Source organism: Streptococcus suis, assembly GCF_002960625.1.
Lineage (GTDB): Bacteria > Bacillota > Bacilli > Lactobacillales > Streptococcaceae > Streptococcus > Streptococcus suis_T.
In genome coordinates this window covers 1-52,787 of record NZ_POJH01000023.1, presented here as the reverse complement: position 1 = coordinate 52,787, position 52,787 = coordinate 1, and the positions used below count along the sequence as shown (strand labels likewise).

Here is a 52,787-nt window from a genome sequence, read left to right as displayed (position 1 = left end):
TGTTTTTCATTATTAGTTACCAACTTGTCCCATAGTAAGTTCTAGCTTATTTTTTTGTCTCAGTCTAATTTCCAGTTTTGGCGTTAGACTAGAACTTACTTTGAGAATTTAGGGATAAAGAAAAAATTATAAAATAATCCTTTATTATCCCCAAATTCGAATAGAATATGGTATAATGAAAGATGACTAATTATACTATTTTTTAAAATGGAAGATGATTTGTTAAAGTGGAAGTAAGAGAGGACTGATAGAATGGCTAGAAACGGCTTTTTTACGGGATTAGATATTGGTACAAGCTCCGTTAAAGTCTTGGTTGCAGAATATAATGAAAATGAAATGAACGTAATTGGTGTCAGCAATGTGAAAAGTGCTGGTGTCAAGGATGGGATTATTGTCAATATTGAGGTTGCTGCTGGTGCGATAAAAAAGGCTATCGAGCAGGCGGAAGAAAAGTCAGGTTTGCGTATTGAGTCAATTAACGTTGGTTTGCCTGCAAATCTACTTCAAATCGAGCCGTCTCAAGGCATGATTCCAGTGACGACCGATTCACAAGAGATAACCGATGTGGACGTCGAGAATGTTGTGAAGTCAGCGTTGACAAAGAGCATGACTCCTGAACGCGAAGTGATTTCGTTTATCCCAGAAGAGTTCATAGTTGATGGTTTCCAAGGAATCAAGGACCCTCGTGGCATGATGGGTATTCGGTTGGAGATGCGTGGGATGCTCTATACTGGTCCACGTACCATCCTTCACAACCTTCGTAAAACGGTTGAACGTGCAGGTGTACAAGTTGAAAATGTTGTCATTGCTCCACTTGCATTGACACGGTCTGTATTGAATGAGGGAGAGCGTGAATTTGGTGCTACTGTGATTGATCTCGGTGGAGGTCAGACAACAGTTGCGGTGATGCGTGGTCAAGAATTGCATTACACCAATATCTACCAAGAGGGTGGCGATTATATTACCAATGACATTTCAAAAGTCTTGACAACATCAAAAAGTATTGCTGAGAACTTGAAATTCAATTACGGTATTGCCTACCCAGCAGAAGCGAGTGACAAGGAGAAATTTACAGTTGATGTTATTGGTGAAAATGCACCGGTTGAAGTTACAGAACGTTATCTCTCAGAGGTGATTGCAGCTCGACTTCGTCAGATTTTTGAGCGAGTGAAGCAGGACTTGGAAAGAACACGTGCTTTAGACTTACCAGGGGGTATTGTTCTTGTAGGTGGTGGCGCTATTTTGCCAGGGATCACTGACTTAGCACAAGAGGTTTTTGGGACACATACCAAGCTCTTTGTTCCAAATCAAATCGGAATTCGCAATCCGTCCTTTGCGAGCGTAATCAGTTTTGTTGAGTATGTAGGTGAACTTGAAGAAGTGGCAGATATCGCTCAACGTGCTGTAAATGGTGAGACCTTCTTAAGACACAAGCCTGTAGATATTCCGATGGCACGCCCACGCAATAATCAACCAATTCAGAAAGAGATTGTGAATGAATTGAATGTGGTAGAACCGGAAGAATCAACCATTCCCATTTATACTAGCGAAGTAGAAGATAGTCGTCCAGCAACCAAAGGAAATATAACAGAACGTATCCGTGGTATGTTTGGAAGTATGTTTGAGTAAGAGAATAGAAAAGGTGATATAAACTATGGCATTTTCATTTGAAGCAGCAGCAAGTCATGGTGCTGTCATTAAAGTAATCGGTGTCGGCGGTGGTGGTGGTAACGCCATCAACCGTATGATTGAAGAAGGTGTAGCAGGTGTTGAGTTTATCGCAGCCAACACAGATGTGCAAGCCTTGAGTAGTTCAAAAGCGGAAACGGTTATTCAGTTGGGTCCAAAATTAACCCGCGGTCTAGGTGCTGGAGGTCAGCCTGAAGTTGGTCGTAAGGCGGCTGAGGAAAGCGAAGAAGTGTTAACAAACGTTCTTTCAGGAGCTGACATGGTCTTCATCACTGCTGGTATGGGCGGTGGCTCAGGTACAGGTGCGGCACCAGTTATTGCACGTATTGCTAAAAATTTGGGTGCCTTGACTGTAGCCGTTGTAACGCGTCCATTTGGTTTTGAAGGTAACAAACGTGGTAACTTTGCTATCGAAGGTATCGAAGGTCTTCGCGAACAAGTAGATACACTTTTGATTATTTCAAACAACAACCTTCTTGAAATTGTTGATAAGAAAACTCCACTTTTGGAAGCTTTGAGTGAAGCTGATAATGTTCTTCGTCAGGGTGTCCAAGGGATTACAGACTTGATTACCAATCCTGGTTTGATTAACTTGGACTTTGCGGATGTGAAGACTGTTATGGAGAACAAGGGCAATGCTCTTATGGGTATTGGTATCGGAACTGGTGAAGATCGTGTCATTGAAGCGGCTCGTAAAGCAATTTACTCACCACTTCTTGAAACAACAATTGATGGTGCAGAAGATGTTATTGTCAACGTTACAGGTGGTTATGATATGACCTTGACGGAAGCTGAGGATGCCTCTGAGATTGTTCACCAAGCGGCTGGTCAAGGAGTAAATATCTGGTTGGGAACATCTATTGATGAAACCATGAAGGATGAAATCCGTGTAACCGTTGTTGCAACAGGTGTGCGTCAAGAGGCAGCTGAAAAAGCTACTCGCCACCGCACTGAAACGGTTGCGCCACGTCAAGCACAACGTTTTGATCATCCAGTAGCACCAGCTACGGCTCCTGTTCGTACGACTGTATCACATGTCGAAACACCGAAAGCTTCTGCCTTTGGTGAGTGGGACTTGCGTCGTGAAAATTTAATTCGTCCTACTGATACAGAGCCATCTTCTGCAGTAGCTGTTGAGAAGTTTTCAATGGAGCATGATGAAGATGAGTTGGATACGCCACCATTCTTCAGAAACCGTTAAGATGGATTTCCAAAAGAACAAGGATGATGTATTTTTAGCTGTGGCTCAAGCAGCTGAAAAGGCAGGGCGTCCAATTGAATCTGTAAATGTAATAGCTGTCACCAAGTATGTTGACAGCTCTATTGCTAATATGCTAGTAAAAACAGGGGTAAGACACATCGGTGAAAACAGAGTTGACCTGTTTTTAGATAAATACAAGGCCTTAGCAGACCAAAATCTCACTTGGCACTTGATTGGTACACTGCAAAGACGCAAGGTTAAAGATGTCATCAATTTTGTAGACTATTTCCATGCCTTAGATTCTGTCAAATTAGCTCAAGAGATCGATAAACGAGCTACCAGAAGAATTAAGTGCTTTTTGCAAGTCAACATATCTGGTGAGGAAAGTAAGCATGGATTTGCCTTGTCAGAGATTGATGATGTCTTATCTGAAATAGCTAACTATAAAAATATTGAGCTTGTTGGCTTGATGACAATGGCTCCTTTTGAAGCAGATGAAGTAGAGCTTGCTTCTATATTTTCTAAAATGAAGCAAGTACAAGAAGAGTTGGCAGGTCGGCAGTTACCAGGTATGCCCTTTACAGAATTAAGTATGGGCATGAGTGGTGATTTTGACATAGCTATTGAACATGGGGCAACCTATGTGAGAATAGGAACGGCATTTTTTGAGTCAGTGAAATAGGGAGAAAACCGTGGCACTAAAAGATACATTTAAAAATTTATTCAATTACTTTGAGGTTGACGATGTCAATGAGGCAACTGAGCAAGAAGAAGCTTACTCAATGCCAAATGAAAGACCTAAAATGCGTGTTGCAAATGCAACGCAGAGTGTTAATGAGCAACAGAATAAGCCTGAAACACGTAGGGAAACACGCTCAGACTACCAGGTGCAGCGACTTAGTGAGAAACGCCAAGAATTGAGGACAGCAAGTCCAAGCGAGATGTCAAAATCTACAATTGACATTAAGTTTCCAAAGCGGTATGAAGATGCTCCGGAAATGGTTAATCTACTCTTGGACAATGCTAGTATTTTGATTGATTTTCAGTATATGTCTGAGCAACAGGCAAGACGTTGTTTGGATTATCTAGATGGAGCACGTTCGGTTTTATCTGGTAATCTGAAGAAAGTGTCTAATACTATGTGGTTATTGACGCCTGTTAATGTTACTGTACATATTGAAGAATTGCGTAATGCCAATAATGGACAAGGGGCAGATACGACTTTCGATTTTGATATGAAGCGATAAACGTATGCAAATTCTGATTTTAATCCTATTAAAATTTGTAGAGATTTATTCCTATCTCTTATTTGCCTATGCTTTATTGAGCTGGTTCCCTGCTCTATTCACAAGTCCCCTTGGTCGTTTCTTAGAAAGTCTAGTTAGTCCGCTCTTGAAACCCTTTCGGCGCTTGAACTTACAATTTATGGGCTTAGATTTGACAGTCCTGGTGGCCATGCTAGTCTTGAATATGGGAACACGCCTATTGGTGCAACTCTTAGTTGGCCTGGTATAAACATGAAGAGTGAAAAGCATATTTTGGAACATTTTGCCCGAGAGGAGAGGGAATTTGTTGAGAAGGTGATGGATATGTGTCAGCAAGTTGAGGATACTTATTCCTACAGATTGACAAGTTTTTTAAATCCTAGGCAGGATGCTGTTGCTCAGATGATTGCCAATTATTACCACTTACAAGCGTTTTCGACAAGGGACTTTGTCCCAACAGAGTATTCTCGTGTCATTCTTGCTCCTAGCTACTATGTCTTGGACAAAAAAGATTTTGATGTGATGGCCCTAGAACTTGTCTACTCTAGAAAGTTTCACAGTTTATCACATTCACAGGTACTGGGAACTTTCTTGAATAAATTGGGTATTCGGAGAGAATACTTAGGTGATATTCTTATTAGAGAAGATGAGTTACTCATTTTTTTGGATAAGAAGTTTGGAGAACTGGCAATTCAGACCATTGCTAAAATTGCAAGGGTTCCTGTTAAGCTGATGGAACGAGATTGGCAGTCTACGCCAGTCCAAATGAATGAAGAACCTTTCTTTAAGGAAGTTTTGGTTTCCAGTATGCGATTGGACAAGTTAATTGCAGTAGCCTTCCATCTGTCACGAACCAAGGTAGATAAGTTGATTGCAGCTGGTCATGTAAAATTGGACTATGTTCAGGTAGAACAAGCAGGTAGGCAGGTTGAGTTAGGACAATTGATTAGTCTTAGAAAGTACGGAAGAATTCGAGTAAGCGAACTTTTAGGTTTTTCTAAGCAAGGTAAAGTAAAATTAAAGTTAGAAATGATTAAAACATAGGGGGAAAAATGGCACTTACAGCACTAGAATTAAAAGATAAAACTTTCGCAACCAAATTTAGAGGTTATGATGCGGACGAAGTGGATGACTTTTTAGATATTGTTACTCGTGATTATGAGGAATTGATACGTAAAAATCATGAGCAAGAAGCAGAATTAAAGACACTTCGTGAGCGCTTGACATATTTCGATGAAATGAAAGAATCCTTGAGTAAGTCAGTACTTTTAGCGCAAGATACAGCGGAAAAGGTAAAACATGCGGCTGAGGATCAGGCGACAAATATTATTAAGCAAGCCGATTACGATGCAGCTACCCTTTTGCATGAAGCTAAGGATAAGGCCAACGAAATCCTTCGCAATGCAACGGATAATGCTAAGAAAATTGTTATTGAAACTGAGGAATTGAAGAATAAAACTCGTATTTTCCATCAACGTTTGAAATCAACCATGGAAAGTCAACTATCACTGGTTAATTCGTCTGAATGGGAAGAGATTCTTCGTCCGACAGCGACCTATATTCAAACCAGTGACGAAGCCTTCCGTGAGGTGCTTCATAAGGCTTTGGATGAGGAAGTATCCATTGAAGAGGATAGCTTAGACTATACTCGTCAGTTGACCTCTGACGAAATTGCAGAATTAGCTCGTCAAGCAGAGGCTTTTGACAAAGGGGAAACAAACGAAGTTTCCATTGCAGAATAACTATCAGATACAAAGACAGTATTGCTAGAAATATGTTCAGCGAGCAGGTGATGGTGGAAGACCTGCAATCCCTTTCTAGTCAAGGATCCCTTTGTCTGATCTTTCCTGAACAGTTAAGTAGGGAAAGACGTCGGTTCACGTTACGAACATAGAGGGATGGGGGAAACCCTATCTAAACTAAGGTGGTACCACGAACTTTCGTCCTTATTGGCGGGAGTTTTTTTATATGTTATGATAGGATTAGAATTAGTAAATAAGGATAATTTTGAAGAAGTCTTGCAAGTGCAGGTCTTAGAAGAGGACCAGCGTCGAGTTGCAACGGTTGAATATTCTCTGGCTCAGGCTTGGCTCTATCGGGAGGAGGGACATCTGCTTCCTTATGCAGTCAAATCAGGGCAGAAAATCGTAGGTTTTGTATTGTTGTCTATACAAGAAGACAAGAGCTACTATGTGTGGCGTTTGTTAATAGACAGGCATTATCAAAATAGAGGCTATGGTAAGGAAGTCATCCGGCAAGTGATTGGTCTGGCTAAGGAAGATCCAAGTTGCCACACAATTACCATGAATTATGTAATCGGCAATCATAAAATGCGGTACATCTTAGAAAAATTTGGCTTCCAATCAGTTGGTATGATTGGACAAGAAATAAAAATGGAATTAACTTTTTAAAAAGGAGATAAAATGAAATTAAAAGAAACCCTTAACTTAGGTCAAACGGCCTTCCCAATGCGTGCAGGTTTGCCAACTCGTGAACCAGAATGGCAAAAGGCTTGGGATGAAGCAAACTTGTATGCTCGTCGTCAAGAACTCAACGCAGGCAAGCCAGCCTTCCACCTCCACGATGGCCCTCCATACGCAAACGGAAATATCCACGTTGGACATGCCCTGAACAAGATTTCGAAAGACATCATCGTTCGTTCTAAGTCCATGTCAGGCTTCCGTGCACCCTTTGTACCAGGTTGGGATACGCACGGTCTTCCTATTGAGCAGGTCTTGGCAAAACAAGGTGTCAAACGCAAGGAAATGGACTTGGTCGAATACCTTGAAATGTGCCGCGATTACGCTCTTAGCCAGGTTGACAAGCAACGTGATGATTTCAAACGCTTGGGTGTTTCTGCAGACTGGGAAAATCCATACATCACCTTGACAAAAGACTACGAAGCAGCTCAAATCCGTGTCTTCGGTGCTATGGCAGACAAGGGCTATATCTACCGTGGTGCCAAGCCTGTTTACTGGTCATGGTCATCTGAATCTGCCCTTGCAGAAGCTGAAATCGAATACCATGACATTGACTCAACATCTCTGTATTATGCCAACAAGGTCAAAGATGGCAAGGGACTTTTGGATACAGACAGCTACATCGTTGTCTGGACAACCACTCCATTTACAGTAACGGCTTCTCGTGGTTTGACCATGGGAGCAGACATTGACTATGTCTTGGTTCAACCTGCTGGCTCAGACCGTAAGTACATCTTGGCAGAAGCCTTGGTAGATAGCTTGGCAGCCAAATTCGGTTGGGAAACCTTTGAAGTGATTTCAAAACACAAGGGTGCTGAATTTGAATATATTGTGACAGAGCATCCATGGGATAGAGAAGTGGATGAATTGGTTATCTTGGGTGACCACGTCACAACGGACTCGGGTACTGGTATCGTCCATACGGCTCCAGGCTTTGGTGAGGATGACTACAATGTCGGTGTCAAATATGATTTGGAAGTTGCGGTAACTGTCAACGAACGTGGCTTGATGAATGAAGCTGCGGGTCCTGATTTTGAAGGTCAATTCTATGATAAGGTTGTGCCAACTGTTAAGGAAAAATTGGGTGACTTGCTCCTTGCTAGCGAAGTCATCAATCACTCCTACCCATTCGACTGGAGAACCAAGAAACCAATCATCTGGCGTGCAGTACCGCAATGGTTTGCCTCTGTTTCTAAATTCCGTCAGGAAATCTTGGACCAAATCGAAGCAACAACTTTCAATCCATCTTGGGGTAAAACGCGTCTTTACAACATGATCCGTGACCGTGGTGACTGGGTCATCTCTCGTCAACGTGCTTGGGGTGTGCCACTCCCTATCTTCTATGCAGAAGATGGTACAGCCATTATGACCAAGGAAGTGACAGACCATGTTGCTGTCCTTTTTGAAGAGCATGGTTCTATTATCTGGTGGAAATCAGAAGCAAAAGACCTCTTGCCAGCAGGCTTCACCCATCCAGGTTCACCAAATGGCGAATTTACCAAAGAAACAGACATCATGGACGTTTGGTTTGACTCAGGTTCCTCTTGGAATGGCGTCATGAATGCCCGTGAAAACCTTGCCTATCCAGCAGACCTCTACCTAGAAGGTTCTGACCAATACCGTGGTTGGTTTAACTCATCCTTGATCACCTCTGTAGCCGTAAATGGTCATGCCCCATACAAAGCTATCTTGTCACAGGGCTTTGTCCTTGATGGTAAAGGCATGAAGATGTCTAAATCTCTAGGGAATACCATCCTTCCAAGTGATGTTGAGAAACAGTTTGGTGCAGAAATCTTGCGTCTGTGGGTGACATCCGTTGATACTTCAAACGATGTGCGTGTGTCTATGGATATCCTTGGGCAGGTTTCTGAAACCTACCGTAAAATCCGTAATACCCTTCGCTTCTTGATTGCCAACACTTCTGATTTCAATCCTGCAAGCGATGCGGTAGCCTACGACGAACTTCGTTCTGTTGACCAGTATCTTTTGGTGAAATTTAACAAGTTGGTAGCTCAAATCCGTGAAGCCTACGACAATTATGATTTCATGGCTATCTACAAGTCTGTCGTAAACTTTGTGACTCTTGATTTGTCAGCTTTCTACCTCGATTTTGCCAAAGATGTCGTCTACATTGATGGTGCTAAATCACTTTCTCGTCGTCAGATGCAGACAGTATTCTATGACATCTTGGTGAAAATTACCAAGCTCTTGACTCCGATCTTGCCACACACGGCAGAAGAAATCTGGTCCTACTTGGAACATGAAGCAGAAGAATTTGTACAATTGGCGGAAATGCCAGAGGTGGAAACATTTGGCAATGAAGCGCAGCTTTTAGCTGATTGGGAAAGCTTTATGGTCTTCCGTACAAAAGCTCAAAAAGCCTTGGAAGAAGCACGTAACGCTAAAGTGATTGGTAAATCGCTAGAAGCACATCTGACTGCCTATGTGTCAGTTGAAACCAAGTCCTTCTTGGAGAGCTTGAATGCAGACCTGGCTCAGTTACTCATCGTTTCAAACTTGACAGTAACCACGGAAGCAGCTCCTGAAAGTGCACTTGTGGTGGATGAAGTTGCCTTTGCTGTAGAACGTGCAGCCGGTGAAGTGTGTGATCGTTGCCGCCGCATTGATACTAGCGTTGTTGAGCGTAGCTATGGAGCAACCATCTGTGACCACTGTGCTAGCGTAGTAGAAGAAAACTTTGCTGAAGCAGTAGCTCAAGGTTTTGAAGCATAAAACAGATATAAAGTCTATCTTTTGAGATAGGCTTTTTCTTTGTATGGTTATTTGAGTTGGCTAAGACACATCATCGCTTTCGGCTTGTCCTACTCTACAAAAGTATCTTGCTCTGCAAGTTATATGACCACTGGGCTGAAATCTTGATACCAACTCTGAGAAGCGTTACGGGACTTGAGCCCAGCTTCCAACCTAGACCTCAGTTCCTTGTCTGAAAGCTCTTCATTCGACTGTATATTGGACAAAAAAAGAAGCCCGTTGGCTTCTTAGATTTCAGTGATAATGGGAATAGACATTTCAATCAACCGTTCGGTATGGATGGTTTGAATAGCAGCCTTGTCAATTGTTCGTTCATCAATCTTGCGGTGAAGGAAGAAATCACGGATTTTTTCGATTTCGGATTGTTGCACAGCCCTGTATTTGTTGCTAATCAAGAGTTCATAGTGACGAGGGGCCTGGGTGAAAATAACATCTGTATTACCAGCAGAATAGGTTTCTACTAGAAAGGCATCGGTATTGGCCAACTGATTTTGGACCAGGTATGAATGACTATTTGTCGTATTTATGATTTTCATGTGGAACCTCCTACATCTCTTTAGTTCCATTATAGCACGCTAGGGGGTGTTTTGGCTAGTTATCAGACACATTTTCTTGCAATTTCCATTGTTCAATTCCCCACTTGTGACTGCCTCGTTTGAGTTTTTCGATGGCCTCATCGATTGGGAACCAGGCAATGTGGTTAAAATCCTCTAAAGGTAGGCCGACCTGGTGGTAGCTGGTCACTTGATAGATGTAAGCGGGGTTGTAGAAGTAGGTATCTCGATGGCTAGAGTAGAAATATTCGTCAGCCTGACCATAATAGTGACCAATTTCGGCTGTAAAACCAAGCTCTTCCATTAGTTCGCGTTCTAGGGCGATGAGATGATTTTCCCCTTTTTCGATTTCCCCACCTGGTAGGAACCAGGCACCATTTGGTGCTTGAACGAGGATGATATTTTCTTTATTTTCATCCGGGATAACAGCATAGACACCAAATCGATTTTGATAGTCTACGTCAGCCTTCTTTTCTCCAAAAACGGCAATATTCATAGTAAACTAAGTCCTTTTTTCAATTGAGATGACTATATTATACCATTTTTCTTACATTTTTCATCAGACTAGCCTTTTCTGGTCAAATTAGGTATTTTTTATATGTGAGGAAGGATTTTTGAAAAAATGGAACTGGTCAAGTTACCAGTCCCGCTTTTCCTACTTATTTTGTTTTTGTATGTGCCTTGATTTGAATGTTCCCCTTGCTGGTCATAACAGCGCGAAGGTCTTTTTCGCTTGGATTTTCCAAGTAGAAGTCTGTAATAGCATCTTCAATCTGATCCTGAATGGTTCTGCGTAGTGGCCGAGCCCCCATTTTTGGATCGTAACCTAGATCAACTAGCTTTTCTTTGACCTTATCTGTCACATGTAAGCTAATACCGTTATTAGACAAGCGTTTGTTGACATCATCAAGCATGAGGCTGACAATTTCGAGAAGGTTTTCCTTGCTGAGTGGTTGGAACTCGATGATTCCGTCAAAGCGGTTCATGAATTCTGGACTGAAGAAATTGCTGAGTTGGCCAAGAACCGACTGGGTGCGACCTTCCATGGCTGCTCCAAAGCCTACACTTGCTTCAACCTTACCAGTTCCAGCATTTGAAGTCATGATGATAATGGTGTCTTTGAAGCTGACCGTGCGTCCCTGTCCATCTGTCAGACGGCCGTCGTCTAGGACTTGGAGGAACATGTGCATGACATCAGGGTGGGCTTTTTCTACTTCATCCAAGAGGATGAGAGAGTAAGGATTGCGGCGGACTTTTTCAGTTAGCTGACCGGCTTCTTCATAGCCTACATAGCCTGGAGGGGCACCGACTAGCTTGGCAACGGCATGTTTCTCCATGTACTCAGACATATCGAAGCGAATCATACTATCGGCTGAACCGAAGAGTTCAATCGCTAGTTGCTTGGACAGCTCTGTTTTACCGACACCGGTTGGTCCGACAAAGAGGAAGGAGCCGATTGGGCGGTTTGGCGCTCCAAGACCAACACGGTTGCGGCGAATGGCCTTGGCAATCTTATCAACAGCTTCATCTTGACCGATAACATGTGCCTTGAGATCGCTAGCCAGGTTGATTAATTGAGATTGTTCTTTTTCTTTCAAATCGCCAACAGGTATGTTGGTTTTTTGTTCTACGATGGCTTCAATTTCCTTTTCAGTAATGAGGGGAATATCTTCCTCGCTGATGGTTGCTTTTTGCATTTCCTTATACTTGGCAATCTGGTCACGGAAATAGGCAGCCTTTTCATAGTCCTCGTCACGAGTTGCTTGGGCCTTACGATTTTCGGCATCAATTAAGCGTTGGTCGATTTCTTTTGGATCAACAAAATTGAGGGTCAGGTTCATCTTAGAACCAGCTTCGTCCAGTAGGTCAATGGCCTTGTCTGGCAAGAAACGGTCTTGGATATAGCGATTTGAAAGAACCGCAGCAGCTTCAATAGCTGCGTCAGAGTATTTGACATGGTGGTAATCCTGATACTTATTCTGGATACCCTTGAGAATGATAATGGTTTCTTCAACGCTTGGTTCTTCGACCTTTACAGGTTGCATGCGGCGTTCTAAGGCTGCATCTTTTTCAATAATCCGGTATTCGTTGAGGGTTGTTGCACCGACTAGCTGCATTTCGCCACGGGCAAGGGCGGGTTTGAGGATATTTCCAGCATCCATATTGCCATCACCAGCAGAGCCAGCACCGACAATCTCGTGGATTTCGTCGATAAAGAGGATAATCTCACGACGATTACGGATTTCTTCCATTAGTTTTTGCATGCGTTCTTCAAATTGACCACGGATACCAGTCCCTTGTACCAGGCTGACAACGTCTAATCGGATGACTTCCTTACCTTGCAATTTTTGTGGCACATCGCCGTCGACAATTTTTTGAGCCAACCCTTCAACAACAGCGGTTTTACCGACACCTGGCTCACCGATGAGGACAGGATTGTTCTTGGTACGGCGGTTGAGGATTTCGATGACACGTGTAATTTCTTGGTCACGGCCAATCACTGGGTCAATATCACCACGGCGGGCAATTTCCGTCACATTGATACCAAACTCTTCTAAAAGTCCATTTGGTTGTTGTGGTTGCTGAGGTGGTGGAGTTTGCCCACCACGCCCGTTGTTCCCTCCTGCTTGTGTTGGTGGGGTTTGGTCACGTTTCTTGCCAGCTGGAGTGTTTCCTGGATAGCCTCCCAAGTGATTGAAGAACTCGCTGAAAGGGTCCATATTATTTGGATTGGTCAAATCTCCCAATCCTTTTAGAATAGCATTATTTGGGTCAGTTTTCATAATTTGGTAGCAGTTATGGCAGAGATCTACCTGTTGTTGCTTACCATTTAGATTGGTATAGAGATGGATGGTTGCATCGTTGATTTTACAGTTATGACAGAGCATCGTTCTACCTCTTTCTTTAGAATGGACCTTTGTCAAATAGTCAATAAAGGTCAGTTATAGCTTTATTATAACAAGATTTAGGGAATAATCAAGAAACTGCTATATTCGGAACATAATCACTTGGATGCCTTGGAACTGACAAGAAAATGTTGAAAAATCAAGACTTTTTTTATAATATGTGGTAAAATGTTTTTATAAAAAGGATTAGGAGAAGGAATATGGAATCACATTTGGTGAGAATTATCAATCGTCTGGAAGCTATGGCTAACGATGGCGGTACATTGAAACGTAATTTTGAGCGTGAAGGTGTTGTTGTTGCAGAAGTGGCTTATAGCTATGACGAGGAAAATGGTTCAGTATTTACCTTGCGTGATGTTGCTGCTCGTGAAACCTATACGTTTGACAGCATTGACTTGATTGCGATGGAAATCTACGAATTGTTGTACTAAGAACAAGCTCGAGCACCGATAGGTGCTTTTTTCTTGCAATAAAATGAATATCTAAGCAAAAACAGTTGCATAAATATACAAAAATGGTATAATGGTGTCTAAATCATATTTGAGGAGTGAATGAATGGATTTTTCTTTCTTGCCTGATTATTGGGCATATTTTAATTATGGGGCCCTTGTAACCCTTATTATCGCTTTTTTCTCGGTTTTCTTTGGTAGTATTTTAGGGACGCTCTTGGCCTTTGCCCAACGCAGTAGATATAAGGTTCTGGTTTGGCTTGCCAATATTTATGTCTGGATTTTCCGCGGTACTCCAATGGTAGTACAGATTATGATTGCCTTTGCCATGACCAACTTTGTGGCGCCGACTATCCAAATTGGAATCTTAGATGTAGATTTGACGCGTTTAATTCCAGGGATTATTGTCATTTCAATGAACTCAGGTGCCTATGTTTCTGAAACCATTCGTGCGGGTATCAATGCTGTGCCAAAAGGTCAATTGGAAGCTGCTTATTCATTGGGTATTCGTCCAAAACAAGCCATGCGCTATGTCATTATGCCACAGGCTATCAAGAATATTCTCCCTGCTTTGGGAAATGAGTTTGTGACTATTGTTAAGGACAGTTCGCTCCTGTCAACCATTGGTGTTATTGAGTTGTGGAATGGTGCTCAGACAGTTGCGACAACGACTTATCTCACTCAAAGTCCGCTTATTTTTGCAGCCTTCTATTATTTGATGATGACCAGTATTTTGACCCTAGGCATTCAAGCTCTTGAGAAAAAATTAAACAAGGGAGGACACTAAGATGACAGAAGCAATTATTTCTATAAAAGATCTTCATAAGTATTTTGGTGAAAATGAAGTTTTAAAAGGGATTGATTTAGATATCCAGCAAGGTCAAGTGGTTGTCATCATCGGTCCATCTGGTTCTGGGAAGTCAACATTCTTGCGTACCATGAATCTCTTAGAGGTACCGACCAAGGGAACGGTGACTTTTGAAGGTGTCGATATTACGGATAAATCAAATGATATTTTCAAGATGCGTGAGAAGATGGGGATGGTTTTCCAGCAGTTTAACCTTTTTCCAAATATGACCGTATTAGAAAATATTACCCTGTCACCTATTAAGACAAAAGGAATTGCTAAGACAGAGGCAGAGGCTAAGGCACATGAATTGTTGGCAAAAGTTGGATTACCTGACAAGGCGGATGCCTATCCACAAAGTCTATCAGGTGGTCAGCAACAGCGGATTGCTATTGCCCGTGGTTTGGCCATGGATCCAGATGTCTTGCTCTTTGATGAACCAACTTCTGCTCTTGATCCTGAAATGGTTGGTGAGGTACTTGCGGTTATGCAGGACTTGGCCAAGTCAGGTATGACTATGGTAATCGTAACCCATGAAATGGGCTTTGCGCGTGAAGTGGCAGATCGTGTTATCTTTATGGATGGAGGCTACATTGTTGAAGATGGAACTCCAGAAGAAGTTTTTGAACACACCAAGGAAGAACGGACCAAGGATTTCTTATCCAAAGTCTTGTAAAGGGAACTCCGACATTGTTCGGAGTTTTTTGCTGTTTTCAGATGAATTGGGTGAGAACCTAGTCAAATCAGTGGCAAATAGGGTATAATGAAGAAAAAATGAGGAGATTTTAAGCAATGACAGTGATTGATGGAAAGGCCTTGGCAGCCAAAATGCAGGCAGCTCTGGCAGAAAAAACAGCTCGATTAAAAGTGGAAAAGGGCCTGGTACCAGGCTTGGTCGTTATTTTGGTTGGAGAAGACCCAGCCAGTCAGGTCTATGTCCGCAATAAAGAACGTTCAGCCCTTGCTGCTGGCTTTAAGAGTGAGGTTGTACGAGTGCCAGCTAGCATTTCAGAAGAAGAACTTTTGGAATTGATTGAGCGCTACAATCAAGATGATGCATGGCATGGGATCTTGGTACAGTTGCCACTACCATCCCATATCAGTGAAGAGAAAGTCTTGTTAGCCATTGATCCAGACAAGGATGTGGACGGTTTCCACCCGACCAACATGGGTAAATTCTGGTCAGGCCACCCGGTCATGATTCCATCCACACCCGCGGGTATTATGGAAATGTTCAAGGAATACCAGATAGATTTAGAAGGCAAAACAGCTCTGGTTATTGGTCGTTCCAACATCGTTGGCAAACCTATGGCCCAGCTCCTTTTGGATGCCAATGCAACTGTAACCATCGCTCATTCACGTACAAAAAATCTTGCAGAATTGGCTCGTCAGGCGGATATTTTAGTCGTTGCGATTGGTCGTGGACATTTTGTAACCAAGGAATTTGTCAAGCCAGGTGCAGTAGTGATTGACGTGGGCATGAACCGTGATGAAAATGGCAAACTGATTGGGGATGTCAAGTATGATGAGGTAGCAGAAGTTGCTAGTCATATTACCCCTGTTCCAGGTGGAGTTGGCCCTATGACCATTACCATGCTCATGGAGCAAACTTATGAGGCTTGTGTCAGAAGTGGGAAATAGGTAAGTAGGCGAGGTTGGCAAGAGCTGACCTCATTTTTTTATAAGAAAATCCCCAGTCATGAAACTGGGGATTGCTTTTATGGATTGCTTACTGAGAAGGTGTCGGCGTGGGCAAGGTCACCATAGGTATAGCCGAGGTTAAACCATTTTTTACGTTGCTCAGAAGTACCGTGGGTGAAACTATCTGGGACAGTACGGCCGTAGGCTTCTTGTTGAAGAGTGTCATCACCAACTGCATGGGCAGCATTCATGGCTTCATCAATATCGCCAACATCTAAGATACCCTGACCATCGACATATTTGGCCCAGGCTCCTGCATAGTAGTCAGCTTGCAATTCTAGACGGACATTGAGGGCATTGCCTTCCTTGTCTGATAATTGAGCACGTTTTTGGTGGTAGGCACCAAGGACTTCCAATTCATTTTGGACATGGTGACCGACCTCATGAGCGATGACATAGGCCATGGCAAAGTCACCAGCAGCCTTGTATTTGCTAGCAAGTTCTTGATAAAAAGAAGTATCGATATAAATCTTTCGGTCAGCTGAACAATAGAAGGGGCCGGCTTGAGCAGAGCCGGTTCCACAGCCTGTTTGGGTCTGGTCCGTATAGAAAACAAGGGTTGGTGCTTGGTAGGTTAGACCATTTCTTGCAAACTCTTGTGTCCAAAAATCTTCTGTTGAGGCCAGTACCTTACTCATGAATTCTGCATCTGCGTCAGAAACACTGCTACCACTTGTCGTAACCTGGCTAGACTGATATGGATTGGTGTTGGTTGTTGGTGAAAGTAGACCACCTAGATTGGACATGCCACCAAAGGCAAAGAGGAGGACCACTAGCACCAATTTTCCCTTCCATCCCAGACGGGAGAAGAGCAGGCTAAGTAAGATATTTCCACCAGCTGAACCACCAGAGTAAGACGAACCGGAGCTTCTTTGTCCCCTGCGGTCTTCAATATTGGAACTTTTTCGTAAATCATCAATTTTCATATAAATCTCCTTAGAACTTGTTATCAAGTTCCTTTTTCTCACAAACTATTATATAGCAAATTGCAGAAAAAAACACAGGAAAGCTATTGGAAATGATGTGTCCAGTTCTGTATAAATGTGCAATTTTTGGTATAATGGTAGAGATACAGACAGAAGGAGTGGACATGGTTGAATATTTAACGGTTAGCCATCTAACTAAGTATTTAAAATTAAAGTTTGACCGCGATCCTTATTTGGAGAAGGTCTATTTAACAGGGCAAGTGTCCAATTTCCGCAAACGACCTAGCCATCAATATTTTTCGCTCAAGGATGACAAGGCGGTCATCCAAGCGACCATGTGGGCTGGTGTCTACAAAAATCTGGGCTTTGATCTTGAAGAGGGAATGAAAATCAATGCGGTTGGTCGTGTGCAATTGTACGAGCCTAGTGGTGCTTATTCCATCATAATTGAAAAGGCAGAGCCAGATGGTATTGGAGCCTTGGCTATCAAGTTTGAGCAGCTCAAACAAGCTCTGACCCAGGAAGGACTATTTAAGCAAGAATTCAAGCAAGAATTGCCACGGTTTACTAAGAAAATCGGTGTCATTACCAGTCCTAGTGGAGCGGTCATTCAAGATATTATTACCACAGTCAGTCGACGTTTTCCAGGCGTAGAGATTGTCCTCTATCCGACCAAGGTGCAAGGAGATGGGGCTGCCCAGGAAGTTGTTGCCAATATCCAAAAAGCCAATGAGCGTGATGATTTGGATGTCCTCATTGTTGGTCGTGGCGGTGGTTCTATTGAAGACCTGTGGGCTTTCAATGAGGAAATAGTGGTTCGGGCTATTTTTGAATCACGTATTCCTATCATTTCCAGTGTGGGTCACGAAACAGATACAACTCTGGCAGACTTTGTGGCAGACCGAAGGGCAGCCACTCCGACAGCTGCAGCAGAATTGGCGACCCCTGTGACCAAGGCAGATTTGCTGGGCTATTTAAGTCAGCAGGAAAATCGAGCCTATCAGGCCATGACCAATCGCTTGAAATTCCTGAGAGGTCAGCTTGAGAAAATTAGCCAATCAGTTATGTTTCGACAGCCTGAACGCTTATACGATGGTTATTTGCAAAAATTAGACCGCTTGACCAATCAGTTGCAGACACGGATGAAAGAAGTATATAGCCAGCAGAAACAGGCTAGCTTATTACTCAATCAACGCCTACAAGGCCTACAACTTGGCCGTAAAGTCGAGAGTTTCCAAGAAAGAATTATCCAGCAGGAACGACTCTTGAAGAGCAATATGGCCAATATTTATGATAACAAGATGTCCAAGGCAGACAAGCTGATTGAGGCCTTGACCATGCTAGATACCAGTCGCATTGTAGCTCGTGGCTATGCCATGCTTTTACAAGATGGTCGGGTTTTAGACAGTGTGGAAACGATACAAAAGGGTGAACACCTGACCATTCAGATGAAGGATGGTCAACTTGATGTGGAGGTAAATCATGTCCAAAAAGACAAAAACATTTGAAGAAAATTTAGCTGAATTAGAAGGAATTGTAACCAAATTGGAGCGTGGGGATGTAGCCTTGGAAGAGGCACTTGCCGAGTTTCAAAAGGGTATGGTTTTATCTAAGGATTTACAAAAGACACTTGCTGAAGCTGAAAAGACCTTGGTCAAGGTCATGCAGGCAGATGGCAGTGAAGCGGAGATGAACTAATGGGAGCCAGTAAATTGCAGCAACTTGAGGAAACCATGGCAGGTTTTTATGAACCTCAGGTAGCAGAACGCCTCAACCAAGCGGTTCTTTATTCGCTACAGGCTGGCGGGAAACGAATTCGTCCCTTGCTCCTCTTAACCCTCTTGGAGTCTTTTGGAGTGGAATTAAAACAAGCTCATTACCAAGTAGCTGCCTGTGTCGAGCTCATTCACACTGGTAGTCTGATACATGATGATCTGCCAGCCATGGACGATGATGATTACCGTCGGGGACGTTTGACCAACCATAAGAAATTCGACGAAGCGACAGCTATTTTAGCAGGGGACAGTCTGTTTTTAGATCCTTTTGGTTTTTTGGCTCAGGTAGATTTGCCAGCTGTGACCATCCTTGCTCTCGTGAGAGAGCTTTCTCAGGCATCAGGGACTTTTGGAATGGTTGCTGGTCAGGTCTTGGATATGGCAGGCGAGGGACAAAAATTATCTCTCGAACAATTACAAGCCATCCATGCCAATAAGACTGGAAAATTATTGACCTTTCCCTTTGTCGCAGCTGGTTTGATTGCTGGACAGTCAGATGAGGTTATCCACCTTTTGCGAAAAGCAGGTCAATTAGTCGGTCTAGCCTTTCAGGTGCGGGATGATATATTGGATGTGACGGCCACTTTTGAGGAAATCGGAAAAACACCGCAAAAGGATCTATTGGCAGAGAAATCTACCTACCCAGCTCTGATGGGCTTGGAGGCCTCAAAAGTCTTTCTAGAAGACAGCCTGAATCAAGCAAGCAGTGAGCTAGATCAAGTGGCTCAACTAGTCCCGTTTTCAAGAGAAGAAATCAAAAAAATCATAGAAAGTTTACGAATCAATGGCTAAGGAAAGAGTAGATGTACTGGCTTACAAACAGGGGCTTTTTGAAACCAGAGAGCAGGCCAAGCGCGGTGTTATGGCTGGGCTAGTTATTTCAGTTATCAACGGCGAGCGATACGACAAACCTGGCGAGAAGATTGACGAGGGAGTTGAGCTCAAGCTCAAGGGAGAGAAACTCAAGTATGTCAGCCGTGGTGGTCTGAAATTGGAAAAGGCCTTGCAGGTTTTCGACCTATCAGTTGAGGGGCAAACGACCATTGATATTGGGGCTTCGACAGGCGGATTTACGGATGTTATGTTGCAGGCTGGCGCCAAGCAGGTCTATGCTGTTGATGTCGGAACCAATCAGCTGGCTTGGAAATTGCGCCAGGACGAGCGTGTCATCAGCATGGAACAGTACAATTTCCGTTATGCTGAGTTGGCTGATTTTGAAGTGGGTCAACCAAGTTTTGCTTCGATTGATGTCAGTTTTATCTCTCTAGGCTTGATTTTACCAGCTCTTCACAAGATTTTGGTAGACGGTGGTCAGGTTGTAGCCTTGGTTAAACCCCAATTTGAAGCAGGTCGGGAGCATATCGGTAAGAACGGAATTGTCAAGGATAAGGCAGTTCACATCAAGGTCTTGGAAGATGTGACTGCTATGGCTGTCGTAACCGGTTTTTCTGTAAAGAGCCTTAGTTTTTCACCTGTTCAAGGCGGTCATGGTAACACGGAATTTTTAGCTCATTTGGAAAAATCAAACCAGCCTAGCCCGATTGAACACAGTGAAATAAGAAATATAGTCGATCAAGCACACGAGGAATTTAAGAAGGATGAATAAACGAGAACGATTAGAAGTCATTAAAGATTTGGTAGTCCGATTTCCCATTGATACTCAGGAAGAAATTGTGGAACGCTTGGAAGCCTTGGGGGTTCATGCAACCCAGGCTACTGTGTCCCGTGATATCAAGGAATTGGGCATTATCAAGGTTCCATCAGCTGACAAGGGATATGTCTATGGCTTGCCTAAAAGTAGCCTAGTCAAGGTCAAGTCCAATAATATTCTTGATTTTGCAGTCATGGACAAGATGGTCAACTTAAAATTGGTACCAGGGAGTGCAACGGTCGTAAAAAGACAGATTTTGGAGTATTTTCAAGAAGAAATATTTTCAATCATTGCTGACGATGACAGTATTCTGCTCATTCTGAAGGACCAGGAAACCATCCCCAATTTAGAACGTACGATAAAAGGGTGGTAGGTCATGTTATTAGAAGTTTCGATTAAGAATTTTGCCATTATTGAACAAGTATCACTCAATTTTGAAAAGGGGATGACCATCCTATCTGGTGAAACGGGGGCCGGCAAGTCTATTATCATCGATGCCATGAACCTGATGTTAGGGGCGCGTGCGACGACGGATGTTATTCGCCACGGAGCAGTCAAGGCGGAGATTGAGGGGCTTTTTTCCTTTGAAAATAGCAGAGCTCTGGAACAGATTTTGAGTGAACAGGGGATTGAAGTTGCGGACGAACTCATTATCCGTCGGGAAATCCTACAAAATGGCCGTTCCGTGAGCCGTGTCAATGGACAGATGGTTAATTTGTCTGTCTTGAAACAAATCGGTCAGCACCTAGTGGATATCCACGGCCAACATGACCAGGAAGAATTGATGAAGGCCCAGCACCATATCCGTCTTTTAGACAGCTTTGGAGAAGATGAGTTTTGGGCTTTAAAAGACCGCTATCAGACCACTTTTGATGCCTATCGTAGCCTCCGCAAACGAGTGCTCGAAAAGCAGAAAAATGAGCAGGAGCATAAGGCCCGCATTGAGATGCTGGAATACCAAATTGCTGAGATTGAAGCAGCAGACCTGCAGTCTGGTGAAGATGTTCAGCTTAATCAAGAGCGGGATAAGCTACTCAACCATAAGCAGATTGCAGATACCTTGACCAATGCCTATGCTCTGTTGGACAATGAAGATTTTTCAAGTTTGAACAACCTTCGTTCAGCCATGGGGGACCTGCAAAGCTTAGAAGAATTTGACCCAGAATACAAGCAGCTTTCTAGCAGTCTGACAGAGGCCTACTATGTTGTTGAAGATGTGACCAAACGCCTCAGTGATGTGGTGGATAATCTAGACTTCGATGGCAATCGCCTGTTGCAGCTAGAAAGTCGGTTGGACCTGCTCCACACCATTACTAAAAAATACGGTGGAACGGTCGATGATGTCTTGGATTATTTTGCAAAGATCAGCGAAGAATACAATCTTCTAACAGGAAATGACTTATCTGGAGATGACTTGGAAGTGCAACTCAAGACCATGGAGAAGGAATTAGTGACCTTAGCCAGTCAGCTCAGCCAGTCCCGACATGAATTGGCTCAGTTGCTGGAAGAGATTATCCGTCAAGAATTACAAGACTTGTACATGGAAAAAGCTCGCTTCCAGGTTCGTTTTACCAAGGGCAAGTTTAACAGAGAGGGGAATGAAACGGTGGAGTTTTACATTTCTACCAATCCTGGTGAAGACTTCAAGCCTTTGGTCAAGGTTGCCTCTGGTGGAGAATTATCTCGTTTGATGTTGGCCATCAAGTCACCCTTTGCCCGTAAGGAAGGCAAGACCTCCATCGTCTTTGACGAGGTGGATACAGGAGTTTCAGGCCGTGTTGCCCAGGCCATTGCCCAGAAGATTTATAAAATTGGACAATATGGTCAGGTCCTGGCCATCTCGCATTTGCCACAGGTGATTGCCATCGCGGATTATCAGTTTTTTATTGAGAAAATATCTGATGACCACTCGACCGTTTCCCGTGTCCGCCTATTGACCAAAGAGGAGCGTATTGAGGAAATTGCCAAGATGTTGGCCGGTGACAAGATTACGGATGCGGCCCGCAGTCAAGCAAAAGAATTAGTTGAAAAAGGTTAGGCAACTAGCCTTTTTTGCTTTTGTTCTTATGTTTATTTTTAGCTTGAAATTTGTTATAATAAAGGATAATACAGAAGAGAACGGAAGGACACTTGATGATGAAGATTAAAATTGTAACAGATTCTAGTACTACAATAGAAGCTGGTTTGGCTAAGGAGTTGGGGATTACCATCATTCCTTTGTCTGTTATGGTGAATGGGGTTGTCTATTCAGATAGCGACTTATCAGAAGGTGAGTTTCTCGACTTGATGAGAGGAGCCAAGCACTTACCGAAGACCAGTCAACCACCGGTAGGTCTCTTTGCGGAAACATTTAGCCAATTAGCTAAAGATGGTAGTCAGATTATTGCGATCCTTCTTTCCCATGCCCTATCAGGTACGGTTGAAGCAGCCCGTCAAGGAGCTACCTTGTCTGGTGCAGATGTGACTGTTCTGGACTCTGGCTTTACCGACCAGGCAGCAAAATTTCAGGTAGTGGAAGCGGCTAGACTGGCACAAGCTGGTGCTAACAAGGAAGAAATCCTTGCGGCCATTGAAGAGGTCAAAGATAAGACTGAACTATATATCGGGGTATCTACCCTAGAAAATCTTGTCAAGGGCGGTCGTATCGGTCGTGTGCAAGGTATGCTCAGCAGTTTGCTCAACATTCGAGTTATCATGGAAATGAAGAACCATCAATTAACCCCGATTGTCAAAGGGCGTGGCAATAAGACTTTCAAAAAATGGTTGGATGAATTTGCGAGCGGATTGAACAATAAAGATGTTGCAGAAATTGGTATTTCCTACTCAGGCAAGGCGGACTTTGCCCATGAAGTAAAAGACTTGCTCCAGCCCCATGTAGAAACAGATATTTCTGTATTGGAAACAGGTTCTATCATCCAAACCCACACGGGTGAGGATGCCTGGGCTATCCTAGTTCGCTATGAATAATAGGAAGTTGATACAGGGACTTGTCTTCTTTTTTCTCTGTTTATTAGGGTCAATCTTCCTATTCCATCAGTTAATCCCACAGGCGCCGTCACGCATCAGTCAGGAAGAGCTAGGTCTTTCAGTGAATAGGAAATTTCGCTATTTGGCTCTCGGGGACTCCTTGACAGAAGGAGTGGGGGATGTGACAGGTCGAGGTGGTTTTGTCCCCTTGCTTGCCCAGTCGCTAGTCAATGAGTACGGTTATGAGGTAGACGCTCAAAATTTTGGAGTTTCCGGCAACACCAGTAAGCAAATCTTGAAGCGGATGAAGGAGAATGAGGAACTCCAACAGGCCTTAAAAGAAGCTGATTTATTAACCGTGACGGTCGGTGGAAATGATCTTCGTAAAGTCATTGTCAGTAATTTAAGTAACCTCAAGCTCTCTATCTTTGATAAGCCGGCAAGGGAATACGGGAGAAATCTAGAAAAGATTGTCAAACGGGTAAGACAGGAGAATGCTGATCTCCCTATCTATATTTTGGGAATTTACAATCCCTTCTATCTTAGTTTTCCTGAATTGACCGAGATGCAGACTGTGGTTGATAAATGGAATCAGACAACCAAGCAAATCACGGAAAAATACAAGGATGTTTACTTTGTAGAAATCAATGACTTGCTCTATAAAGGTTTGGAAGGCGAGATGGGGCTTAGCCAGTCGAGTTCGGCTAGCACAAATAATTTATTGTACGAAGATGATCATTTTCATCCCAATAATACGGGATATGAAATCATGAAAAAAGCACTATTGGAGAAGATGTATGAAACTGAGAAAAGCTGGAAACCTTAATATCTGGAAATGGCTCTTCTTGGTTCAATTGGCTCTAACATTGGGGGCGGGTCTGGTTTTTCTCAATCGTATCCAAGTTAAGAGAGAAAATATGACGGAATTGGTACCATCTAGCCAGACAGATGCAAAAGTGGGGACTTTCGCGACCAATCGTGAAGCCCTTAATCAAACCATTGCCAACTATTTAAAAGATTATCAAACGGAGAATTTTTCTTACCAATTATTTGTGACTAACCAACAGGTTGTTTTTGAAGGAACCTATCAGGTTTTTGGTGCGAAAATTCCCCTCTATATCTATTTTCAACCTCTCAAAATGGAAGATGGCAATGTTCTTCTACGAATATTGGAAATTTCAGCAGGAAATCTGTCCTTGCCCAAGGCAGAAGTTTTAGCCTATCTGCAAAAAAACTACAAATTACCCACCTTTGTCAAAATAAATTCTCAAGAGGCAGCAATTCAGTTAAAAATAACAGAATTGGACAATAAATTTGGCCTTTACGGTCAGGCCAATACCATTGATTTATACAACGACCAAATTATTGTTGATATATACAGAAAAAGGTAAGAAACCAGCATTAAAAACTTGACCAAATGGCTAAATTTCGGTACACTATAAAAGTGAGTAAAATCTCAGAAAATTATTGGAGGACTTAGCAAAATGGCTAATAAACAAGATTTGATTGCAAAAGTTGCAGAAGCAACTTCATTGACTAAAAAAGATTCAGCAGCAGCTGTTGATGCAGTATTTGCAGCAGTAGCAGACTACCTTGCAGCTGGTGAAAAAGTACAATTGATCGGCTTCGGTAACTTTGAAGTTCGTGAGCGTTCAGCACGTACAGGTCGTAACCCTCAGACAGGTGCAGAAATCAAAATCGCAGCATCAAAAGTTCCAGCATTCAAAGCTGGTAAAGCTCTTAAAGACGCTGTAAAATAATAAAAAGGTCCAGTGGACCTTTTTATCTTTTGCTTGAAAACGGGAGAGCAAAACTGGGAATAGACTGGTTTATCCCTCGCTAAAAAACAAAAGAGCGAGGCTAAGCATCAAAAAGCCCGTCATATCAAGCTTTCTAGCTTGTCCGACGGGCTTTTTTCTGTGTTTTGGGGCTCCCAGAGTCATGGGAGTGACTCTGGGAGGTTGGAGATGAAGCAAAAGCCTTTTGCGTCAAATAGTCATGGGAGTGACTCTGGGAGGTTGGAGATGAAGCAAAAGACTCTTGAATCAATAAGGGGTAAAAAAGAAGAAACAACCAGTAGCTGATTATTCCTCCAATAGTATATTATTTGAATCAATTTATTTTTCTTCGTCTGGGCCAAGTGCTGCTTGTTGCAACAAGTGGTTGTAGTTATCTTCGTCTTCCTGGTTGTCACGAACGACTTTTGAAACCGTAAAGGATGATGAAATCAAACCAACAGAACCCATGAGATAGTAGCCTTTAACCATGAGAGGCTCTTTCAGCGTATAAAGACCAATCAAGATCAAGGCAACGAAGAAGATGAAGGAAGCCCAAGCCATTAAGGTAAAGGCAGGTGTATTACGGTAAATTTTCTTTTTCACTTTATTCATAAAAAGAATCTCCTTTTTGTTTTTCACTAGTATAGCATGAATAGTTTGACCTAACAAGTTAGTTTTCATAAGAGAGTGTGACAGCGGAAAGAATAGCAAAAAAACCAGTCAAGGACCGGTTTTTAAGGAGATTTATGAAAAATTTTAGGATACACTTATAGTATAACCGAATTTTTATATAATTCATCGGTCTTTAGACCTATTTTGTTAAAAAACAAACTTTTGTTATAATAGAGAACAAAAGTAAGAGGAGATTTTTATGACCATACGTAAAGCTACACAATCAGATATTCCAGTATTAAATGAATTATTGCAAGATATCTTACAGGTTCACCATCAGGCTCGACCAGATATTTTTAAGAGTGAGGGTCAAAAATTTTCTGAGGAACAATTAAGGCAGTTATTGGACAATCCTGCTAAGTCAGTTTTTGTTTATGAACTGGAAGGTCAAGTTGTTGGTCATCTTTTTTGTGAAATCACGACTGCGACTGGTGATGTATTAGAACCAGTCAAGACCTTGTATATTGATGATCTGTGTGTGGCTAGTTCTGCGCGTGGTCAAAAAATTGGTGAGCAATTGTATACATTTGCTCTCTCTTATGCCAAGGAGCAAGGCTGCCACAATCTAACCTTGGATGTATTGGCAGACAATGCGGGGGCTGTTCGATTTTATGACCGTTTGGGTATGAAACCACAAAAATTCCGTATGGAGCAACTAATTGATTAAAAAAAGAGGGGTTCCCTCTTTTTTAGTGTTCTCTCATTTTGGCTAAGAGCTTTTGTGCAGTTTCAAGGTTGCTGTGTTTTTCTTGACGCAAGAGCTGGGCTAGTTTGTCTACTTCATCTTCCTCAGCGCCAGCAAGCAGGGCTAGGGATTTGGCATGGAGTTTCATGTGTCCCGCCTGAATGCCAGAGGTGACTAGGGCACGCAGGGCTGCAAAGTTTTGACAGAGCCCGACAGAAGCGATGATGGAGGCTAGTTGGCGGGCCTTGGGCTGCTTGAGCAGGTCAAAAGCAACTGCCACCTTGGGATTGAGTCCAATGGAGCCACCGACCGATGCAATCGGAAGGGGCAGGGTGATGGAGCCGACCAAATGCTCCCCGTCAACTGTCCAAGTGGATAGCCCTTTATAGTGGCCATCACGACTAGCAAAAGCATGAGCGCCGGCCTCCACCGCCCGCCAGTCGTTTCCAGTCGCAATCACTACTGCATCAATACCATTAAAAATCCCCTTGTTATGGGTCGCAGCACGATAAGGGTCCACCTGGGCCAGCTTGCTAGCCAGGGCGATTTTTTGAGCAGTTTCTTGGGCAATAGCCGAGCTAGTTGCAAGACTGGGGATGGAAAGACGGCACTGGGCAGTGACCAGGGATTCCGTTGCGTAGTTGGAAAGAATACCCATCAAGGCCTGTCCCTGGCTGAATTCTTCCAAGTCATCCTTAATGGCTTCCAGCATATTATTTAAAATATTGGCGCCCATGGCTTCTTGAACATCCACCTGAAGATAGACAATTAGAAAATCTTCCTTGCTTTCCACCGTCAAATCACGGGCGCCACCGCCTCGTTTCACAATAGATGGATGGGCTTGATTGGCAGTTTCTAAAATATTGTCCTTTTGGTCAAGAATAACTTGTTTTGCTCTGCTATGGTCAGGAACATCAAAAAGTGCTACCTGTCCAATCATGATGCGGTTGTGGATGGTGGTTGTAAAACCGCCAGACCGGGCAATGATTTTGGCTCCGAAAGAGGCAGCTGCAACCACAGAAGGTTCTTCAGTGACCATTGGTACAGAATACATTTGTCCATCCACAAGCAGTTCAGGCAGAACAGAGAAGGGCAGGGAAAAAGTTCCCAGATGGTTTTCCGCCATCTTACCTGCAATTGCTTCAGACAGATTTTCATCCTTGTAAAGAATGTCTAGGCTATCTTCGGATAGGGAACGATGGTTATGGAGAATATCAATGCGTTCTTGACGTGATTTTTTATAGAATCCTGAGAAATGTGCCATGGTTTCCTCTTTCTAATTTCTAAAGAAAAGCGCCCTTGGATGAGAGCCAAAGGGCGCCGTTTTGGGGAGCGTGAAAGAACTTGACTGATAGAAAAGAGTTTTCCTCGCTTCCAAACAATAGGCTCGGGCTAAAATAGTCTACTGGACTATTTTAGCCCGCCCCCGCATAGTTCCAACTGTCTGGGAGACAGTTGGAAGTTGGAAATAGAGCGAACATTGTTCGCAACAGTCGAAATGATCAGATTTAGAGTGTGGTAACACGAATAAATCTGACCATCAACCACTGCGCTGAGATGTTGACGCTAACTGTGAAAAGTGTGCTGGAAATTCGATCAGCCTATCATTCATTATTCCAATGAATGATAGGTAAAATGCTTATTTACGATAGATGCGTTTGTGCTTATCTACTTGGATAAGGGCAAATGGTGCTGGGTCTGTGGGTAGGTCGATAGCCGTACCCGTTTCGTCCAGGTTAATTTCTTGGAAGAAGATATTTTCGTATTCTTCAACACTGATTTTTTTGCGTTGGTTGAGGTTTTCTAATCGGTTTTCTTCTAATTGATTTTGGAAACCTTCTACCAGCTGACCGCTGAAAATTTCACAGACAGCACCGCTACCATAGCTATAGAAGAGGATTTGCTCCCCTGCCTTGAGCGCTCTGCTATTTTCCAAAAGAGAAAGGAAAGAAAGGAAGATAGAGCCAGTATAGATGTTGCCGACAAGCTTGTTATAGACGATAGCTTCTTGGAAACGTTCTGTCAAACGGTTGAGGGTTTCTTCATCTTTGGCAATGGCTTGCAAACCTTTGAGCCCTTGCTTAGAGAAAGGAATGTGCAAGCACATGGCTGCAAAATCCTGCAAGGCCTTGCCAGTTTTCTTCTGGTAGTAGGCAAAGGTCGTGGTCAAGCAGTCAGTGTATTGCTCAGTAGAAAAGCGACCGTCAACACGAGGGTATTTGTCGTAGTTTGGTCTCCAGAAGTCGTAGATATCGCGGGTCTGGCAGACATTGTCATTGTTGAGGACCAAAATGCGTGGATTTGCTGTAACTAGCATGGCAACAGCTCCAGCACCCTGAGTTGGTTCACCGCCAGAAGCTACTCCATACTTGGCAATGTCGCTGGCAATCACCAAGACTTTTGATTCAGGGAATTGAGCGATGTGGCTCTTGGCTAAGCTTAGTCCAGCAGTAGCTCCATAACAAGCCTCTTTCATCTCGATGGAACGAGCGAAGGGCTGGATACCGAGCAGACCGTGGATGGATACAGCAGCAGCCTTACTTTGATCGACGCTTGATTCTGTACCGACGATGACCATGTCGATGGTTTGCTTATCTTCTTCGGTCAAAATAGCTGCGGCAGCCTGGGCGCCAAGAGTGACAATATCTTGTGTAACAGGTGCGACAGCCATTTCTGACTGGAGAAGTCCAACTTTGTATTTATTGGGATCAATGTTGCGGGCTTGGGCCAAATCAGCCAAATCTAAAACATAATCGGGTGCCGCAAAGCCGATTTTATCAATACCGATATTCATAATTTATCCTTTGTTTACAAGTGATCGTTTACTGTTTTTCTGCATTGGATACGATGAGGGAAATTCCCTGACCGCCACCGATACAGAGGGCACATAGTCCCAGTTCTTTGTCTTGCTTGATGAGTTCGTGGATGAGGGTCACCAAAATCCGACTGCCGCTAGCTCCGATTGGATGACCAAGTGCGATAGCACCACCGTTGACATTGACTTTAGCAGGGTCAATTCCTAATTGGTCAACAACTGGAATGGACTGGGCTGCGAAGGCTTCGTTCAACTCGAACAAGTCAATATCTTCTACAGTTTTACCGATTTTTTCAAGAGCTTTTTTGCTCGCAGTTACTGGCCCCATGCCCATGAGGGCAGGGTCTAGACCACTTGTAGCATAGCTTTCGATATAGGCAAGTGGTGTGAGATTAAGTTCCTTAGCTTTATCCTCAGACATGAGCACAAGGACTGCGCAGCCATCATTGATACCTGAGGCATTGGCAGCTGTGACCGTACCGTCTTTTTTGAAGGCAGGTCGAAGTGTTGCTAATTTATCAAGTGGGGTCAGACGAGGATATTCATCTTGGTCAAAGATACTTTCACCTTTTCTACTTTGAAGCTTAATAGGAATAATCTCATCTGCGAAGCGACCTTCCGTAATAGCTTTGGCAGCCTTTTCTTGACTAGCGTAGGTAAAGGCATCTTGCGCTTCACGACTGATTTGGTAGCGTTCGGCAACATTTTCCGCCGTAATACCCATGTGGTAGTCATTGAAGGCGTCTGTCAGACCGTCTGTCAGCATGGAATCTTCTAGAGTAATATGACCAAATTTGCTACCAAATCGGCTGGATTTGGATAGGTAGGCAGCCTGGCTCATGATTTCAATACCTCCGGCAACAACTACATCGTTGTCGCCTAGTAGGATGGATTGGGCGGCCAGGAGGACTGATTTTAGCCCAGAGCCACAAACCTTATTGACACAGTAGGCAGAGGTGGTTTCTGGAAGTCCAGCCTTGAGAGCAATCTGGCGGGCAATATTTTGTCCGTGGCCAGCTGAAAGGACATTACCAAAGATTACCTCGTCGATAAGGTCAGCTGGGATGTGTTTATTTTGTAGGGCTGCTTCAAGGACCTGGGCCCCCAAATCAGCGATGTTTATATCTTTTAGACTACCTCCGAAACTGCCAATGGCAGAACGGTAGGCAGACACGATAGCTACTTTTTGCATGATAACTCCTATATGGTATCGTTTTGAACTGTCGTGTTCAGCCCAACCATTATACCATGATTTTATTTATTTTCATAAGAAGAAAGATAGGTCTACAGACTGAATTTACATGAAAGTGAATGAAAGCGTAAACAGATTGTGGAAAAGCTAGCATTTTTTTACATTTTCGTGTAAAATAGAGAAGTATAAGAGGGAAACCTCAAAATATAAAGGAGAATCCATAAATGGTAAAATTGGTTTTTGCTCGCCATGGTGAGTCTGAATGGAACAAAGCTAACCTTTTCACTGGTTGGGCTGATGTTGATTTGTCTGAAAAAGGTACTCAACAAGCAATCGATGCTGGTAAGTTGATCAAAGAAGCAGGTATTGATTTTGACCTTGCTTTTACATCAGTATTGAAACGCGCTATCAAGACAACAAACTTGGCTCTTGAAGCTGCAGATCAATTGTGGGTACCAGTTGAAAAATCATGGCGTTTGAACGAGCGTCACTACGGCGGTTTGACTGGCTTGAACAAGGCTGAAGCAGCAGCAGAATTTGGTGATGATCAAGTTCATATCTGGCGTCGTTCTTATGATACTTTGCCACCAGAAATGGCTAAGGATCATGAGCATTCAGCGCACACTGATCGTCGTTACGCTCACCTTGACGGTTCTGTTATCCCAGATGCAGAAAACTTGAAAGTAACGCTTGAGCGCGCACTTCCATTCTGGGAAGACAAGATTGCTCCAGCTTTGAAAGATGGTAAAAACGTATTCGTAGGTGCACATGGTAACTCAATCCGTGCCCTTGTAAAACACATCAAAGGCTTGTCTGATGATGAAATCATGGATGTGGAAATTCCAAACTTCCCACCACTTGTTTTCGAATTGGATGAAAACTTGAACATTGTGAAAGAGTACTACTTGGAAGCATAATTCATTGACACCTGAGCTTGCTCAGGTGTTTTTGTGTACTGAGTAGAAGTTTTTTACTGAGAATATGATATACTTAGACTATTAATAGACAAAAGGAGTTTATGATGGCTAGTAAAAAAATGTTGCACGCTTGCTTGCGTGTTGAAAACTTAGAAGCATCTCAGAAATTTTACGAAGAAGCATTCGGTTTTAAGGAAACTCGTCGAAAAGATTACCCAGAGCACAAGTTTACCTTAGTCTACTTGGCACTTGATGGTGATGACTTTGAGATTGAGTTGACCTATAACTATGATCACGGTCCTTATATTGTAGGAGATGGTTTCTCACACCTGGCCCTTTCCTCAGACGATTTGGAGGGGGATAATGCCAAGCATAAGGAGCTGGGCTATCCAACGACAGACATTAAGGGCTTGCCAGGTAGTCCAGGTCGCTACTATTTTGTGACAGATCCAGATGGCTACCGTGTAGAAGTCATCCGTGCTAACTAAGCTTAAAAGATTGCCTCGGTAGTCTTTATTTTTTCTATGAACAGGAAGAATGTTCGTTTTGAGGGGTGAACAATTTTTGATATGCTTGACAGAAAGAGAATAAACCTATATTATAGTATAAGGTGAATATGAAAAGGAATAAATACAAAATGAAAAAGTTGTTTTGGCTTCTCTTGAATGCATTTCTAGTAGCCATGATGGTGGTTGCAAGTATTTATCTATACCGCAACTTCCAAGATTGGCAATTAACGCATTTTATTAAAGAAAAAGAAGAATTGGTACTGAAAGGACAAGCATCGGATTTAGAAGAGGGGAATATCGGTTCTACTCATGTGGTTGCGACCATACCCAAAGACCCGTCTGGTCAGAGAATTACCCAACTAGAACAAAAAATTGTGGGACATATCCGTCATAAGTTAGGCTATAAGAAGCCATCAGGCAAGATAAAAAATGTCCTTGTGGTTCATGCCAAGGAGGGACAGACCAATTTTAAGAAGGTTCGGGCTCATGAGATCCATAGTGAGCAGTATGCTGTCCAACCCTTACAAGTGAAAAAAGAGGAAGAAGTTACCCCAGAGCGTGTCCTGTTGACAGAAGATCAGCAACTCTTCACCTTGGGAGATATGTTTCTAGACTTGAATGCTGCTAAGACCATCATGGTCAATAAGTTGCAGGAAAAATTGACCAGTCAAGGCTTGGATGAGGCAGAAAAAGCAAGGATTATTGCAGAGTTTCAAAATTTAGACTTGGAAACAGTCGTTTTTAGTTATGCTAATAGTCAATTGGTTCTGGCATTGTCTGAGGAAGTCTTTAAGACAGCTAGTCTGGAACTAACTATTTCAGATTTCTTCCCGATCATGAAGGGGGATTATCTGGCAGATGTTGATAAGGCCAGTTATGATCAGTATCTTGCTCAAAACCAAGTGGATAAAAAAGCCCTTCGTCAAATTGCCTTGACCTTTGATGATGGGCCAAATCCTGCAACGACACCGGTTATTTTGGACCTCTTAAAGAAATACAATGCTAAGGCAACCTTCTTTGTCTTGGGAAGTGTCGTAGAAGGAAATGAAGCTATCCTCCAGCGTATGGTAGCGGAAGGGCATGAAGTCGCCAACCATACTTGGAGTCATCCGAATTTGACCCATCTTTCTACTGAGCAAGTTAAACAAGAAATTGAGTTGACACAGGCTATCGTTGAAAAAGCTATCGGCAAGCGGCCAACCATGATGCGTCCGCCATTTGGAGCAGTTAATCAGGCGGTGGTAGATGCCATGGGGCTTCCATCAATCTACTGGAATGTGGATACGGAGGACTGGTTGAATCGGGATAGTCATATCATTTTTGAAAGAGTGAAGCAGCAGGCTTGCCCAGGTTGTATCATTCTCATGCATGACATTCATCAACCAACAGTGGATAGCTTGGAACCTGTCTTACAGTTGCTCACATCTGAAGGCTACAATCTAGTAACGACAACAGAATTATTGGGACCAAATCTAAACCCTCAACACATTTACTATGACCAGGAAGCCAATGGTCCGGCACAACATTAAAAAGGAGGTTTCGACCTCCTTTTCTCTATACTTTATATAATTCTTGGTTCTTCAAGATGACTTCTTGGACAGCAGCGTATTTTTTTAATTGCTTGACTTCACTTGGGCTAGATACCAAGGTAATGACCAATCCATCCTTGCCCATGCGCCCAGTTCGTCCAGCCCTGTGGGTGTAGGCTTCCTGATCAAAGGGAACTTCAAAGTTAAGGACGCATTCCAAATTATCAATATCAATCCCACGAGCCACCATATCTGTAGCCAGCAAGAGATTGAGTTCGTGTTTTTTGAAGCGTTCAATGATGACCTTACGGAATTTTACATTGACATCAGAGGCCAGGGAAACGGCATTGACACCGTTGTAGAGTAACTTATCTTCGCTGGCGCCAAGGTCTGACAGGCTATTGAAGAAGGCCAGAGCACGAAAGTCTGGAATATTGGCAAATTTTCGCAAAGCTTCCAAACGGTCACGCTTGTCTACCATCATATAGCAATGCTGGATATTGTCCAATTTCTGTTCAGATAAGTCGATACTTTCAATATCTTGAGCAATCTTTTGACGGTCAAACTTAGCTGTCGCACTCATGTAAATCAATTGGTGGTCACGTGGCACATAGCTAATAATCTTTTCCACAAAATGATATTGAGAATCAGAGAAGAGTTGGTCAAATTCATCTAAGACAATGGTATTGACATTCATCATCTTGATTTTTTTCAATTTTATCAACTCAAAAATGCGACCAGGAGTTCCAATCAAGATCTCCGGTCCTTTTTTTAGTCGCTCAATCTGCCGTTTCTGACTAGAACCTGAAAGGAAGAGTTGGGCGTTAAGACCAATAGCCTCTGACCAGGTTTTGCAGACGTCAAAGATTTGACCAGCCAACTCGGTATTGGGAGCCAGGATCAGTAATTGTTGGGCCTTTTTAGGTGTCAAAGCCAGCAAGCTAGGCCAGAGGTAGGCAAGGGTCTTACCCGTACCTGTTGGGCTGATGGCAAGGAGAGATCTGCCAGTTCTGATTGGCTGGAAGGCTTGGACTTGGATGGGCGTAAAATCCTCAAAGCCAAGTTGAGTCAGCTGGTCAGTCCAGCTGGTTGGGAAATTAGTTTTCATGGGTATCCGCCTTAAAAGTTATTCCTGCGTCTTGGCGCATGGTGTAAAGAGTTTGATGGACCGCCTCAGCCACATCCAGCCATTCTTCTGCTAGCTCATGATTGTTCTGCTGGATGACCTGGGCAATGGCTCGTACCTCCTCCAGCATAGGATCTTCCTGCGCTTGGATAGGGAGGACAATTTGGCTACCGTCATGTTTGGTAAAAATAGCAGAGCTGATATGTTGGCAGGCGTTGAGGGTGAGGGTGCCTTCACTGGTATAAATTTCACTCGGTAGATTGCTAGTGATATTCTTTCCAGCCTGAATGCTTACTAGAAAATCATCATAAATCAGCTGCCCAGTCCCATTCAAATCAATGGATGAAGGGAGCTGGTGGGCAGCGTATCGGGCCGCATTTGGTCTACCAAAGAGGCCAATGGCAGTATAGAGGGTATAGACACCCAGATCCATCAAGGCTCCGCCAGAAAAATCAGTTGAAAAGATATTTGGGGTCTGTCCTGCCAAGAGGTCAGGCATTTTAGAAGAATATTTGGCATAGGAGAAGTTGGCACCCCAAACAGTCTTATCCTTCAAGAAGTCCTTAATAATAGAGATGGCTTCCTCGTGGTAATTGCGGGCTGCTTCAAATAGGAAGACACCATTTTCCTGGGCAATTTGACGAAGCTGGGCCAATTCTTGAGGTGTGGACACCATAGGCTTTTCAACGATAGCGTGTTTGCCGGCCATGAGAACAGCTTTTGCATGCTCAAAATGCAAGGCGTTTGGACTGGCAATATAGACCAAGTCAATCGGTGCAGAAAGGAATTTTATCCATTCTGTGTATAATTTTACATTTTCGTAATTTGTTGAAAATGACATAGCCGTTTCCAGTTTTCTTGAAAATATCGCTGATAATTGAAGATATTTACTCAAATGAGCAGAGGAAATGAACTTGTGACTGATGTCTGAAGTACCAATAATACCAAAATTTAGCATAAATTCTCATTTCTTTATGTGTTATCCTTTCCATTATACCATGTTTCATGGTAAAATAGTATTGAAAATAGAAGGAGATGATGATGACTCAGAAACCCATTATTATTGGCGTAACCGGCGGATCTGGGGGTGGCAAGACAAGTGTGTCGCGTGCCATTCTGGATAATTTCCCAAATGCTCGCATATCAATGATTGAACACGATTCTTACTATAAGAATCAGTCACACCTAACCTTTGAAGAACGGATATTGACCAATTATGACCATCCACTAGCCTTTGACACAGATTTGATGATTTACCACCTGGGTGAATTGTTGGCAGGGCGTTCGGTGGATATTCCGATATATGATTACACTCAGCACACCCGTTCAGATAAAACCTATCATCAGGAACCACAAGATGTATTTATTGTGGAAGGTATTTTGGTATTGGAAGACAAGCGGTTGCGGGATTTGATGGATATTAAAATCTTCGTCGATACTGACGATGATATTCGCATCATTCGCCGTATTAAGAGAGATATGGAAGAACGTGGGCGTAGCTTAGATAGTATCATTGAACAGTACACCACGGTGGTGAAACCTATGTATCACCAGTTTATCGAGCCGACCAAGCGCTATGCAGATATCGTCATTCCTGAAGGCGTCAGCAATCTTGTAGCCATCGACTTGATCAACACCAAGGTGGAGAGTATATTAAGAGAGCGTGGTTAAGATGCCCAAGCAGAGAATATTACCCCATATAATACTAGGGATAATGGGTGCTAGCGGTCAGATGGTAACTGGTAAGCAGATTACCGACTATGTTCAACGCGATTTAGGAGAATTTTGGCAGGTAGCTCATAGCCAAGTCTATCCAGAGCTAAAACGCATGACCAAGGAAGAATTGATTACCTGTCATGCGGTCCCTGGCAATGAAAAAGAGAAGCAGTATGCTATGACTGCGACAGGTCGTCAGATTTTGGAAGATTGGCTATCCATTCCAAATGATGAAACTCCTCAACAAAAGGATTTGTTTTCTATTAAGATGTTCTTTATCCGTGATAAGAAAGATCCACGGATACCAGGTTTGTTGGAGAATCAAATTGAATTAGTCACCAAGCACTTGAAACACCTAGACAGTCGCAAGGTTGAGCTATTCTCAACCAAGGAGAGTATTCAAGACAACTATGGTCATTATTTGATTTTGACCCGAGCAATTGAGCGCAATCGTGCCCAGCTCAAGTGGTTGGAAGATACCCTAGCAAGTTTATAAACGGTTCGGACATCTGAGCCGTTTTTTCTTGTACTCTAAGATAGATTATGTTAGAGTTATAAAAGCAAAGTGAGAGAAGGAGAAGACAATGTCCATTCAACAAATGGTGAGTATGGTCTTGATGGTCTGGAATATAGTCGTGTTTCTGACCTATGGTCTGGATAAGGGCAAGGCTAGAAAGGATGCCTATCGAATTTCTGAAAAAAACTTATTACTTATGGCTTACTTGGGTGGTGGTCTAGGTGCCTGGGCAGGTGGAACCCATTTCCGCCACAAAACCCAGAAAAAGTATTTTCAATTAGCCTGGGCTGTGGGTGTTTTGATTGATGTCCTTATTATCTTTTGGATTTGGAAATAGGCGAAAGCCTTTTTCTTTTTCTGAAAACCATGAAAAGACCTTTGAAATAGCTGAAAGAACCGAACATTTATCTATAAAGCACAAAATTGCTTGACGCAGTTTTTTTTTTTTTTTAGTATACTGGTGAAAGTGTTTTTGATACAGAAGTATTATTATAAAACGGAGGTTTTTATATGAAAATCAAAAGAAGTTCTAGCCAAAAACAAGTTCACAAATGGACTCGACTAGGTATTGGATTGCTTGCGGTCGCAGTTTTAGGTGGACTGGTTGAGCCAGTAGATTTTAAGGGAGTTGGTTCGACAGAGGTATATGCAAATGAGCAGGTGGATCCAGCTTTGGAAGCAAGAAAGGCTGAAATAAAGACCATGATCCAGAGCTACCGTGATCTAGTCGGTCAGATAAAAGCTCTTAATCCAGCGGACTATACGGAAGAATCGTGGAATAAGAACTATGATGGCGATGTTCGGATTTATCTTGGAGCACAAAGTATTGCTACTGCTTACAATGATGATTTAACCTTTTCTTCATTGAGCTTAGATGGGGTTGATAGTCACCAAACATTAAATGAGTTAAATGCAACCTATTTATTTGGTTATCAATTTGTTGAGAATGCTATTCCAATTCTGAAGCAAGCGATGACAGATTTAGTTCCTGTTTCAAAATCTCTTGAAACTCCGACAGACAAACCAATTGCTCCATCGTCAGATAGCAAGTCCGTCGAAACAACTGCTAATGAAACTGAGGGAAATAGCAAGTCAGAGTCAGATGCTTCAGTTCATCAAGTACCTAAAACTGCTACTTTTGTTGTTAAATTTTATAATGAAGACGGTAGCGAAAGCTACACCAACTCTGAACAGGTAACGCTTTATCCAGATGGGGCCTATACATTTGATTTTAATGAAATTGATTATTCATTGAAAGAGGGACAAGATTTAACTTATCATTACGATGAAGTTGAAGATGGAGCAACTTATACCAGCGACCAGTTCAAGAAAGCGAGTAAATCAGAAGAGGGCGTGACGAAAACAGTACGATTTACAAGCTATGATGATAGCGATCAGGTTTTATCAGAAGAGGTAGTGAATTTAAATCCTGGTGATAGCTATACATTTAGTTTCAATCCTGAAACTCATCTCTCTTCAGAAACTCAGAAACTAGAATATAGTTATGAGGAGGTGACTGATGGCGATTCTCTGAGCTTATATTTAGTAAAAAAAGCAAAGAAATCCGATGATCAGTCTGTTACTTTTGATGTAATAACTAGATTGTTGTTCCATGAGGGTGGCGGAGTTGGTGACTATCCAATTGAGCACAAATCAATTACTTTAAAATTTGGAGAAAGTATCACACTTGCCCCACCTGTCTATGAAGATTTTGAATTGTATTCATTAGATTCGGAGTTGCCGAATACCCCTAAAACGCTTACCAATGATGGAAAATCAGAAATAAAAGGGATGTATTCTTTTATCTATGCTTGGAAAGGGAAGGAAAGAAATGAGCTTCCTATACCTCCTAAAGACTATACTGGAAAGGTATTGTCGGCAGTTGATCATTCTTATTTATTGAAAGTAGTACATGAAATAAATGGAGAATTTAGAGCTCTAACTTATTATTCTATTCCTTCTAAAAACTCCGTGGCTCCAGAGCTCTTAGTCAATTCTAATTATGGTCAGTTATCGAGCTATGTTGTATCTGATTTTTATGGTTCTCAAAATAACAGAAGGCAACTTACCTTGAGTTATCAGTATCCTAAAAATCAGATTCCAGAAAATACTGTTACCAGAATCCCATTGGCACAAGGAGTGTGGCCGACGATTGTTCCAGCTTCAAGTTCTGAGAAAGTGAAAGATACTACTCCTAACGAAGCGAAGCCAACTTCTGATGCTGCAACTACGACTCCTTCCACGCCGAGCGAAACGAATTCGCAGCCTAAGAAAGAAGCTGAGACGACTGCATCAGCAGGCCAATCTATCAATACCTCTACTAACCCTGCCCAGACAAGCACTAGTCAAACTACTAAGCCTGTAGCAGAAGAAATTACACCTATTGTAAATGTACAGCAGGAACCAAGTAAGGTAGCATCACTTGATTCATATAAAGATGTGACTGAAGCATCATCTTCTGTAAATGTACGAGTTCATGGTCAAGATATGGGTAAGGTTGCCTCACTATCCGTTACGAAGGAAAATGATCCTGCAGTATTTGCCAAACTTCCTCAAGGCTTGGCAGAACATCAGGTTGATTTATACGATATTAAGACGCTTGATACTAGAGGTCAGTTTGTCCAAATCACTGAAGAAGCTACCGTAACCTTGCCAGTGGCAGCTGGAAAAGAGATTGAAAAGGTTATCTACTTCCTAGCAAGTACAGGAGCTGTTGAAGAATTACCATTTACTGTAGACAAGGCAGCTAATCAAGTTAGCTTTGTTGTGAGTCATTTTTCACACTATGGTATCGTTTATCAGGCTAGCAAGCCTGTTAGTCAGGTTCAACCAGGCTCCGTAAGCCAATCAGTGCAGCCAGTGGTAGCTCCATCTATTCAAAGCAATCAGACTGGCTCAAGTAGCCACACGCAGACTAAAGGGACAACTGTCAAACCTGCATCAACTAGTCAGTCACAGGCAAAAACTTTACCAGCTACTGGTGAAGTCAGCTCCGTCCTACACCTGACAGGTCTGGGCTTACTGGGACTAGCAGGTCTAGTTGTGAAAAGACGCTCACGCAAGTCATCTTAATCAAGAACCCTTTAAACGAGATTGAAAGATCTCGTTTTTTGCTGTTTTCTAACAGTCGGTACTGTCAAGCTCCGTCTTTCTATGCTATAATGTTTTTATGACTAAAGAAGAAAAAATTTCAAATTATCAGCTACTGTTGGCTCAATTGGAGGCGCTTTTAATGGGCGAATCCAATGCTCTGGCTAATCTGTCAAATGCTTCAGCTCTTCTCAATCAGGCTTTGCCTAATTCTGTCTTTACAGGTTTTTACTTGTATGATGGTCAGGAATTGATTTTGGGGCCTTTTCAGGGTGGCGTTTCCTGTGTCCATATCTCACTTGGAAAGGGTGTCTGCGGTGAGGCTGCTGCCAAGCGCCAGACCATTCTCGTAGACGATGTTCGTCTGCATGACAACTACATTTCCTGCGATGCGGCAGCCCTGTCAGAAATCGTGGTGCCCATGGTGAAGAACGGTCAGTTGCTGGGCGTTCTGGACTTGGATTCCAGACTGGTGGCTGATTATGATGCCATTGACCAAGAATATCTAGAAGAGTTCGTTGCCCTCCTTGTAGAGAAAACGGACTGGAATTTTGCTATGTTTGGAGAAAAATCTTAATGTACCAAGCTTTATATCGGAAGTACCGCAGCCAGACCTTTGGGGAGATGGTGGGGCAGGAGGTGGTGGCGACCACCCTCAAGCAGGCCATTGAGCAGGGGAAAATCAGCCATGCCTATCTCTTTTCAGGTCCGCGTGGTACGGGGAAGACTTCGGCAGCTAAAATCTTTGCCAAGGCCATGAACTGTCCCAATCAAGTGGCTGGCGAGCCTTGTAACGATTGCTATATCTGTCAGGCCATAACTGAGGGTAGTCTGGAAGATGTGATTGAGATTGATGCTGCGTCAAACAATGGTGTCGATGAAATCCGTGATATTCGGGACAAATCGACCTATGCACCAAGTCTTGCCACCTACAAGGTTTATATCATTGACGAGGTCCACATGCTGTCAACCGGGGCTTTTAATGCCCTCTTGAAGACCTTGGAGGAGCCGACTGAGAATGTGGTCTTTATCCTAGCCACGACGGAGTTGCATAAGATTCCTGCGACCATTTTGTCTAGGGTGCAACGCTTTGAGTTTAAGTCTATCAAGGTGACGGATATTCAGGCCCATTTGGCTAAGATTTTGAGCCAGGAAGGTCTGGCTTTTGACGAGCAGGCTTTGACCATCATTGCCCGTCGGGCAGAAGGTGGGATGCGGGATGCCCTGTCTATTCTTGACCAAGCTCTCAGCCTTAGTCCTGACCAGACGGTTAGTTTGGAAATTGCCGAGGAAATCACGGGTTCCATTAGCCTGCGCGCTCTAGATGACTATATAGCAAGTCTGCGCCAGGCGGACAGTGTGTCGGCACTGGGACACCTGCAGACCTTGTTTGACCAGGGCAAGAGTATGAGCCGTTTTGCGACAGACCTCTTGCATTATCTGCGGGATTTGCTGATTGTGCAGACGGGTGGTGAGAATACCCATCTGACGACTGGTTTTACGGACAATCTATCACTGGCTCAGGATCGAATTTTTACCATGATTGAGCTGGTGACCAAGGGATTGGCGGATATCAAGTCTAGTCCCCAACCCAAGATTTACGCTGAAATGATGACCATTCGTTTGGCTGAAGATAGTTCTCCTTCGGGGGCAATGGCAGAGCTGCCAGCGGATTTGGTCAGCCAAATTAGTAAACTACAAGAACAAGTGGCTGACTTACAGAAGCAATTGAGCCAACTCTCTAGCCAGCCAGGTGCTGTTAAGCCAGTTTCACGCAAGCCACAAGCACCGAAAAAATACCGACTGGATACCAGCAAGGTTCATGCTATTTTGCAGGAAGCCATGGAAAATCCAGCTCAGGCGCGTGAAAATTTGACCCGCCTGCAAAATGCCTGGGGTGAAATAATTGAGAGCTTATCTGGGGCTGATCGTGCCTTGCTTGTTGGTTCCCAGCCAGTAGCCGCCAATGAAAACCACGCTATCCTTGCTTTTGAGTCCCCACTCAATGCCGAACAGACCATGAAACGTGATAATCTCAACACCATGTTTGGCAATATTCTCAGCAAGGCCGCAGGTTTTTCACCACAGATTTTGGCCATTGCTCAGGAAGATTGGGTCAGCATCCGAGCTGAATTTTCGGCGAAAGCAAAGGGGCAAAAAACGCAAGAAAGGGAAAAAGAAGAAAGCCCTGTTCCAGAAGAATTTGGCTTTCTAGCAGACACCGTTGAGATAGTAAATGATTGATAGCAATATCGGTCTTAGGACTGATGTGGAATGTACTTGACTAAGGTATACTATAGTCAATCCTAAATATTTTTCATAATCTCCTTAAGAAAGCACCGACTGAGTTGGTGCTTTCTTGTTTAGCTAGCATACATAGAAAGAAGGGGTATAAAAAATCAGCCAGTTGACTGATTTTTTGGTATAATTTAGCTATGAAAATGTCACAATTTCTTTTCTTGTCTATTTCGACACTTATTGCAGTTTACTTTATGAATATCTCTATTCTCTCCAAGGATTTTTTGCTTGCGGGTATTTTTGCCTTTATCGCCTTTCGCAATCTCCACTTTGCCTACAAGGTGACCCGCTTTATTCGTTTGGTGGAGAAGCAGACCAAGAAGTAAGGCTGATTTCTCCGCTGGAGATGATTTTTGCCTTGCCGTTATCTAGCTGGATGACTAGATTGCCTGTGTCGGTGACGGCAATGGCAGTTCCCCTGAATTCAACCTGATTTTCTACAAAGCTCACTTGTTGCCCCACGACAAGTGATTTTTCTTTATAAAGGGCAATCAATTCTTTTTCATCGGTTTCAAAAAATGCCTTCCAAATGGCTGTAATCAGTTGGTTGCGGGTAAATGGTGGCTGGTCGTCAAAGAGGTTTCCAGCGGATTGCTGGAGCTCTTTTGGGAAATCATCGATATGGACATTGATACCCACTCCAATAATGACATCGGTCACCCGTTGGTTTTCCATGGAAGAAATGGCTTCGGTCAAAATGCCAGCAACTTTCTTCTGCCCCAGATAAATGTCATTGACCCACTTGATTTGGACATCTAGGTCGCAGAGGGACTGAATGGCCTTGACAACTGCAGCGGCAGCCAGAATAGTGTAGGGCTTAAATTCAAGGAAGGGGACATTTGGAGAAAGGCGGAGGGACATATAGATACCGCCTGACTTGGAAGCATAAAATGGACGCCCAAAGCGACCCTTTGCTCTATTTTGATGGGGAGCTAGGTAGAGGGCTGGACTTTTATGACCGGCTTCAATGCCTTGCTTGGCATCTAGCTGGGTCGAGTCACTATCAGCATTGAGATGGACAGGCAGTTGGATTTCCTCAGCAATCAAGTCAGGCAGGAGTAAGTCGCCTTCAGCCAATTTGTAGCCACGGTTGCGGGCTGCCTCAATGGTCAGACCATGTGCCTCTAACTGGCGAATGGCTTTCCAGATGGAAGTCCGAGAAATGCCCAGTTCCTGAGCTAAATCTTCTCCGCTGATATAGTCTTCTTTTTCTTTTAATAGTAAATAAATCTTCTGGTAGGTTTTCATGTCTTCATTATAGCAAAAAAATGTCCTAAAACATGATATAATAGTTTAAAATAAGGAGGTTTTCATGAAGACACTTGATTACATCGTTAAATTGACCAACACTCCGTCGCCAACAGGCTTTACGACGGATATAATGAACTACATCAAGACAGAAGTGGAAGGTTTCGGCTATGAGGCTGTCAAAACTTCCAAGGGTGGCGTTTTGGTTACTGTTTTTGGAGAAAATGACCAAGAACACCGGATGGTGACTGCTCATCTGGACACTTTGGGTGCCATGGTCCGTGCAGTCAAGCCAGACGGCCGACTTAAAATGGATTTGGTAGGGGGATTTGGCTACCCTTCTATTGAGGGAGAAAACTGCCTTATCCATTGTGCCAAAAATGGCAAGACCTTTACGGGTACGATTTTGATGCACCAGACCTCTGTCCATGTCTATCGAGATGCCAGCACAGCCGAGCGGAACCAGACCAACATGGAAATTCGTTTGGATGAAAAAGTGACCAGTGCCGATCAGACGCGGGCCTTAGGGATTGAAGTCGGAGATTTTATCTCCTTTGATCCAAGGACTATTGTGACAGAAACCGGCTTTATCAAGAGCCGTCACCTTGATGACAAGGTTTCAGCTGCTATCTTGCTCCATCTTTTGAAGGTTTATAAGGAAGAAGGAGTGAGCCTGCCTTACACGACCCATTTCTATTTTTCCAATAATGAAGAAATAGGCTACGGTGCCAACTCCAGCATTCCTGCTCAGGTGGTTGAGTATCTGGCGGTGGATATGGGGGCAATGGGAGATGACCAGCAGACAGATGAGTACACGGTTTCTATCTGTGTCAAAGATGGTTCAGGCCCATATCATTACGAACTCCGTCAACACTTGGTAGCCTTGGCGGAGAGGGATGGAATTCCGTATAAATTAGACATTTATCCATATTATGGTTCGGATGCTTCAGCGGCTATGCGAGCTGGTGCAGATATCAAGCACGCCCTACTAGGTGCGGGGATTGAGTCTAGCCATTCATACGAGCGGACCCACTTGGATTCTGTAGTTGCGACTGAGCGAATGGTGGATGCTTATTTGAAATCAGCAATGGTAGACTAAGATGAATGAAAACCGTTTTTTAGAACTCTTTAATGATTTGGATAAGGTCTTGCGCAAGGTCTGTCAAGTTGAGGATGGGGAACATGCGGATGTTGGTTCCATGTTGGCCAAGGCCAAGGACTTAAGCCCAGTCAATCCTGTCCAAGCCAACTGGGACAATCTCTATGTAGCTCGGCAGTTACGCAATCTTGTGGTCCATGAAAGACGAACAGGCTTGAAAGAAGTGGCTCAGCCTTCACAAGAGTTAATTTCTGTTTTGGAAAAGGTTATTGCCCAGTACCAAGAACCGATTACTATCGCAGACTATTTGCAAAAGACCCAGAAACTCAAGCCTATTCTGTTTGATAGTCGGGATAAGTTGACCAGGGCTTTAGAAATCGTAGAGCGTGAGCATGTTTCCAAATTTCCTATCTTTTCAGGCACATCCTATCAGGGTTTGGTGTCAGATAAGGGATTGGCAAATTGGTTGGCCAAGGCTAGTAAGGAAACGGGCTCTATCCGTGAAAAATTAGAAAAAGCCAGTCTGGCGGATGTCTTGGCTTGCGAGGAGGATAGTATTCAGGTGCTTATTTTGCCAACTGATACAAGCCTTTACCAGCTGATCAATCATTTTGAAGGAAGAAAACGGACAACTGTTTTGGTCACTCGTCAAAATAATGAGAAGCTTCATTCTCCTGAAGATATTATTGGTATCATTACGGCACAAGATATAGCAGAGATCTATGGAATGGTGGATTGAGTGGAAGGGAGAAATCATGTCAACAAATCGTTTAGCCTGGGATGAATATTTTGCAGCTCAGGCGCTCTTGATTGCCAATCGGGCAACTTGTAAGCGGGCCAAGGTCGGTGCGGTTTTGGTTAAAGATAATAAGGTCATTGCGACGGGCTATAATGGTTCTGTTTCAGGAACCGAGCATTGTTTGGATCAGGAATGCCTCATGATTGATGGTCATTGTGCTAGGACCTTGCATGCGGAAGTCAATGCCATTTTACAAGGAGCAGAGCGAGGAATTCCAAAAGGGTTTACTGCCTATGTGACCCATTTCCCCTGCCTCAATTGTTCCAAGCAATTGCTACAGGTTGGTTGCCAACGTGTCGTCTATATCAATGAATACCGAATGGACGACTATGCCCAGTATCTCTACAAGGAAAAGGGCTGTGAGCTGGTTCATTTACCACTGGAAACTGTTAAAAAGGCGATTGCAGAAGCAGAATTTATTTAGTAAGGGAGGTTGTCTTGCACACCTCTCTTTATTTTTTAGAAAATACTAGGATAGTCGGTTAATCTATGCTATACTAGAAACGTTATTAGGTCCCGAAAAGGTAGTTTATAGACTAGTTAATATTTGCAGAAACATTTGAAAAACAATTAAAGTAATTGGTAACAGTGAATAGTAAGCGCAAAAACTCTACTACACTTCAGTAACCATTTTCTTCCAAGCTAGGCTACTCTCATATAGTCTGGTATTGTCTTTCTCGCTGAGTATCTGGAATTTTTCCTTTGCACAAGACAAAAGTCTTTCGCAAATAGGATTTTCCCTTTGCTCAATACAGGTGTCTTTCGCAAATAGGATTTTTCCTTTGCTCAAGACAGGCGTCTTTCGCAAATAGGATTTTCCCTTTGCTCAAGACAGGTGTCTTTCGCAAAGAACTAGTCTTCGACTAGTTCTTTGTAACCTTAGTAACAATTTATTTTAAGGGGGACATTTTTATGTCAGAACGTAAGTTGTTTACGTCTGAGTCAGTATCGGAAGGACATCCGGACAAGATTGCTGACCAGATTTCAGATGCTATTTTGGATGCTATTTTAGCAGAGGATCCAGATGCGCACGTAGCGGCGGAAACGGCTGTTTACACAGGTAGTGTTCATGTCTTTGGTGAGATTTCAACCACTGCCTATGTAGATATTAACCGTGTGGTACGGGATACCATTGCTGAGATTGGCTATACCAAGGGTGAGTATGGTTTTGCTGCGGAGTCGGTTGGGGTTCACCCGTCGCTTGTGGAGCAGTCACCAGATATTGCCCAAGGCGTCAATGAAGCCTTGGAGGCACGCCAAGATGCTAGTCAAGATCCATTGGATTTGATTGGGGCAGGTGACCAGGGGCTCATGTTTGGTTTTGCAGTGGATGAAACACCTGAACTCATGCCATTGCCCATTTCACTAAGTCACAAATTGGTGCGCCGTTTGGCAGAATTACGAAAATCTGGTGAAATTGCTTATCTGCGTCCAGATGCTAAGTCACAGGTAACAGTTGAGTATGATGAAAACAATCAACCTGTTCGTGTGGATACAGTCGTTATCTCAACCCAGCATGATCCGGAAGTCAGTCAAGAACAAATTCGTCAAGATGTCATTGAGCGTGTCATTAAGGACATTATTCCAGCTCAATACCTGGATGAACAAACCAACTATTTTATCAACCCAACTGGTCGCTTTGTCATTGGTGGACCTCAAGGGGACTCTGGTTTGACTGGTCGTAAAATCATCGTGGATACCTACGGTGGCTACTCTCGTCATGGTGGCGGTGCCTTCTCTGGTAAGGATGCGACCAAAGTGGACCGTTCAGCTTCCTATGCAGCACGCTATATCGCTAAAAATATCGTAGGAGCTGGTTTGGCTAAGCGGGCGGAAGTTCAGCTGGCTTATGCCATCGGTGTTGCCCACCCAGTTTCTGTCCGTATCGATACTTTTGGTACGAGCACAGTAGCAGAGAGCAAGTTAGAAGCAGCTGTTCGTCAGATTTTCGACTTACGTCCAGCAGGTATTATTCAAATGCTAGACCTCAAACGTCCGATTTATAAGCAAACGGCAGCCTATGGTCACATGGGTCGGACAGATATTGACTTGCCATGGGAACGCTTGGATAAGGTAGAAGCATTAAAGTCTGCTGTAAATGAGTGATAGAAATAGATGATTTTTAGGATGGGAGCGGGAAAGAACTCTACTAATCTCAAAGAGTTCGTCAACAAGTCCGTATTTCCAGTTGTTGAGCTGAAACAGTCTATTCCCAGACTGTTCCACTCCCACCCCCGCATAGCTCCAAAGGTTTGGGGAACCTTTGGAGGTCGGAGATAGAGCGAACTTTGTTCGCAACAGTCGTAATGGTCAGATTTGGAGTGCAAAACACGAACAAATCTGCCAATCAACCACTGCGCTGAGATGTTGACACGAACCCTGAGAAGCGAGGTTGGGCTTGAGCCCAGCCTCGTCTTTCTTTTATGTATCAAATATCTAGCTTTTTATCTTGCCTTGTGGTAGAATAAAACGTATGCCTTTTTTAAGGCAATCAATTAGGGATGGGTGTACTACTTGTCAAAAGCAATGGTTCAATACTTGGTATTGACTTTTCGGAAATGGTAATTCCCCACTCTAATGAGGTTAATAAGAGAAAGTGATTAGTTAGTATGAGAAAGATTGTTATCAATGGTGGAAAGACACTGAAAGGAGCTGTAACCGTTAGCGGTGCCAAAAACTCAGTTGTGGCCTTAATTCCGGCTATCATTTTGGCGGACGGTGTTGTCACACTAGACGGTGTTCCAGCAATTTCAGATGTTGATAGTTTAATTGATATTATGGAAACTATGGGGGCGACTGTTAAGCGTGATGGGGAAACGCTTGAAATTGATCCTCGTGGTGTACAAGATATGCCTATGCCATTTGGTAAAATCAATAGCTTGCGAGCTTCTTACTATTTCTACGGTTCCCTCCTTGGTCGCTTCGGTCAAGCAGTTGTGGGCTTGCCTGGTGGCTGTGATTTGGGTCCACGTCCCATTGACTTGCACTTGAAGGCTTTTGCGGCTATGGGTGCTGAAACGACCTATGAAGGTGACTATATGCGTTTGGCGACCAATGGTCAACGTATCCAAGGAGCTCATATCTTCATGGATGTGGTCAGCGTTGGGGCAACCATCAATACGATTTTGGCTGCTGTTAAAGCTGAGGGTCGTACAGTCATTGAAAACGCAGCTCGTGAGCCTGAAATCATTGACGTTGCAACACTTCTGAATAACATGGGTGCCCATATTCGTGGTGCTGGTACAGATATTATCACTATCGACGGTGTCGATAGCCTTCATGGAACCCGTCACCAAGTGATTCCAGACCGGATTGAAGCTGGAACCTATATTGCGCTTGCTGCCGCAGTAGGTGAAGGTATCCGCATTGATAATGTCCTTTATGAACACCTGGAAAGCTTTATCGCTAAGTTGGAAGAAATGGGCGTTCGCATGACCGTTTCTGAAGACAGTATCTTTGTTGAAAAACAAGAAAAATTGAAGGCTGTGAGCATCAAAACCTCTCCATATCCAGGTTTTGCGACAGATTTGCAACAGCCAATTACTCCGCTCCTTTTGACAGCAGAGGGAACTGGAAAAATTATCGATACCATTTATGAAAAACGTGTTGGTCATGTGCAGGAATTGGCCAATATGGGTGCAAACATTTCAACACGTGGCAACTACATTGCCTTTGAAGGTCCAAATCAGTTGACTGGTGCATCAGTTAAGGCGACAGACTTGCGGGCTGGTGCTGCCATGGTTATTGCAGGTTTGATGGCTCAAGGTCGCACGGAAATTACCAATATTGAGTTTATCTTGCGTGGCTACTCAAACATTATTGAGAAATTGACTGAGCTTGGGGCTGACATTCAGTTGATTGAGGACTAGGACGGCCCTCAAATACAATTTTTACTTAATCAAACAAACTGGGGCTGGGAGAATTTCTCAGCCCCTTGGGTACACTATGACAATTTGGACAAGTCTGGCTAAATGTGCTTGCTTTGAAACAGAACGATTGATTTTGAGGCCCTTTTCTTATGAAGATGGGAATGATTTCTATGCGATTGTTGCACATCCTGAAAATCTTCCTTTTATCTTTCCAGCCTTGAAAGATAAGAACCTGGCTCTTGCGACCATGGTTGAGAAATTTATGCGTAGTCCTTTGGGAAATTGGGCCTTGATTGACAAGGTTTCAGGGCGGATGATTGGTGCGCTTTGTTTTGAAAAAATCGATGAAGGTCAACTTACTGCGGAGCTCAGCTATTTCCTAAAAAAAGACTACTGGGGTCAAGGGCTGATGACGGAAGCGGTGAAAAATCTGGTTTTTCTGACCTTTTATGAAATCGGGTTAAAGGAATTGACCATCATCACCCATGAGGAAAATCGGGCCAGTCAGATGGTTGCCCAAAAAACAGGTTTTGTGCAAGTGGAGCAATATCGTGGCAGTGACCGCTACAGCCATAAAATGAGAAAATACCTAAGATTTAGCTTGAAAAGGGCTGATTTTAGATGAGAAATGTAGGAGAAAATGAATGATTACCATTAAATCACAAAGAGAAATTGATGCCATGAACCGTGCTGGCGATGTGCTAGCAGGTGTCCATATCGGTTTGCGTGAGATTATCAAACCAGGCGTGGATATGTGGGAAGTGGAAGAATATGTCCGTAAAACCTGCAAGGAGAAAAATGTCTTGCCCCTTCAAATTGGTGTTGATGGTGAGTTGATGGATTATCCTTATGCAACTTGCTGCGGGCTCAATGATGAAGTAGCCCATGCCTTTCCACGCCATTATAAGCTGAAAGAAGGCGATTTGCTCAAGGTTGATATGGTACTCAGTGAGCCCCTGGACAAATCAGTTGTTGACGTGTCTAAGCTAAACTTCAATGATGTCAAGGCTATGAAGAAAATCACCCAGTCTTATCGTGGTGGTTGTGCGGATTCTTGTTGGGCTTACGCAGTTGGTCAGGTGTCTGAAGAAGTGCAAAACTTGATGGATGTGACCAAGGAATGTTTGTATCGTGGTATCGAGCAAGCGGTTGTTGGCAATCGTATCGGAGATATCGGTGCTGCTATTCAAGAATATGCTGAGGGGCTTGGCTATGGTGTTGTTCGTGACTTGGTGGGTCACGGTGTGGGTCCAACCTTCCACGAAGAGCCAATGGTTCCCCACTATGGAACAAAAGGTCGCGGACTTCGCTTGCGTGAAGGAATGGTCTTGACTATCGAGCCTATGATTAACACTGGTACCTGGGAAATTGACACGGATATGAAGACTGGCTGGGCTCATAAGACACTTGATGGTGGTCTATCTTGCCAATATGAACATCAATTTGTCATTACCAAAGATGGTCCGGTCATTTTGACAAGTCAAGGTGAAGAGGGAACCTATTAAAATAGCTAGAGAGAAGGAGAGGGAATGAAGAAAACCAAAATTGTTGAAGGTTTGAAAACATTCTGCTCGACCTTCTTTTCTTTTTATCGGAATGCGGATATTGATGTGACCAGTGTGGCGGTGGCCTACTATTTGCTAATCGGTATTTTTCCGATCTTGTTAACCTTGGCCAATCTACTTCCGTATTTTCCATTCGACATTGACTTGGTTTTGTCGGTTGTGGCTGAATTTGTACCTGACAGGCTCTATCCTTCAGTATCGGACTTTATCACCTCTATTTTGACCAAGCCGTCGTCGTCTTGGTTAGGAATTTCGATTGCGACGACCCTGTGGACCCTGTCGCGCAGTATGACCATCTTGCAAAAGGCCGTCAACAAGGCCTATGGTATCACTGAGCATCGAGATTTTATTGTCGGGCATTTGATAGGCATATTTTTAGGAATTGGTTTACAAGTCATTATTCTGCTGAGTATGACCCTCCTGACTTTTGGTCAGGTCATTATTTCTTACCTTAGTCAACTTTTTCCGCTGGATAACCAGTGGCTAAAAGGTCTGCTTAGTCAGACGCAATTAGTGGGTCTAATCGCCTTATTTACAGGCTTGATCATGCTTTATTTTTTCTTACCCAATATTCGTATTCAGAAAATCCGCTATATTCTGCCTGGAACAAGCTTTGTTCTTTTGGTTATGACATCGGTTGGCAAGCTTTTCACTATCTATGTGGATAATTATGCCAATCGCTTGTTGGATTTTCGTATGGTTACAGCCGTTATCTTCCTAGTCTTCATGCTCTGGTTTATATTTATGGCGCAAGTCCTGATTGTTGGAGCGGTTATCAATGCCAGCGTTCAAAGTATGCAAGTGGAAGAATTTCATGCAAGAGATGGGGATATTGTTTCCATCTTGAACAGAATAAAAAGCCGATTTACACCGATAGATAAAGAATAAACTTGGAAAAACAAGCTATATTTGTAAAAAAAGTGAGGTTCCGTTCGGAGCCTCATTTCGTATCTTTAAAAATAAACAATTTACTCAAGAAATAGTTGAGTACGATAACCAATACTTGTGAGAAGAGTGTGGCAATGGCATTGACAAGAGTCAGGTCATGATTGACAAATTGTCCAATCAATTGTGGATAGGCTTGAACCAGTAAGTAGGCTAGGGCCATATCCATAACCAAGGTTGCGATGCGGGCAGATACAAACTTGACCAGTCGCTGAGGCCAGCCATTAAGTTCTTGCTTAAAGACAAAACGGTCGTTGGTCCAGAAGGCAAAGAGGATGGCAACTGCATTGGCCAAAAGGGTGACTAGGAGAATGGAAGGGATGACTAAAAATAGTCCCATTCGAGTGACCATATAGACCAGGGTTGCTGCGACACCAGCAATCAAATAAAGAATGACTTCGTTGTTTATGAGTTGATAAAATAGTTTTTTCATAAGAAATAGTCTATCATTTTTTTGGAAAATATGCTATACTATACAACGTTGTTGAATTTTCAACGACCCTTGGGGCTTGCTCACTTTACCCAAGCATATTACAAGCATTTTGCTAAAGGAGAATTTTCATGAATACATCTAAATGGACTGCCAGAGATTTGGCAGAGATTGCACTTGTCGCGGCTATTTATGTCGCTCTTACCCTGACACCACCATTGAACGCCATTTCCTTCGGAGCCATTCAGTTCCGCTTGTCAGAAATGCTCAATTTCTTGGCCTTTTACAACCGTAAGTATATCATCGCTGTGACCATCGGTTGTATGATTTCTAACTTGATTGGATTTGGTGTCATTGACCTCTTTGTAGGTGGATTTTCAACCCTTATCTTTGTTACACTTGGGGTGATCCTCTTTGAAAAATACAAGAAAGACTATCTCTTCGGAGGCTTGTTTAACAAGGCATTCTTCTATTTCTCATTCTTTTTCGCAGCGACCATGTTTACAATCGCTCTAGAATTGAAATTCTTGTATGATTTGCCATTCTTCTTGACTTGGTTGACAACTGCAGGTGGAGAATTGCTGTCCCTATTGGTTGGTGCAGTAGTCATTGATAAGTTAGCGAAAAAAATCAATTTCGAAAGATAAGTTTTAGAGATAAATGTGAGCGGGAGCGGGAAAGAACTCGACTGGTCAAAAACATACTAAGATTAGTAGTGAGGAAATCTCCGACGGGAGAAAGTACTCACTACTTTTTCTTTATGATAAAGTAGAGGTGTCTTGTTAAGTCGTAGGGCTTTTTGACG

55 protein-coding genes and 1 riboswitch are annotated in these 52,787 nt (G+C 43.2%); of the genes, 43 read left to right on the top strand and 12 right to left on the bottom strand.

Annotated features, from left to right (window positions below):
• The first annotated feature begins 252 nt into the window (after window positions 1-252).
• From ftsA to ileS, 9 genes are all read left to right on the top strand, one after another.
• Window positions 253-1,629, top strand: coding sequence for a cell division protein FtsA (gene ftsA, locus C1G49_RS04400; protein WP_105124761.1), 1,377 nt, complete (start codon window positions 253-255; stop codon window positions 1,627-1,629).
• Between the two features lie 25 nt (window positions 1,630-1,654).
• Window positions 1,655-2,890 carry a cell division protein FtsZ gene (gene ftsZ / locus C1G49_RS04395; RefSeq protein ID WP_105124760.1) on the top strand — a complete coding sequence of 412 codons (1,236 nt, stop codon included), beginning with the start codon at window positions 1,655-1,657 and terminating at the stop codon, window positions 2,888-2,890.
• Window position 2,891: 1 nt separating this feature from the next.
• Window positions 2,892-3,572, top strand: coding sequence for a YggS family pyridoxal phosphate-dependent enzyme (locus C1G49_RS04390; RefSeq protein WP_105124759.1), 681 nt, complete (start codon window positions 2,892-2,894; stop codon window positions 3,570-3,572).
• Window positions 3,573-3,582: 10 nt separating this feature from the next.
• Window positions 3,583-4,137: a cell division protein SepF gene (gene sepF / locus C1G49_RS04385; protein WP_105124758.1), complete on the top strand. Its 555-nt coding sequence runs from the start codon at window positions 3,583-3,585 to the stop codon at window positions 4,135-4,137.
• Between the two features lie 4 nt (window positions 4,138-4,141).
• Window positions 4,142-4,405 (top strand): YggT family protein, encoded by a 264-nt coding sequence (locus C1G49_RS04380; protein WP_105124757.1) that lies wholly within the window; start codon window positions 4,142-4,144, stop codon window positions 4,403-4,405.
• A gap of 2 nt (window positions 4,406-4,407) precedes the next feature.
• Window positions 4,408-5,199, top strand: coding sequence for an RNA-binding protein (locus C1G49_RS04375; protein ID WP_105124756.1), 792 nt, complete (start codon window positions 4,408-4,410; stop codon window positions 5,197-5,199).
• 8 nt (window positions 5,200-5,207) lie between these two features.
• Window positions 5,208-5,897: a DivIVA domain-containing protein gene (locus C1G49_RS04370; protein ID WP_105124755.1), complete on the top strand. Its 690-nt coding sequence runs from the start codon at window positions 5,208-5,210 to the stop codon at window positions 5,895-5,897.
• A 231-nt stretch (window positions 5,898-6,128) separates the two neighbouring features.
• Window positions 6,129-6,566 (top strand): GNAT family N-acetyltransferase, encoded by a 438-nt coding sequence (locus C1G49_RS04365; RefSeq protein ID WP_105124754.1) that lies wholly within the window; start codon window positions 6,129-6,131, stop codon window positions 6,564-6,566.
• Between the two features lie 12 nt (window positions 6,567-6,578).
• Window positions 6,579-9,368: an isoleucine--tRNA ligase gene (gene ileS / locus C1G49_RS04360; protein ID WP_105124753.1), complete on the top strand. Its 2,790-nt coding sequence runs from the start codon at window positions 6,579-6,581 to the stop codon at window positions 9,366-9,368.
• A 266-nt stretch (window positions 9,369-9,634) separates the two neighbouring features.
• On the opposite strand, the gene C1G49_RS04355 is transcribed toward ileS, so the two are convergent.
• From C1G49_RS04355 to C1G49_RS04345, 3 genes are all read right to left on the bottom strand, one after another.
• Window positions 9,635-9,943 (bottom strand): DUF1827 family protein, encoded by a 309-nt coding sequence (locus C1G49_RS04355; RefSeq protein WP_105113716.1) that lies wholly within the window; start codon window positions 9,941-9,943, stop codon window positions 9,635-9,637.
• Between the two features lie 55 nt (window positions 9,944-9,998).
• Window positions 9,999-10,457, bottom strand: coding sequence for an NUDIX hydrolase (locus C1G49_RS04350; RefSeq protein ID WP_105124752.1), 459 nt, complete (start codon window positions 10,455-10,457; stop codon window positions 9,999-10,001).
• A 163-nt stretch (window positions 10,458-10,620) separates the two neighbouring features.
• Window positions 10,621-12,849 (bottom strand): ATP-dependent Clp protease ATP-binding subunit, encoded by a 2,229-nt coding sequence (locus tag C1G49_RS04345; protein WP_105124751.1) that lies wholly within the window; start codon window positions 12,847-12,849, stop codon window positions 10,621-10,623.
• Between the two features lie 218 nt (window positions 12,850-13,067).
• On the opposite strand from C1G49_RS04345, the gene C1G49_RS04340 reads away from it, so the two are divergent.
• The 4 genes from C1G49_RS04340 to C1G49_RS04325 all read left to right on the top strand — a co-directional run bounded on the left by C1G49_RS04340 (window position 13,068) and on the right by C1G49_RS04325 (window position 15,804).
• Complete coding sequence (locus C1G49_RS04340; RefSeq protein WP_024532454.1) at window positions 13,068-13,298, top strand: DUF1797 family protein; 231 nt, start codon at window positions 13,068-13,070, stop codon at window positions 13,296-13,298.
• A gap of 124 nt (window positions 13,299-13,422) precedes the next feature.
• Complete coding sequence (locus tag C1G49_RS04335; RefSeq protein WP_105124750.1) at window positions 13,423-14,103, top strand: amino acid ABC transporter permease; 681 nt, start codon at window positions 13,423-13,425, stop codon at window positions 14,101-14,103.
• 1 nt (window position 14,104) lies between these two features.
• The gene (locus tag C1G49_RS04330; protein ID WP_105124749.1) at window positions 14,105-14,839 is read left to right on the top strand and encodes an amino acid ABC transporter ATP-binding protein; all 735 of its coding nucleotides are present in this window, start codon (window positions 14,105-14,107) and stop codon (window positions 14,837-14,839) included.
• Window positions 14,840-14,955: 116 nt separating this feature from the next.
• Complete coding sequence (locus C1G49_RS04325) at window positions 14,956-15,804, top strand: bifunctional methylenetetrahydrofolate dehydrogenase/methenyltetrahydrofolate cyclohydrolase (protein ID WP_105124748.1); 849 nt, start codon at window positions 14,956-14,958, stop codon at window positions 15,802-15,804.
• Between the two features lie 77 nt (window positions 15,805-15,881).
• Here the strand turns inward: C1G49_RS04325 and C1G49_RS04320 are convergent, their stop codons facing one another.
• The gene (locus C1G49_RS04320; RefSeq protein WP_105124747.1) at window positions 15,882-16,790 is read right to left on the bottom strand and encodes a neutral zinc metallopeptidase; all 909 of its coding nucleotides are present in this window, start codon (window positions 16,788-16,790) and stop codon (window positions 15,882-15,884) included.
• A gap of 164 nt (window positions 16,791-16,954) precedes the next feature.
• Between C1G49_RS04320 and xseA the strand changes: the two genes are divergently transcribed.
• The 10 genes from xseA (at window position 16,955) to C1G49_RS04270 (ending at window position 24,943) form a co-directional block, all read left to right on the top strand.
• Complete coding sequence (gene xseA / locus C1G49_RS04315; protein ID WP_105124746.1) at window positions 16,955-18,298, top strand: exodeoxyribonuclease VII large subunit; 1,344 nt, start codon at window positions 16,955-16,957, stop codon at window positions 18,296-18,298.
• On the top strand, window positions 18,273-18,488 hold the full coding sequence (locus tag C1G49_RS04310) for an exodeoxyribonuclease VII small subunit (RefSeq protein ID WP_029186527.1): 216 nt from the start codon (window positions 18,273-18,275) through the stop codon (window positions 18,486-18,488). Before xseA ends, C1G49_RS04310 begins: the two co-directional genes overlap by 26 nt.
• Window positions 18,488-19,357 (top strand): polyprenyl synthetase family protein, encoded by an 870-nt coding sequence (locus C1G49_RS04305; protein ID WP_105124745.1) that lies wholly within the window; start codon window positions 18,488-18,490, stop codon window positions 19,355-19,357. The genes C1G49_RS04310 and C1G49_RS04305 overlap by 1 nt, the downstream gene beginning before the upstream one ends.
• Entirely contained in the window at window positions 19,350-20,171 is an 822-nt protein-coding gene (locus C1G49_RS04300) for a TlyA family RNA methyltransferase (RefSeq protein ID WP_105117511.1), read from the top strand. The genes C1G49_RS04305 and C1G49_RS04300 overlap by 8 nt, the downstream gene beginning before the upstream one ends.
• Entirely contained in the window at window positions 20,164-20,589 is a 426-nt protein-coding gene (locus tag C1G49_RS04295) for an arginine repressor (protein ID WP_105124744.1), read from the top strand. Before C1G49_RS04300 ends, C1G49_RS04295 begins: the two co-directional genes overlap by 8 nt.
• Before the next feature lie 3 nt (window positions 20,590-20,592).
• Window positions 20,593-22,254 (top strand): DNA repair protein RecN, encoded by a 1,662-nt coding sequence (gene recN, locus C1G49_RS04290; RefSeq protein ID WP_105124743.1) that lies wholly within the window; start codon window positions 20,593-20,595, stop codon window positions 22,252-22,254.
• A gap of 95 nt (window positions 22,255-22,349) precedes the next feature.
• On the top strand, window positions 22,350-23,183 hold the full coding sequence (locus C1G49_RS04285; protein WP_105124742.1) for a DegV family protein: 834 nt from the start codon (window positions 22,350-22,352) through the stop codon (window positions 23,181-23,183).
• Window positions 23,176-24,009: an SGNH/GDSL hydrolase family protein gene (locus tag C1G49_RS04280; RefSeq protein WP_105124741.1), complete on the top strand. Its 834-nt coding sequence runs from the start codon at window positions 23,176-23,178 to the stop codon at window positions 24,007-24,009. The genes C1G49_RS04285 and C1G49_RS04280 overlap by 8 nt, the downstream gene beginning before the upstream one ends.
• Entirely contained in the window at window positions 23,981-24,574 is a 594-nt protein-coding gene (locus C1G49_RS04275; protein WP_105124740.1) for a YpmS family protein, read from the top strand. The genes C1G49_RS04280 and C1G49_RS04275 overlap by 29 nt, the downstream gene beginning before the upstream one ends.
• A 93-nt stretch (window positions 24,575-24,667) precedes the next feature.
• Window positions 24,668-24,943 carry an HU family DNA-binding protein gene (locus C1G49_RS04270; protein WP_105106668.1) on the top strand — a complete coding sequence of 92 codons (276 nt, stop codon included), beginning with the start codon at window positions 24,668-24,670 and terminating at the stop codon, window positions 24,941-24,943.
• 357 nt (window positions 24,944-25,300) lie between these two features.
• Here C1G49_RS04270 and C1G49_RS04265 read toward each other — a convergent pair whose 3' ends face one another.
• Window positions 25,301-25,573 carry a YiaA/YiaB family inner membrane protein gene (locus tag C1G49_RS04265; RefSeq protein WP_105124739.1) on the bottom strand — a complete coding sequence of 91 codons (273 nt, stop codon included), beginning with the start codon at window positions 25,571-25,573 and terminating at the stop codon, window positions 25,301-25,303.
• Window positions 25,574-25,832: 259 nt separating this feature from the next.
• Between C1G49_RS04265 and C1G49_RS04260 the strand changes: the two genes are divergently transcribed.
• The gene (locus C1G49_RS04260; RefSeq protein WP_105124738.1) at window positions 25,833-26,300 is read left to right on the top strand and encodes a GNAT family N-acetyltransferase; all 468 of its coding nucleotides are present in this window, start codon (window positions 25,833-25,835) and stop codon (window positions 26,298-26,300) included.
• 22 nt (window positions 26,301-26,322) lie between these two features.
• Here C1G49_RS04260 and C1G49_RS04255 read toward each other — a convergent pair whose 3' ends face one another.
• The 3 genes from C1G49_RS04255 to C1G49_RS04245 all read right to left on the bottom strand — a co-directional run bounded on the left by C1G49_RS04255 (window position 26,323) and on the right by C1G49_RS04245 (window position 30,325).
• Window positions 26,323-27,582 (bottom strand): hydroxymethylglutaryl-CoA reductase, degradative, encoded by a 1,260-nt coding sequence (locus C1G49_RS04255; RefSeq protein WP_105124737.1) that lies wholly within the window; start codon window positions 27,580-27,582, stop codon window positions 26,323-26,325.
• Window positions 27,583-27,957: 375 nt separating this feature from the next.
• Window positions 27,958-29,112 carry a hydroxymethylglutaryl-CoA synthase gene (locus C1G49_RS04250; protein ID WP_105124736.1) on the bottom strand — a complete coding sequence of 385 codons (1,155 nt, stop codon included), beginning with the start codon at window positions 29,110-29,112 and terminating at the stop codon, window positions 27,958-27,960.
• Between the two features lie 28 nt (window positions 29,113-29,140).
• Entirely contained in the window at window positions 29,141-30,325 is a 1,185-nt protein-coding gene (locus C1G49_RS04245; RefSeq protein WP_105124735.1) for an acetyl-CoA C-acetyltransferase, read from the bottom strand.
• A gap of 224 nt (window positions 30,326-30,549) precedes the next feature.
• Between C1G49_RS04245 and C1G49_RS04240 the strand changes: the two genes are divergently transcribed.
• From C1G49_RS04240 to C1G49_RS04230, 3 genes are all read left to right on the top strand, one after another.
• Window positions 30,550-31,242 (top strand): phosphoglycerate mutase, encoded by a 693-nt coding sequence (locus C1G49_RS04240; RefSeq protein WP_105118139.1) that lies wholly within the window; start codon window positions 30,550-30,552, stop codon window positions 31,240-31,242.
• 104 nt (window positions 31,243-31,346) lie between these two features.
• Window positions 31,347-31,730 (top strand): VOC family protein, encoded by a 384-nt coding sequence (locus tag C1G49_RS04235; RefSeq protein ID WP_105118140.1) that lies wholly within the window; start codon window positions 31,347-31,349, stop codon window positions 31,728-31,730.
• 149 nt (window positions 31,731-31,879) lie between these two features.
• Window positions 31,880-33,280 (top strand): polysaccharide deacetylase family protein, encoded by a 1,401-nt coding sequence (locus tag C1G49_RS04230; RefSeq protein ID WP_105124734.1) that lies wholly within the window; start codon window positions 31,880-31,882, stop codon window positions 33,278-33,280.
• A gap of 25 nt (window positions 33,281-33,305) precedes the next feature.
• On the opposite strand, the gene C1G49_RS04225 is transcribed toward C1G49_RS04230, so the two are convergent.
• Window positions 33,306-34,388, bottom strand: a complete 1,083-nt coding sequence (locus C1G49_RS04225; protein WP_105124733.1) for a DEAD/DEAH box helicase — start codon at window positions 34,386-34,388, stop codon at window positions 33,306-33,308.
• Window positions 34,378-35,364 carry a Gfo/Idh/MocA family protein gene (locus C1G49_RS04220; RefSeq protein WP_105124732.1) on the bottom strand — a complete coding sequence of 329 codons (987 nt, stop codon included), beginning with the start codon at window positions 35,362-35,364 and terminating at the stop codon, window positions 34,378-34,380. Before C1G49_RS04220 ends, C1G49_RS04225 begins: the two co-directional genes overlap by 11 nt.
• Before the next feature lie 83 nt (window positions 35,365-35,447).
• Between C1G49_RS04220 and udk the strand changes: the two genes are divergently transcribed.
• The 7 genes from udk (at window position 35,448) to C1G49_RS04185 (ending at window position 42,353) form a co-directional block, all read left to right on the top strand.
• Complete coding sequence (gene udk, locus C1G49_RS04215) at window positions 35,448-36,077, top strand: uridine kinase (RefSeq protein WP_044775386.1); 630 nt, start codon at window positions 35,448-35,450, stop codon at window positions 36,075-36,077.
• Between the two features lies 1 nt (window position 36,078).
• The gene (locus tag C1G49_RS04210; RefSeq protein WP_044691056.1) at window positions 36,079-36,618 is read left to right on the top strand and encodes a PadR family transcriptional regulator; all 540 of its coding nucleotides are present in this window, start codon (window positions 36,079-36,081) and stop codon (window positions 36,616-36,618) included.
• A gap of 88 nt (window positions 36,619-36,706) precedes the next feature.
• Complete coding sequence (locus tag C1G49_RS04205) at window positions 36,707-36,976, top strand: DUF1294 domain-containing protein (RefSeq protein ID WP_105124731.1); 270 nt, start codon at window positions 36,707-36,709, stop codon at window positions 36,974-36,976.
• A 173-nt stretch (window positions 36,977-37,149) separates the two neighbouring features.
• Window positions 37,150-39,711 carry an LPXTG cell wall anchor domain-containing protein gene (locus C1G49_RS04200; RefSeq protein WP_105124730.1) on the top strand — a complete coding sequence of 854 codons (2,562 nt, stop codon included), beginning with the start codon at window positions 37,150-37,152 and terminating at the stop codon, window positions 39,709-39,711.
• Window positions 39,712-39,808: 97 nt separating this feature from the next.
• The gene (locus tag C1G49_RS04195) at window positions 39,809-40,306 is read left to right on the top strand and encodes a GAF domain-containing protein (RefSeq protein WP_105124729.1); all 498 of its coding nucleotides are present in this window, start codon (window positions 39,809-39,811) and stop codon (window positions 40,304-40,306) included.
• A complete protein-coding gene (gene dnaX, locus C1G49_RS04190) occupies window positions 40,306-41,973 on the top strand; it encodes a DNA polymerase III subunit gamma/tau (RefSeq protein ID WP_105124728.1) in 1,668 nt (555 codons plus the stop codon). Before C1G49_RS04195 ends, dnaX begins: the two co-directional genes overlap by 1 nt.
• 197 nt (window positions 41,974-42,170) lie before the next feature.
• The gene (locus C1G49_RS04185; protein WP_238595845.1) at window positions 42,171-42,353 is read left to right on the top strand and encodes a DUF3272 family protein; all 183 of its coding nucleotides are present in this window, start codon (window positions 42,171-42,173) and stop codon (window positions 42,351-42,353) included.
• Here the strand turns inward: C1G49_RS04185 and birA are convergent.
• Entirely contained in the window at window positions 42,319-43,275 is a 957-nt protein-coding gene (birA, locus tag C1G49_RS04180) for a bifunctional biotin--[acetyl-CoA-carboxylase] ligase/biotin operon repressor BirA (RefSeq protein ID WP_105124726.1), read from the bottom strand. The genes C1G49_RS04185 and birA overlap by 35 nt on opposite strands.
• Window positions 43,276-43,339: 64 nt before the next feature.
• On the opposite strand from birA, the gene C1G49_RS04175 reads away from it, so the two are divergent.
• The 8 genes from C1G49_RS04175 to C1G49_RS04135 all read left to right on the top strand — a co-directional run bounded on the left by C1G49_RS04175 (window position 43,340) and on the right by C1G49_RS04135 (window position 51,495).
• Window positions 43,340-44,374: a M42 family metallopeptidase gene (locus C1G49_RS04175; protein ID WP_105124725.1), complete on the top strand. Its 1,035-nt coding sequence runs from the start codon at window positions 43,340-43,342 to the stop codon at window positions 44,372-44,374.
• A 1-nt stretch (window position 44,375) separates the two neighbouring features.
• Window positions 44,376-45,113, top strand: coding sequence for a CBS domain-containing protein (locus C1G49_RS04170; protein ID WP_105124724.1), 738 nt, complete (start codon window positions 44,376-44,378; stop codon window positions 45,111-45,113).
• Between the two features lie 16 nt (window positions 45,114-45,129).
• On the top strand, window positions 45,130-45,597 hold the full coding sequence (locus tag C1G49_RS04165) for a deoxycytidylate deaminase (RefSeq protein WP_015647190.1): 468 nt from the start codon (window positions 45,130-45,132) through the stop codon (window positions 45,595-45,597).
• 488 nt (window positions 45,598-46,085) lie between these two features.
• Window positions 46,086-47,279 (top strand): methionine adenosyltransferase, encoded by a 1,194-nt coding sequence (metK, locus tag C1G49_RS04155; RefSeq protein ID WP_105124722.1) that lies wholly within the window; start codon window positions 46,086-46,088, stop codon window positions 47,277-47,279.
• Between the two features lie 503 nt (window positions 47,280-47,782).
• A complete protein-coding gene (locus C1G49_RS04150) occupies window positions 47,783-49,042 on the top strand; it encodes a UDP-N-acetylglucosamine 1-carboxyvinyltransferase (RefSeq protein ID WP_105124721.1) in 1,260 nt (419 codons plus the stop codon).
• Between the two features lie 76 nt (window positions 49,043-49,118).
• The gene (locus C1G49_RS04145; RefSeq protein ID WP_105124720.1) at window positions 49,119-49,667 is read left to right on the top strand and encodes a GNAT family N-acetyltransferase; all 549 of its coding nucleotides are present in this window, start codon (window positions 49,119-49,121) and stop codon (window positions 49,665-49,667) included.
• 19 nt (window positions 49,668-49,686) lie between these two features.
• Window positions 49,687-50,547 (top strand): methionyl aminopeptidase, encoded by an 861-nt coding sequence (locus C1G49_RS04140; protein ID WP_105124719.1) that lies wholly within the window; start codon window positions 49,687-49,689, stop codon window positions 50,545-50,547.
• A 24-nt stretch (window positions 50,548-50,571) separates the two neighbouring features.
• Window positions 50,572-51,495, top strand: a complete 924-nt coding sequence (locus C1G49_RS04135) for a YihY/virulence factor BrkB family protein (protein ID WP_105124718.1) — start codon at window positions 50,572-50,574, stop codon at window positions 51,493-51,495.
• 52 nt (window positions 51,496-51,547) lie between these two features.
• On the opposite strand, the gene C1G49_RS04130 is transcribed toward C1G49_RS04135, so the two are convergent.
• Window positions 51,548-51,985, bottom strand: a complete 438-nt coding sequence (locus tag C1G49_RS04130) for a GtrA family protein (protein WP_105124717.1) — start codon at window positions 51,983-51,985, stop codon at window positions 51,548-51,550.
• A 29-nt stretch (window positions 51,986-52,014) separates the two neighbouring features.
• Window positions 52,015-52,116, top strand: a riboswitch (PreQ1 riboswitch).
• Between C1G49_RS04130 and C1G49_RS04125 the strand changes: the two genes are divergently transcribed.
• On the top strand, window positions 52,114-52,629 hold the full coding sequence (locus C1G49_RS04125; protein WP_105124716.1) for a QueT transporter family protein: 516 nt from the start codon (window positions 52,114-52,116) through the stop codon (window positions 52,627-52,629). Its footprint overlaps the riboswitch before it by 3 nt.
• Window positions 52,630-52,787: the final 158 nt, after the last annotated feature.

Excerpts from the sequence above, each read along its gene's own strand:
- ftsA (WP_105124761.1), top strand. The coding sequence starts at position 253 with ATGGCTAGAAACGGCTTTTTTACGGGATTAGATATTGGTACAAGCTCC.
- ftsZ (WP_105124760.1), top strand. The coding sequence starts at position 1,655 with ATGGCATTTTCATTTGAAGCAGCAGCAAGTCATGGTGCTGTCATTAAA.
- C1G49_RS04390 (WP_105124759.1), top strand. The coding sequence starts at position 2,892 with ATGGATTTCCAAAAGAACAAGGATGATGTATTTTTAGCTGTGGCTCAA.
- C1G49_RS04380 (WP_105124757.1), top strand. The coding sequence starts at position 4,142 with ATGCAAATTCTGATTTTAATCCTATTAAAATTTGTAGAGATTTATTCC.
- C1G49_RS04375 (WP_105124756.1), top strand. The coding sequence starts at position 4,408 with ATGAAGAGTGAAAAGCATATTTTGGAACATTTTGCCCGAGAGGAGAGG.
- C1G49_RS04370 (WP_105124755.1), top strand. The coding sequence starts at position 5,208 with ATGGCACTTACAGCACTAGAATTAAAAGATAAAACTTTCGCAACCAAA.
- C1G49_RS04365 (WP_105124754.1), top strand. The coding sequence starts at position 6,129 with ATGATAGGATTAGAATTAGTAAATAAGGATAATTTTGAAGAAGTCTTG.
- ileS (WP_105124753.1), top strand. The coding sequence starts at position 6,579 with ATGAAATTAAAAGAAACCCTTAACTTAGGTCAAACGGCCTTCCCAATG.
- C1G49_RS04355 (WP_105113716.1), bottom strand. The coding sequence starts at position 9,943 with ATGAAAATCATAAATACGACAAATAGTCATTCATACCTGGTCCAAAAT.
- C1G49_RS04350 (WP_105124752.1), bottom strand. The coding sequence starts at position 10,457 with ATGAATATTGCCGTTTTTGGAGAAAAGAAGGCTGACGTAGACTATCAA.
- C1G49_RS04345 (WP_105124751.1), bottom strand. The coding sequence starts at position 12,849 with ATGCTCTGTCATAACTGTAAAATCAACGATGCAACCATCCATCTCTAT.
- C1G49_RS04340 (WP_024532454.1), top strand. The coding sequence starts at position 13,068 with ATGGAATCACATTTGGTGAGAATTATCAATCGTCTGGAAGCTATGGCT.
- C1G49_RS04335 (WP_105124750.1), top strand. The coding sequence starts at position 13,423 with ATGGATTTTTCTTTCTTGCCTGATTATTGGGCATATTTTAATTATGGG.
- C1G49_RS04330 (WP_105124749.1), top strand. The coding sequence starts at position 14,105 with ATGACAGAAGCAATTATTTCTATAAAAGATCTTCATAAGTATTTTGGT.
- C1G49_RS04325 (WP_105124748.1), top strand. The coding sequence starts at position 14,956 with ATGACAGTGATTGATGGAAAGGCCTTGGCAGCCAAAATGCAGGCAGCT.
- C1G49_RS04320 (WP_105124747.1), bottom strand. The coding sequence starts at position 16,790 with ATGAAAATTGATGATTTACGAAAAAGTTCCAATATTGAAGACCGCAGG.
- xseA (WP_105124746.1), top strand. The coding sequence starts at position 16,955 with ATGGTTGAATATTTAACGGTTAGCCATCTAACTAAGTATTTAAAATTA.
- C1G49_RS04310 (WP_029186527.1), top strand. The coding sequence starts at position 18,273 with ATGTCCAAAAAGACAAAAACATTTGAAGAAAATTTAGCTGAATTAGAA.
- C1G49_RS04305 (WP_105124745.1), top strand. The coding sequence starts at position 18,488 with ATGGGAGCCAGTAAATTGCAGCAACTTGAGGAAACCATGGCAGGTTTT.
- C1G49_RS04300 (WP_105117511.1), top strand. The coding sequence starts at position 19,350 with ATGGCTAAGGAAAGAGTAGATGTACTGGCTTACAAACAGGGGCTTTTT.
- C1G49_RS04295 (WP_105124744.1), top strand. The coding sequence starts at position 20,164 with ATGAATAAACGAGAACGATTAGAAGTCATTAAAGATTTGGTAGTCCGA.
- recN (WP_105124743.1), top strand. The coding sequence starts at position 20,593 with ATGTTATTAGAAGTTTCGATTAAGAATTTTGCCATTATTGAACAAGTA.
- C1G49_RS04285 (WP_105124742.1), top strand. The coding sequence starts at position 22,350 with ATGATGAAGATTAAAATTGTAACAGATTCTAGTACTACAATAGAAGCT.
- C1G49_RS04280 (WP_105124741.1), top strand. The coding sequence starts at position 23,176 with ATGAATAATAGGAAGTTGATACAGGGACTTGTCTTCTTTTTTCTCTGT.
- C1G49_RS04275 (WP_105124740.1), top strand. The coding sequence starts at position 23,981 with ATGAAACTGAGAAAAGCTGGAAACCTTAATATCTGGAAATGGCTCTTC.
- C1G49_RS04270 (WP_105106668.1), top strand. The coding sequence starts at position 24,668 with ATGGCTAATAAACAAGATTTGATTGCAAAAGTTGCAGAAGCAACTTCA.
- C1G49_RS04265 (WP_105124739.1), bottom strand. The coding sequence starts at position 25,573 with ATGAATAAAGTGAAAAAGAAAATTTACCGTAATACACCTGCCTTTACC.
- C1G49_RS04260 (WP_105124738.1), top strand. The coding sequence starts at position 25,833 with ATGACCATACGTAAAGCTACACAATCAGATATTCCAGTATTAAATGAA.
- C1G49_RS04255 (WP_105124737.1), bottom strand. The coding sequence starts at position 27,582 with ATGGCACATTTCTCAGGATTCTATAAAAAATCACGTCAAGAACGCATT.
- C1G49_RS04250 (WP_105124736.1), bottom strand. The coding sequence starts at position 29,112 with ATGAATATCGGTATTGATAAAATCGGCTTTGCGGCACCCGATTATGTT.
- C1G49_RS04245 (WP_105124735.1), bottom strand. The coding sequence starts at position 30,325 with ATGCAAAAAGTAGCTATCGTGTCTGCCTACCGTTCTGCCATTGGCAGT.
- C1G49_RS04240 (WP_105118139.1), top strand. The coding sequence starts at position 30,550 with ATGGTAAAATTGGTTTTTGCTCGCCATGGTGAGTCTGAATGGAACAAA.
- C1G49_RS04235 (WP_105118140.1), top strand. The coding sequence starts at position 31,347 with ATGGCTAGTAAAAAAATGTTGCACGCTTGCTTGCGTGTTGAAAACTTA.
- C1G49_RS04230 (WP_105124734.1), top strand. The coding sequence starts at position 31,880 with ATGAAAAAGTTGTTTTGGCTTCTCTTGAATGCATTTCTAGTAGCCATG.
- C1G49_RS04225 (WP_105124733.1), bottom strand. The coding sequence starts at position 34,388 with ATGAAAACTAATTTCCCAACCAGCTGGACTGACCAGCTGACTCAACTT.
- C1G49_RS04220 (WP_105124732.1), bottom strand. The coding sequence starts at position 35,364 with ATGCTAAATTTTGGTATTATTGGTACTTCAGACATCAGTCACAAGTTC.
- udk (WP_044775386.1), top strand. The coding sequence starts at position 35,448 with ATGACTCAGAAACCCATTATTATTGGCGTAACCGGCGGATCTGGGGGT.
- C1G49_RS04210 (WP_044691056.1), top strand. The coding sequence starts at position 36,079 with ATGCCCAAGCAGAGAATATTACCCCATATAATACTAGGGATAATGGGT.
- C1G49_RS04205 (WP_105124731.1), top strand. The coding sequence starts at position 36,707 with ATGTCCATTCAACAAATGGTGAGTATGGTCTTGATGGTCTGGAATATA.
- C1G49_RS04200 (WP_105124730.1), top strand. The coding sequence starts at position 37,150 with ATGAAAATCAAAAGAAGTTCTAGCCAAAAACAAGTTCACAAATGGACT.
- C1G49_RS04195 (WP_105124729.1), top strand. The coding sequence starts at position 39,809 with ATGACTAAAGAAGAAAAAATTTCAAATTATCAGCTACTGTTGGCTCAA.
- dnaX (WP_105124728.1), top strand. The coding sequence starts at position 40,306 with ATGTACCAAGCTTTATATCGGAAGTACCGCAGCCAGACCTTTGGGGAG.
- C1G49_RS04185 (WP_238595845.1), top strand. The coding sequence starts at position 42,171 with ATGTCACAATTTCTTTTCTTGTCTATTTCGACACTTATTGCAGTTTAC.
- birA (WP_105124726.1), bottom strand. The coding sequence starts at position 43,275 with ATGAAAACCTACCAGAAGATTTATTTACTATTAAAAGAAAAAGAAGAC.
- C1G49_RS04175 (WP_105124725.1), top strand. The coding sequence starts at position 43,340 with ATGAAGACACTTGATTACATCGTTAAATTGACCAACACTCCGTCGCCA.
- C1G49_RS04170 (WP_105124724.1), top strand. The coding sequence starts at position 44,376 with ATGAATGAAAACCGTTTTTTAGAACTCTTTAATGATTTGGATAAGGTC.
- C1G49_RS04165 (WP_015647190.1), top strand. The coding sequence starts at position 45,130 with ATGTCAACAAATCGTTTAGCCTGGGATGAATATTTTGCAGCTCAGGCG.
- metK (WP_105124722.1), top strand. The coding sequence starts at position 46,086 with ATGTCAGAACGTAAGTTGTTTACGTCTGAGTCAGTATCGGAAGGACAT.
- C1G49_RS04150 (WP_105124721.1), top strand. The coding sequence starts at position 47,783 with ATGAGAAAGATTGTTATCAATGGTGGAAAGACACTGAAAGGAGCTGTA.
- C1G49_RS04145 (WP_105124720.1), top strand. The coding sequence starts at position 49,119 with ATGACAATTTGGACAAGTCTGGCTAAATGTGCTTGCTTTGAAACAGAA.
- C1G49_RS04140 (WP_105124719.1), top strand. The coding sequence starts at position 49,687 with ATGATTACCATTAAATCACAAAGAGAAATTGATGCCATGAACCGTGCT.
- C1G49_RS04135 (WP_105124718.1), top strand. The coding sequence starts at position 50,572 with ATGAAGAAAACCAAAATTGTTGAAGGTTTGAAAACATTCTGCTCGACC.
- C1G49_RS04130 (WP_105124717.1), bottom strand. The coding sequence starts at position 51,985 with ATGAAAAAACTATTTTATCAACTCATAAACAACGAAGTCATTCTTTAT.
- C1G49_RS04125 (WP_105124716.1), top strand. The coding sequence starts at position 52,114 with ATGAATACATCTAAATGGACTGCCAGAGATTTGGCAGAGATTGCACTT.